This is a genomic window from Isoptericola sp. NPDC056618 (assembly GCF_042792715.1).
GTDB classification, from domain to species: Bacteria; Actinomycetota; Actinomycetes; order Actinomycetales; family Cellulomonadaceae; genus Isoptericola; species Isoptericola nanjingensis.
The window spans coordinates 1-54804 of record NZ_JBHTVZ010000023.1; the positions used below are offsets into that span (position 1 = coordinate 1).

At 74.6% G+C, this 54804-nt stretch carries 55 protein-coding genes (1 of these 55 only partly in view); 25 read left to right on the forward strand and 30 right to left on the reverse strand.

Annotation, left to right across the window (positions count from 1 at the left end):
- Positions 1–43 precede the first annotated feature (43 nt).
- The 5 genes from ACFQ8T_RS19610 to ACFQ8T_RS19630 all read right to left on the reverse strand — a co-directional run bounded on the left by ACFQ8T_RS19610 (position 44) and on the right by ACFQ8T_RS19630 (position 4613).
- Entirely contained in the window at positions 44–931 is an 888-nt protein-coding gene (locus ACFQ8T_RS19610; RefSeq protein WP_430548151.1) for a CHAD domain-containing protein, read from the reverse strand.
- A gap of 38 nt (positions 932–969) precedes the next feature.
- Positions 970–1794: a class I SAM-dependent methyltransferase gene (locus ACFQ8T_RS19615; protein ID WP_430548152.1), complete on the reverse strand. Its 825-nt coding sequence runs from the start codon at positions 1792–1794 to the stop codon at positions 970–972.
- Between the two features lie 129 nt (positions 1795–1923).
- A complete protein-coding gene (locus tag ACFQ8T_RS19620; RefSeq protein ID WP_430548153.1) occupies positions 1924–3192 on the reverse strand; it encodes a glycoside hydrolase family 3 N-terminal domain-containing protein in 1269 nt (422 codons plus the stop codon).
- Positions 3189–3662: an SRPBCC family protein gene (locus ACFQ8T_RS19625; RefSeq protein ID WP_430548154.1), complete on the reverse strand. Its 474-nt coding sequence runs from the start codon at positions 3660–3662 to the stop codon at positions 3189–3191. Before ACFQ8T_RS19625 ends, ACFQ8T_RS19620 begins: the two co-directional genes overlap by 4 nt.
- A gap of 39 nt (positions 3663–3701) precedes the next feature.
- On the reverse strand, positions 3702–4613 hold the full coding sequence (locus ACFQ8T_RS19630) for a winged helix-turn-helix transcriptional regulator (protein ID WP_430548155.1): 912 nt from the start codon (positions 4611–4613) through the stop codon (positions 3702–3704).
- 142 nt (positions 4614–4755) lie between these two features.
- Here ACFQ8T_RS19630 and ACFQ8T_RS19635 point away from each other — a divergent pair, with 142 nt between their 5' ends.
- Positions 4756–6021: an MFS transporter gene (locus ACFQ8T_RS19635; RefSeq protein ID WP_430548156.1), complete on the forward strand. Its 1266-nt coding sequence runs from the start codon at positions 4756–4758 to the stop codon at positions 6019–6021.
- Here ACFQ8T_RS19635 and ACFQ8T_RS19640 read toward each other — a convergent pair whose 3' ends face one another.
- Entirely contained in the window at positions 6022–7155 is a 1134-nt protein-coding gene (locus ACFQ8T_RS19640; RefSeq protein ID WP_430548157.1) for a threonine aldolase family protein, read from the reverse strand.
- Between the two features lie 75 nt (positions 7156–7230).
- A complete protein-coding gene (locus ACFQ8T_RS19645; RefSeq protein WP_430548158.1) occupies positions 7231–8277 on the reverse strand; it encodes a LacI family DNA-binding transcriptional regulator in 1047 nt (348 codons plus the stop codon).
- 124 nt (positions 8278–8401) lie between these two features.
- Here ACFQ8T_RS19645 and ACFQ8T_RS19650 point away from each other — a divergent pair, with 124 nt between their 5' ends.
- Positions 8402–9559, forward strand: a complete 1158-nt coding sequence (locus ACFQ8T_RS19650; protein ID WP_430548159.1) for a Gfo/Idh/MocA family protein — start codon at positions 8402–8404, stop codon at positions 9557–9559.
- Positions 9556–10668: a Gfo/Idh/MocA family protein gene (locus ACFQ8T_RS19655; RefSeq protein ID WP_430548160.1), complete on the forward strand. Its 1113-nt coding sequence runs from the start codon at positions 9556–9558 to the stop codon at positions 10666–10668. The genes ACFQ8T_RS19650 and ACFQ8T_RS19655 overlap by 4 nt, the downstream gene beginning before the upstream one ends.
- A gap of 78 nt (positions 10669–10746) precedes the next feature.
- On the opposite strand, the gene ACFQ8T_RS19660 is transcribed toward ACFQ8T_RS19655, so the two are convergent.
- Positions 10747–11901, reverse strand: a complete 1155-nt coding sequence (locus ACFQ8T_RS19660) for a ScyD/ScyE family protein (RefSeq protein WP_430548161.1) — start codon at positions 11899–11901, stop codon at positions 10747–10749.
- A gap of 166 nt (positions 11902–12067) precedes the next feature.
- Entirely contained in the window at positions 12068–13312 is a 1245-nt protein-coding gene (locus tag ACFQ8T_RS19665; protein WP_430548218.1) for an endonuclease/exonuclease/phosphatase family protein, read from the reverse strand.
- Between the two features lie 159 nt (positions 13313–13471).
- Here ACFQ8T_RS19665 and ACFQ8T_RS19670 point away from each other — a divergent pair, with 159 nt between their 5' ends.
- The gene (locus ACFQ8T_RS19670; RefSeq protein WP_430548162.1) at positions 13472–14395 is read left to right on the forward strand and encodes a ribokinase; all 924 of its coding nucleotides are present in this window, start codon (positions 13472–13474) and stop codon (positions 14393–14395) included.
- A 58-nt stretch (positions 14396–14453) separates the two neighbouring features.
- Positions 14454–15332, forward strand: a complete 879-nt coding sequence (locus tag ACFQ8T_RS19675) for a VOC family protein (RefSeq protein WP_430548163.1) — start codon at positions 14454–14456, stop codon at positions 15330–15332.
- A 19-nt stretch (positions 15333–15351) separates the two neighbouring features.
- On the opposite strand, the gene ACFQ8T_RS19680 is transcribed toward ACFQ8T_RS19675, so the two are convergent.
- Positions 15352–16113: a class I SAM-dependent methyltransferase gene (locus ACFQ8T_RS19680; protein WP_430548164.1), complete on the reverse strand. Its 762-nt coding sequence runs from the start codon at positions 16111–16113 to the stop codon at positions 15352–15354.
- A gap of 218 nt (positions 16114–16331) precedes the next feature.
- Between ACFQ8T_RS19680 and ACFQ8T_RS19685 the strand changes: the two genes are divergently transcribed.
- The 4 genes from ACFQ8T_RS19685 (at position 16332) to ACFQ8T_RS19700 (ending at position 19374) form a co-directional block, all read left to right on the forward strand.
- Positions 16332–16868, forward strand: coding sequence for a histidine kinase (locus ACFQ8T_RS19685; RefSeq protein ID WP_430548165.1), 537 nt, complete (start codon positions 16332–16334; stop codon positions 16866–16868).
- 78 nt (positions 16869–16946) lie between these two features.
- On the forward strand, positions 16947–17786 hold the full coding sequence (locus tag ACFQ8T_RS19690) for a DUF4097 domain-containing protein (protein WP_430548166.1): 840 nt from the start codon (positions 16947–16949) through the stop codon (positions 17784–17786).
- 26 nt (positions 17787–17812) lie between these two features.
- Positions 17813–18613 carry an ABC transporter ATP-binding protein gene (locus tag ACFQ8T_RS19695; RefSeq protein WP_430548167.1) on the forward strand — a complete coding sequence of 267 codons (801 nt, stop codon included), beginning with the start codon at positions 17813–17815 and terminating at the stop codon, positions 18611–18613.
- On the forward strand, positions 18610–19374 hold the full coding sequence (locus tag ACFQ8T_RS19700) for an ABC transporter permease (RefSeq protein WP_430548168.1): 765 nt from the start codon (positions 18610–18612) through the stop codon (positions 19372–19374). Before ACFQ8T_RS19695 ends, ACFQ8T_RS19700 begins: the two co-directional genes overlap by 4 nt.
- Positions 19375–19457: 83 nt before the next feature.
- On the opposite strand, the gene ACFQ8T_RS19705 is transcribed toward ACFQ8T_RS19700, so the two are convergent.
- The 4 genes from ACFQ8T_RS19705 to ACFQ8T_RS19720 all read right to left on the reverse strand — a co-directional run bounded on the left by ACFQ8T_RS19705 (position 19458) and on the right by ACFQ8T_RS19720 (position 24142).
- Positions 19458–20684: an NAD(P)/FAD-dependent oxidoreductase gene (locus ACFQ8T_RS19705; RefSeq protein WP_430548169.1), complete on the reverse strand. Its 1227-nt coding sequence runs from the start codon at positions 20682–20684 to the stop codon at positions 19458–19460.
- 141 nt (positions 20685–20825) lie between these two features.
- A complete protein-coding gene (locus ACFQ8T_RS19710) occupies positions 20826–21251 on the reverse strand; it encodes an Hsp20/alpha crystallin family protein (RefSeq protein ID WP_430548170.1) in 426 nt (141 codons plus the stop codon).
- 54 nt (positions 21252–21305) lie between these two features.
- Positions 21306–22718, reverse strand: coding sequence for an APC family permease (locus tag ACFQ8T_RS19715; protein WP_430548219.1), 1413 nt, complete (start codon positions 22716–22718; stop codon positions 21306–21308).
- Between the two features lie 56 nt (positions 22719–22774).
- A complete protein-coding gene (locus tag ACFQ8T_RS19720) occupies positions 22775–24142 on the reverse strand; it encodes an MFS transporter (protein WP_430548171.1) in 1368 nt (455 codons plus the stop codon).
- Between the two features lie 88 nt (positions 24143–24230).
- On the opposite strand from ACFQ8T_RS19720, the gene ACFQ8T_RS19725 reads away from it, so the two are divergent.
- Entirely contained in the window at positions 24231–24929 is a 699-nt protein-coding gene (locus ACFQ8T_RS19725; protein WP_430548172.1) for a GntR family transcriptional regulator, read from the forward strand.
- Positions 24930–24946: 17 nt separating this feature from the next.
- Here ACFQ8T_RS19725 and ACFQ8T_RS19730 read toward each other — a convergent pair whose 3' ends face one another.
- Positions 24947–26137: an FAD-dependent oxidoreductase gene (locus ACFQ8T_RS19730; protein WP_430548173.1), complete on the reverse strand. Its 1191-nt coding sequence runs from the start codon at positions 26135–26137 to the stop codon at positions 24947–24949.
- A gap of 4 nt (positions 26138–26141) precedes the next feature.
- A complete protein-coding gene (locus ACFQ8T_RS19735; RefSeq protein ID WP_430548174.1) occupies positions 26142–26444 on the reverse strand; it encodes a putative quinol monooxygenase in 303 nt (100 codons plus the stop codon).
- Positions 26445–26545: 101 nt separating this feature from the next.
- Here ACFQ8T_RS19735 and ACFQ8T_RS19740 point away from each other — a divergent pair, with 101 nt between their 5' ends.
- Complete coding sequence (locus ACFQ8T_RS19740) at positions 26546–27682, forward strand: FAD-dependent oxidoreductase (RefSeq protein WP_430548175.1); 1137 nt, start codon at positions 26546–26548, stop codon at positions 27680–27682.
- Here the strand turns inward: ACFQ8T_RS19740 and ACFQ8T_RS19745 are convergent.
- The 3 genes from ACFQ8T_RS19745 to ACFQ8T_RS19755 form a co-directional block, all read right to left on the reverse strand.
- Positions 27679–28515, reverse strand: a complete 837-nt coding sequence (locus ACFQ8T_RS19745) for an MBL fold metallo-hydrolase (RefSeq protein WP_430548176.1) — start codon at positions 28513–28515, stop codon at positions 27679–27681. The two genes, ACFQ8T_RS19740 and ACFQ8T_RS19745, sit on opposite strands and share 4 nt — an antisense overlap.
- A gap of 176 nt (positions 28516–28691) precedes the next feature.
- Positions 28692–29330: a response regulator gene (locus ACFQ8T_RS19750; protein ID WP_430548177.1), complete on the reverse strand. Its 639-nt coding sequence runs from the start codon at positions 29328–29330 to the stop codon at positions 28692–28694.
- Between the two features lie 53 nt (positions 29331–29383).
- Positions 29384–30913: a histidine kinase gene (locus ACFQ8T_RS19755; RefSeq protein WP_430548178.1), complete on the reverse strand. Its 1530-nt coding sequence runs from the start codon at positions 30911–30913 to the stop codon at positions 29384–29386.
- A 192-nt stretch (positions 30914–31105) separates the two neighbouring features.
- Here ACFQ8T_RS19755 and ACFQ8T_RS19760 point away from each other — a divergent pair, with 192 nt between their 5' ends.
- The 9 genes from ACFQ8T_RS19760 to ACFQ8T_RS19800 all read left to right on the forward strand — a co-directional run bounded on the left by ACFQ8T_RS19760 (position 31106) and on the right by ACFQ8T_RS19800 (position 41217).
- Complete coding sequence (locus ACFQ8T_RS19760) at positions 31106–31930, forward strand: DUF4352 domain-containing protein (RefSeq protein ID WP_430548179.1); 825 nt, start codon at positions 31106–31108, stop codon at positions 31928–31930.
- 130 nt (positions 31931–32060) lie between these two features.
- Positions 32061–32444 carry a nuclear transport factor 2 family protein gene (locus ACFQ8T_RS19765; RefSeq protein WP_430548180.1) on the forward strand — a complete coding sequence of 128 codons (384 nt, stop codon included), beginning with the start codon at positions 32061–32063 and terminating at the stop codon, positions 32442–32444.
- 15 nt (positions 32445–32459) lie between these two features.
- On the forward strand, positions 32460–33365 hold the full coding sequence (locus ACFQ8T_RS19770; RefSeq protein WP_430548181.1) for an oxygenase MpaB family protein: 906 nt from the start codon (positions 32460–32462) through the stop codon (positions 33363–33365).
- Between the two features lie 161 nt (positions 33366–33526).
- The gene (locus ACFQ8T_RS19775) at positions 33527–34519 is read left to right on the forward strand and encodes a carbohydrate ABC transporter permease (protein ID WP_430548182.1); all 993 of its coding nucleotides are present in this window, start codon (positions 33527–33529) and stop codon (positions 34517–34519) included.
- On the forward strand, positions 34516–35382 hold the full coding sequence (locus ACFQ8T_RS19780) for a carbohydrate ABC transporter permease (RefSeq protein ID WP_430548183.1): 867 nt from the start codon (positions 34516–34518) through the stop codon (positions 35380–35382). Before ACFQ8T_RS19775 ends, ACFQ8T_RS19780 begins: the two co-directional genes overlap by 4 nt.
- Before the next feature lie 53 nt (positions 35383–35435).
- Positions 35436–36788 (forward strand): ABC transporter substrate-binding protein, encoded by a 1353-nt coding sequence (locus ACFQ8T_RS19785; protein ID WP_430548184.1) that lies wholly within the window; start codon positions 35436–35438, stop codon positions 36786–36788.
- On the forward strand, positions 36785–37561 hold the full coding sequence (locus tag ACFQ8T_RS19790; protein ID WP_430548185.1) for a glycerophosphodiester phosphodiesterase: 777 nt from the start codon (positions 36785–36787) through the stop codon (positions 37559–37561). Before ACFQ8T_RS19785 ends, ACFQ8T_RS19790 begins: the two co-directional genes overlap by 4 nt.
- 114 nt (positions 37562–37675) lie before the next feature.
- The gene (locus ACFQ8T_RS19795; RefSeq protein ID WP_430548186.1) at positions 37676–39727 is read left to right on the forward strand and encodes a beta-galactosidase; all 2052 of its coding nucleotides are present in this window, start codon (positions 37676–37678) and stop codon (positions 39725–39727) included.
- A gap of 152 nt (positions 39728–39879) precedes the next feature.
- Complete coding sequence (locus ACFQ8T_RS19800; protein ID WP_430548187.1) at positions 39880–41217, forward strand: nucleobase:cation symporter-2 family protein; 1338 nt, start codon at positions 39880–39882, stop codon at positions 41215–41217.
- Between the two features lie 74 nt (positions 41218–41291).
- Here the strand turns inward: ACFQ8T_RS19800 and ACFQ8T_RS19805 are convergent, their stop codons facing one another.
- From ACFQ8T_RS19805 to ACFQ8T_RS19835, 7 genes are all read right to left on the reverse strand, one after another.
- Positions 41292–41465, reverse strand: coding sequence for a CsbD family protein (locus ACFQ8T_RS19805; protein WP_430548188.1), 174 nt, complete (start codon positions 41463–41465; stop codon positions 41292–41294).
- Positions 41466–41580: 115 nt separating this feature from the next.
- Positions 41581–42171 carry a hypothetical protein gene (locus ACFQ8T_RS19810; RefSeq protein ID WP_430548189.1) on the reverse strand — a complete coding sequence of 197 codons (591 nt, stop codon included), beginning with the start codon at positions 42169–42171 and terminating at the stop codon, positions 41581–41583.
- Entirely contained in the window at positions 42168–42761 is a 594-nt protein-coding gene (locus tag ACFQ8T_RS19815; protein WP_430548190.1) for a hypothetical protein, read from the reverse strand. Before ACFQ8T_RS19815 ends, ACFQ8T_RS19810 begins: the two co-directional genes overlap by 4 nt.
- Entirely contained in the window at positions 42758–43117 is a 360-nt protein-coding gene (locus ACFQ8T_RS19820) for a hypothetical protein (RefSeq protein ID WP_430548191.1), read from the reverse strand. Before ACFQ8T_RS19820 ends, ACFQ8T_RS19815 begins: the two co-directional genes overlap by 4 nt.
- Positions 43110–43292, reverse strand: coding sequence for a DUF2273 domain-containing protein (locus ACFQ8T_RS19825; protein ID WP_430548192.1), 183 nt, complete (start codon positions 43290–43292; stop codon positions 43110–43112). Before ACFQ8T_RS19825 ends, ACFQ8T_RS19820 begins: the two co-directional genes overlap by 8 nt.
- A complete protein-coding gene (locus ACFQ8T_RS19830) occupies positions 43289–43696 on the reverse strand; it encodes a hypothetical protein (protein WP_430548193.1) in 408 nt (135 codons plus the stop codon). The genes ACFQ8T_RS19825 and ACFQ8T_RS19830 overlap by 4 nt, the downstream gene beginning before the upstream one ends.
- The gene (locus ACFQ8T_RS19835; protein ID WP_430548194.1) at positions 43693–44208 is read right to left on the reverse strand and encodes an Asp23/Gls24 family envelope stress response protein; all 516 of its coding nucleotides are present in this window, start codon (positions 44206–44208) and stop codon (positions 43693–43695) included. The genes ACFQ8T_RS19830 and ACFQ8T_RS19835 overlap by 4 nt, the downstream gene beginning before the upstream one ends.
- 165 nt (positions 44209–44373) lie before the next feature.
- Here ACFQ8T_RS19835 and ACFQ8T_RS19840 point away from each other — a divergent pair, with 165 nt between their 5' ends.
- A complete protein-coding gene (locus ACFQ8T_RS19840) occupies positions 44374–44919 on the forward strand; it encodes an RNA polymerase sigma factor (protein ID WP_430548195.1) in 546 nt (181 codons plus the stop codon).
- Positions 44910–45437, forward strand: coding sequence for a hypothetical protein (locus tag ACFQ8T_RS19845; RefSeq protein ID WP_430548196.1), 528 nt, complete (start codon positions 44910–44912; stop codon positions 45435–45437). Before ACFQ8T_RS19840 ends, ACFQ8T_RS19845 begins: the two co-directional genes overlap by 10 nt.
- On the opposite strand, the gene ACFQ8T_RS19850 is transcribed toward ACFQ8T_RS19845, so the two are convergent.
- Positions 45410–45823: a YchJ family protein gene (locus tag ACFQ8T_RS19850; protein ID WP_430548197.1), complete on the reverse strand. Its 414-nt coding sequence runs from the start codon at positions 45821–45823 to the stop codon at positions 45410–45412. The genes ACFQ8T_RS19845 and ACFQ8T_RS19850 overlap by 28 nt on opposite strands.
- 4 nt (positions 45824–45827) lie before the next feature.
- Positions 45828–47039, reverse strand: a complete 1212-nt coding sequence (locus ACFQ8T_RS19855; protein WP_430548198.1) for an MFS transporter — start codon at positions 47037–47039, stop codon at positions 45828–45830.
- A 122-nt stretch (positions 47040–47161) separates the two neighbouring features.
- Between ACFQ8T_RS19855 and ACFQ8T_RS19860 the strand changes: the two genes are divergently transcribed.
- The gene (locus tag ACFQ8T_RS19860; protein WP_430548199.1) at positions 47162–48127 is read left to right on the forward strand and encodes a hypothetical protein; all 966 of its coding nucleotides are present in this window, start codon (positions 47162–47164) and stop codon (positions 48125–48127) included.
- 183 nt (positions 48128–48310) lie between these two features.
- Positions 48311–49624, forward strand: coding sequence for a serine hydrolase domain-containing protein (locus ACFQ8T_RS19865; RefSeq protein ID WP_430548200.1), 1314 nt, complete (start codon positions 48311–48313; stop codon positions 49622–49624).
- Positions 49625–49643: 19 nt separating this feature from the next.
- On the opposite strand, the gene ACFQ8T_RS19870 is transcribed toward ACFQ8T_RS19865, so the two are convergent.
- Entirely contained in the window at positions 49644–51233 is a 1590-nt protein-coding gene (locus tag ACFQ8T_RS19870; RefSeq protein ID WP_430548201.1) for an arabinogalactan endo-beta-1,4-galactanase, read from the reverse strand.
- A gap of 96 nt (positions 51234–51329) precedes the next feature.
- Positions 51330–53420, reverse strand: coding sequence for a beta-galactosidase (locus ACFQ8T_RS19875; RefSeq protein WP_430548202.1), 2091 nt, complete (start codon positions 53418–53420; stop codon positions 51330–51332).
- 212 nt (positions 53421–53632) lie between these two features.
- On the opposite strand from ACFQ8T_RS19875, the gene ACFQ8T_RS19880 reads away from it, so the two are divergent.
- Positions 53633–54804, forward strand: partial view of an ABC transporter substrate-binding protein gene (locus ACFQ8T_RS19880; RefSeq protein ID WP_430548203.1) — the 5' portion only. It continues 151 nt past the right edge of the window; 1172 of the gene's 1323 nt are visible here — the first part of the coding sequence; its start codon is at positions 53633–53635; the stop codon falls past the right edge of the window.

Genomic DNA, 54804 nt, shown 5'->3' on the forward strand with positions numbered 1-54804 from the left:
ACCTGATGGCGCGACGGATCGCGTGCTCGAAGGCGTTTCCGGCTCAGCGGAGAGCGGCGGCCGCGGCGGCGAGGGCCCGCGCCGCGCGCTCGTCGCCGAGCCGCGCGCACGCGTCGACCGCCGCGGCGGTGCGCGGCTCTCGCAGCGCCGCCAGGGTCGCGCGCAGCACGTCGGCGTCGTGCACGGTGCCCAGCAGGTCCTGCAGCTCGCGGTGGCGTGCGACCACGTCGTCGGCCCAGCGGTCGGTGGCGCGGTCGCCGGACGTCGCGAGCACCTCGGCGGCGTAGCGCGCCCTGCGGGCGGCCTTCCGCAGGCGGTGCACGACGTCGGGCGGCGGCCGGTCGCCCGTCCCCGGACCCCGCCAGGCGGCGACCGGCCCGCCGCGCCGCCGCACCCGCTCCAGCTCGCGCACGACGGCGGGACGCAGGGTGGTCGCCGCGACCTCCCCGGCCCGGTCGGTCAGCGGTGGCGCCGTGGCGAGCGCGCCGAGCCCCGCGATGAGGTCCCGGCAGCGGGCCGACGCCAGCGCCGTCGCCACCTCCGCCCGGGCGACGGCGTCGGACGCGGCCAGCGCGCCGTCGAGCGTCGCCAGGCCCGCGTGCACCTCGGGCGAGGGTCGCTCGAGGCCGGCGGCGAGCTCCGCCAGGCCGGCCCGCCGCACCTCCGCGTCGCGCGCCGCGCCGAGGGTGCGCACCCACCAGGTGAGGGCCTCGACCGTGCCCGGCTCAGGGGCCGTGCCGTCCCGGAAGACTCGGAGCGTGGCGCGCAGCCGCCGGACCGCCACGCGGGCGTCGTGCACCGCGACGGGCGCGTCGTCCGGCGCGCCCGGTGCCCGGGCCGCGGCCGTCCGCACGTCGTCGTGCCCGCGCAGGATCGTCTCCGCGTGGGCGCGGATCGCGGCGTCGAGGACGTCGCCGGCGGTGCGGGCCATGCTCGATCCTCGCCCGGCGCGGCTCCCGCCGCGCGAGGTCAGGCGCGCACGGCGCCGACCGCGAGCGTGAACCCCTGCTGCACGAAGCTGCCGCCGGCGGCGTCGATCGCGGCGCCGAGCCCCGCGAGCAGGGCGTCGAGCCGGGCGGCCGGCAGCCGCGTGGCGACGCCTGTGGTGGGCACCAGGGCGAGCCACTCGTCGCGGGTGTACGTGCGCTCCCAGGTGTCGCGGCGCTCGTGCGGCTCCGCGAACCGGCCCGTCCGCCGCATGCCGTCGGCCGCGGTGTCCATCATCTGCCGGTAGGCGGTCTCCGCCGACGCGGTGCTCGTGGCGGCGAGCGGCGAGCCGGGGAGCACGTCGCGGTAGACCTCGGCGAACGCGGCGGCCAGGTCGGGCGGCGGGTCGCCCGCGTTCCAGAACACCGTGAGCGCGCCGCCCGGGCGCAGGACGTCGGCGGCCCGGGTCGCGCCGGCGTCCGGGTCCACCCAGTGCCACGTCTGCCCGGCGGTCACGGCGTCGAACGTCCGGCCTGCCGGGTCCCACTCCTCGAACCGTGCGACCTCGACGTCGATGCCGTCGGTGCCGTCGCCCCGCGCGACCTCCGCCATGCGCTCGTCGACGTCCACCCCGAGCACGGCGCAGCCGGCCGCGCGCAGCTGGCGCGCCACGATCCCCGTGCCCACGCCGACGTCGAGCACCCGCGGCGTCGGGCCCGCGGCGCCGTCGCGCGCGGCGTCCGCGACCGCCGCGATCAGCGCGTCGGGGTAGCGCGGGCGCGCGCGGTCGTAGGCGGCGGCGTCGACGCCGAACGACGACGCGACCTGGTGGAGCTCTTCCGGGTCCAGCGAGGGCGAGGTGCTCATGCCGTCAGCCAAGACCCGTGCGGCTGCCCCGGTCAACGAGGTTCGCCGTCGGCGCAGCCCACCGAGGTAGAACCTGATCCGGCGAGGTAGTACCTCGCCGGATGGCCTACTACCTCGCGGGATCCGGTACTACCTCGGCGGGAGGGTGGCGGCCTTGGCGGCCAGCACCCGGCGGGCGGAGGCGTCGACCTTCTCCGCGAAGTCCGGGTCCTTGCGGGCCTTCGCGACCAGGGCGTCCGCCATCGCGGGCGCGACGGACGGGTCCGCGGACGCGAGCACCAGGTCCACGCCGGCGTCGACGGCGTCCACCGCCCGCTCGCCGGGCGAGCGGTCCTGCACCTGGGCGGCGGCCGACACGTCGTCGGTCATCACGACGCCGTCGAACCCCAGGTCGCCGCGCAGGACGTCCTCCACGACGACGGGGGAGAACACGGCGGGCTCGTCCGGGTCGATGCGGTCGTAGACGGCGCTCGACATCATCACGTAGCGCGCGCCCGCCTCGATCCCCCGGGCGAAGACGCGCACGGACGCGTCGTCGCGGGTGGTGACGTCGTCCGTCACCCGCGAGTCGGTGTCGGTGTTCTGCGTGACGCGGCCGAGGCCCGGGAAGTGCTTGATCACGGGCTCGACGCCGGCGGCCCGCTGGCCCGCGCCGAACGCGTTCGCGGAGCGCACCACGGACCTCGGCGTGTCGCCGTAGTTCCGGCCGAAGTAGCCGATGGGCGGGTTGTCCGCGGCGTCGTCCTCGTCGACCAGGTCCATCACGGGCGCCAGGTTGAGGTTGACGCCCGCGGCGGCGAGCTCGTCGCCCCAGCCCTCGGCGCGGTCCTGCAACGTGGCGGGCTTCCACGTGGCCTGCTCGGTGGCCTTCGGGATCTCGGAGAAGCCTGGGCCCTGCAGCACCTGGACGAGGCCGCCCTCCTGGTCGGTGGCCACCAGCAGCGGCGTGCCATGCGTCGAGCGGCGGGACACGAGGCCGGTGTACTCGTCGACCAGCTCGCGGGTCGCCTCCACACCGGCCTTGCTGCGGCCGTGCAGGAACACGTTGCCCACGTGCTTGTCGCGGACCGACTCGGCGCTCACGGCGGCCGGGTCGCTCACCGACACCCCGACCATGAGCAGCTGGCCCACCTTCTGCTCGAGGGTCCAGCCCGCGAGCACGTCGTCGGGCGTCGGGGTGCCGGTGGGCCCGGGGGTGGGGGACGCCGCCGGGCTCGGGGACGCGGTCGTCGGGCTCGGGGACGGGCGGGGTGAGCTCGACCCCGAGCCCTCCGCAGCGGAGGATGCCGGGCCGGGCGACGGTTCGCTGTCCGCGCCGGAGCACGCGGCGAGCAGGACGACGGCGAGCGTCGTGGCGAGCGAGGCGGCGGCGGCCCGTGCGGGCCGACCGCGGGTCACGCGCGTCGGGCAGGTGCACCGTCGCGGTGGGCGAGGGTCGCGAGCGCGTCCTGCCAGTGCGCCTGCGAGTTCGTCGCGTGCTGGGCCGTGTCGATGTTCTCCTGCCTCACGGACACGACCGTACCCGTCTCGTCCGGTTCGAGCGCAATGCGAATCTCGTGGTAGTTGTCCTCGACGTCCGCGAGCTCGGCCAGGGGCGAGAAATGGGTGAAGTGCAGCAGGCGCGGACGCTCGACGGCGATCACCACGCCCTTGTCGGCGAACTGGCGGCCGAAGAAGTGGCCCTCGAACGTGATGGGGCTGCCCGGCCGGAAGTCCGTCTCGATGTTCGCGCCGAGCATCCAGCGCGCGCCCGGGTGCATGAGCTCGGCCCACACCCGCTCGGGCGGCTGGGTCACGTGGATCGACGCCTCGGCCACGTGCGGGTAGCGGTGCTCCGGCGTGCTGGTGGGGCTGGTGGGGGTGGTCATGGTGGGGGTTCCTTCCGCCGGCTCCGGTTGGTTCCGACCCTAACGCCGGGCCCTCGCCGCCGCCGTCCCCGACGGCGTCGTGGCCGCGAGCTCGCGCACGAGGGCGAGCACGTCGTCGACCGACTGGGCGGGGTCGGTCACCGGCGCCTGCACGTGCCGGACGACGCCGGACGGGTCCACCAGGAGCGTGACGCGCTTGAGCCGGTCGGAGCCGCCGGCGCGGAACACGGGCAGCCGCAGGGCGGACGCGGCCAGCCCGTCCTGGTCCGACGCGAGCAGGTAGGGCAGCTCGGCGTGGGCGGCGAACGCGGCCTGCTGCTCGGGGTGCTGCGTGCTCACACCGAGCACCCGCGCGCCGGCGGCCTCGAGGTCGGCGTGCAGGCGGCCGTAGGTGACGCACTCGAGCGTGCAGCCGGCGGTGCCGGGCACCTCGCCCCAGCGCGGCGGGTAGCCGTGGGTGCCGGGGGCGTACGCGCCGGGGAAGAAGAACAGCGCGGTCCACCGGTCAGGGTCCACGAGCCGCACGGTGGAGCCGTCGTGCGCCGCGAGCGCGACGTCGGGCACGTGCGTGCCCTCGAGCGCGCGCGCCCGCGCGAGGTCGCCGTCGCCCAGCGCGCCGCTGACCTCGCCGTCGCCCAGGACGAACCGCGTGCCCCACTCCTGCAGCGCGAGCAGCACGGGCAGCAGGCCCTCGCCCCGGGCGGTGAGCCGGTAGTCGTGGCGTGGCGGGCGCTCGGAGTACGGCACCTTCTCCAGCACGCCGTGCTCGACGAGCCCGCCGAGCCGCTCGGTGAGCGCGCGGCGGGACAGCCCGAGCTCGCGGTCGAAGCCCTCGAACCGGGTGACGCCGGCGGCCGCCTCGCGCACGATCAGCAGGCTCTGCCAGTCGCCGACGACGCCGAGGGACTGCGCGATGCCGCACGAGCTGTCGGCAAGGTCCTCGCGGCGCATGGGGCACATCCTCTCGCCGGGCCGGGGTGTGCGTCCATCCCGCGCCATGGGGTAAGTTCCAATTTGGAACTTACCAACGACGACGCGACCCTGCCTGTTCCCGGCGGGCACCGCGGAGTCTCGTCGACGAGGAGGTGGCCCGGTGGCCACGAGTGCACGGCCGTTCTGGACCTACTGGGCCGCGAGCACCACCAGCGGCGTCGGCACCGCCGTCACGACCGTCGCGCTGCCGCTCGCTGCGGTGACCGTGCTCGACGCCGGTCCCGTCGAGACGGGCCTGCTGGCCGCGTCGTCGTACCTCGCCTGGGTGGTGCTCGGCCTGCCCGCCGGCGCGATCGTGCACCGGCTGCCGCTGCGCGCCACGCAGGTGGCGGCCGACCTGGCGCGCGCCGCCGCGATCCTCGCCGTCCCGCTGGTCTGGTGGCTCGGGGAGCTCTCGCTGGTCCACCTGGTGCTGGCGGCGCTCGCGGTGAACGTCGCCGAGGTGTTCTTCTTCACCGCCAACACGACCTTCCTGCCGACCGTGGTGCCGAAGCACGAGCTGACCAGCCGCAACAGCCTCGTCTCGGGCACGCAGGCCGCCACACAGCTCGGCGGGCCGTCGGTGGCGGGCCTCCTGGTGCAGGCCGTCGGCGCCGTGCCCGCGCTGCTGGTCGACGCCGCGTCGTACGTCGTGTCGGCCCTGCTGCTGCGGCGGCTGCCCGAGCGTCGCGAGCCCGCCCTCGGGGACGGGGAGGCGCGGCCCGGGATGGGGCAGATGATCGCGGAGGGCTGGCGGTTCGTGGTGCGGCACCCGGTGATCGCGCCCGCCACCTGGTGGGCCTGCGTCGTCAACCTCGTGTGCGGCGTGCAGGCCGGGCTGTTCGCGCTCTACCTGGTGCGCGACCTCGACGCCCCGCCCGCGATGGTGGGCGTGCTGCTCGCCGCCGACGGCGTGGGGTCGCTGCTCGCGGCGGCCGCCACGCCGTGGCTCGTGCGGCGCTTCGGGTCCGCGCGGGTGCTGCTCCTCGACGGGCTGTTCGGGTTCGCCGGCGCGCTGCTGGTCCCGCTGGGCGCCGGCGCCGCCGGGTGGCTCTGCTTCGCCGTCGGCACGATGGTGTTCGGGGCCTCCGTGGTGCCGGGGAGCGTCGTGACGCGCACCTACCGGCAGGTGGCCAGCCCGCCCGAGCTGCTCTCGCGGGTGATGGCGACCGTGCGGTTCGTCTCCTGGAGCATGATCCCGCTCGGGTCGCTCGCGGCCGGCGTGCTCGCCGCGCACGTGGGCAGCCGGGCCGTGCTGCTCGGCTCCGCGTTCGTGCTGCTGCTCGGGCCCGTCATCGTGGGCCTCAGCCCCGTGCGGAGGCTGCGGAACCTCGAGGACTACGACGCCACGGCCCCCGACCTGACCGCTGCCGCGGCGTCGCGCTGATCAGGCGAGGGCGTCGGCGGCCGCCGCGACGAACGCGTCGACCGTCCCCGGCGCGGTGTCCCAGGCGCACATGAGCCGCACCTCGACGCGGTCGGGAGTCTCGCCGTCGGCCCAGTCGTAGAAGCGGGCGACGGCGCGCAGCCGGTCGGCGGCGGGGCGGGGGAGCGTGGCGAAGACGGCGTTCGCCTCGGTGGGGCGGGTGACGCGCACGCCCTCGTCGTCGGATCCGGCCAGCGCCTCGAGCCCCGCGCGCAGCCGCGCGGCCATCGCGTTCGCGTGCGCGGCGTTGCGGTGCCACAGCGGCTCCTCGTCCCCCGCCGCGTCGTCCGGGTCCCCGAGCAGCGCGAGGAGCTGCGCGGAGACGAACCGCGTCTTGGACGCGAGCTGCATCGTCGCCTTGCGCAGGAACGGCACGGCCGCCGCGGCCGCCTCCCGGGCGCGGGCGGACGCGGCGTCCGGGGCGTCGTCGGGCCCGAGCACGAGCACGGCCTCGCCGAGCATGCCGCCGTTCTTCGCGGCGCCGAGGGAGACGACGTCGATTCCGGCGTCGGTGGTGAGCGCCCGCAGCGAGCAGCCCAGGCTCGCCGCCGCGTTGGCCAGCCGCGACCCGTCCACGTGCACCGCCATGCCCAGGTCGTGCGCGACGTGGGTCAGCGCCCGCAGGTCGTCGAGCGGGTAGACCGTGCCGAGCTCGGTGGACTGCGTGAGGGACAGCACGGCGGGGTGGGCGCGGTGCACGTCGTCGCGCTGCCCGGCCCAGCGCGCGACGTCGTCGGGCGTGATCCGCCCGTCCACGGACGGGCAGGCGAGCAGCTTGAGGCCGCCGACCCGCTCGGGCGCGCCGTTCTCGTCGGTGTTCACGTGCGCGACGTCGGACACCACGACGCCGCCCCAGCGCGGCGACAGCGCGGTGAGCGACACGACGTTCGCGCCCGTGCCGTTCAGCACCGGGAACGCGAGAGCCCCGGCGCCGAACACCTCGCGCACGCGGGCGTCGAGGCGCGCCGTCCACGAGTCGTCCCCGTACGCGACGGCGTACCCGTCATTCGCCGCGGCGACGGCGGCGAGGACGTCCGGGTGCACGGGCGCGTAGTTGTCGGAGGCGAACGGCGGGAGGGTGCGGGGGTGGGTCACGCGCCCAGGGTAGGCGGGCGGCGGCTGCCGACGTCGCGGTTGGTCCTCGTCCCGTCGGGCGACGGCGAGGAATCGCTACGTCGAGGCCGGGCTGGTCGGGTCGCCGCCGGTGGACTCGCGCCACACGATGCGGTGGATCGGCGCGCCGGGCGCCGGACGGGGCTCGCCCCGGACGGTCGCGACCAGCCGGCGCATCGCGGTGCGGCCGGCCTCGGGGAAGTCGACGTCGACGGTGGTGAGCGACGGCATCATCAGCGCCCCCATCGCGAAGTTGTCCCAGCCGGTGACGACGAGGTCCTCGGGCACCGACCAACCGCGCTCGGCGGCGCCGCGCACCACGCCCGCGGCCAGGTAGTCGTTCCCGGCGATGACGGCGACGGGCGGCGCGTCCGCGGGGATCTCGGCGACGGCGCGACGCGCGTCGTCGCCCGACCAGGAGCCGCCGATGACGCCGAGGGACACCACGTCGGCCGTGGCCGGGTCCGCGGCGGCCCGGGCGACGGACGCCAGGTACACGTCGCGGCGGGCGCGGGCCGAGGCGTAGTGGTCGGGGCCCGCGACGTGCACGAACCGGCGGTACCCGGCGGCCACGAGCGCCCCGACCAGCACCTCGACGGTGCTCGCGTCGGCGAGATTGCCGAGGCTGCGCATCTGCTCGTCGAAGGTGGCCTCGGCGACGACGGGCGCGCCCCCTCCCGGGCTCGCGGAGCCGGACGGGTCCGCGAGCGCCTCGGGCAGCACGGGGACGAGGGTGAGGACGCCCTCGTACTGGCCGCCCTCGGCGAGGTCCCGGACGCGACCGGTGCGTTCCTCGAGGGTGCCGTCGACGGTGTGGGTCTCCATCACGTACCCCGCCGCCTCGGCCACCTCCCCGGCGCCGGTGAGCAGCCTGACCTGGTGGTCCAGGCTCGCGCCGGTCACCACGGCGAGCCGGCCGGACCGCCGGGTGCGCATGGACCGCGCGGCGAGGTTGGGCCGGTAGCCGACCGACTCGGCCACCTGGAGCACCCGTGCGCGGGTGGCCGCCGAGATGGTGCCGCGCCCGGTGAGCGCGTAGGACACCGTCGCCTGGGACACCCCGGCGAGGCGCGCGACGTCGCGGCTGGTCGGTGGGTTCGGCACCGCCACAGTATGACCTCCCTCACCTCTCGCCTTGACAGGGCCGCAGCGCGGCGGCCACTCTGATCACCGTCGCATGATACGTATCATGCCGGACCGTCAGCCAGCTCGTTCCATCGGAGGAACCATGCTCACCATCGGGATCGTCGGCACGGGCGGCATCGCCCGGGCGCACATCGACGGCTACCAACGCTTCGCGGAGGAGTGCGCGATCGTCGCGCTGTGCGACCCCGCCCCCGGCCGCGCCGAGGCCCTGCGCGCGGAGCTCGGGCTCGACGGCGCCCGCGTCTACACCGACGCCGCCGAGATGCTCGCCGCCGAGCAGAGCCTCGACCTCGTCAGCGTCGCGACGCCGCCGTCCACCCACGCCGCCCTGACGATCCAGGCCCTGGAGGCCGGCGTCGACGTGCTCGTCGAGAAGCCGATGGCGCCGTCGCTCGAGGAGTGCGACGCGATGATCGCCGCCGCGCAGGACAACGGGCGCCTGCTGTCCGTCGTCGCGCAGAACCGGTTCCGCGACGACATCGCGACCCTCAAGGAGGTGCTCGACTCCGGCCTCGCGGGCCCGGTCACGCACGCCCAGGTCAGCTCCGCCTGGTGGCGCGGCACCGAGTACTACGACCTGTGGTGGCGCGGCACCTGGGAGCGCGAGGGCGGCGGCTGCACGCTCAACCACGCCATCCACCACCTCGACATGACCCTGTGGATGCTCGGCTCGCCGAAGGCCGTCACGTCGGTGCTCACCAACGCCGCGCACGAGAACGCCGAGGTCGAGGACCTGTCGGTGAGCGTGCTGCAGTACGACCGCGCGCTCGCCGAGGTCACCGCCTCCGTGGTGAGCCACGGCGAGGAGCAGGCGATCGTCGTGCAGGGCCGGAACGCGCGCGTCTCGCAGCCGTGGAAGGTCGAGGCGAACCTGGCCAACCCGAATGGCTTCCCCGCCGACGAGGACGACACGGAGCGGGTCGCGCAGATCGAGGCCGTCGCGGCGGCGCACCGGCCGCTGGAGCACACCGGCCACGCCGGGCAGATCGCCGACATGCTCGGCGCCGTGCGCGAGCGCCGTCGTCCGGCCGTCGACGGCGAGGCCGGCCGTCGCGCCATCGAGCTGGTCACGGCCATCTACGAGGCGGGCATCGAGCGCCGCACCGTGGACCTGCCGCTGTCGCCCGACGACCCCTACTACCGCACCGGCACCCTCCTGGAGAGGGCGCCGCGGTTCTTCGAGAAGACGGCGTCGGTGGGCGAGCTGCCGGGCGCGATCACGGTGGGGGCGAAGGCATGAGCGCGGGCACTCCGATCAGCACTCCGATCAGCGCGGCGAGCACCGCGAGCGGCGCCGCCTACGCGCCGGAGCCCGTGCCCGCGCCCGTCGTCGAGCCGGGGGAGTTCGTCTTCGCGGCGACCAGCCTCGACCACGGCCACGTGTTCGGCATGTGCGAGGGCCTCGCGGGCGCCGGCGGCACCCTGAAGTGGGTGTACGACCCCGACCCGGCCAAGGTCGAGGTGATGCGCAGCAAGTTCCCCGACGTGCGGGTGGCGCGCAGCGAGGCCGAGATCCTCGACGACGCCGAGGTGCGCCTCGTGGCGGGCGCCGCGGTGACGTCCGAGCGGGCGCCGCTCGGCCTGCGGGTCATCGAGGCGGGCAAGGACTACTTCACCGACAAGGCGCCCCTGACGACGCTCGACCAGCTCGCCGCCGCGCGCGAGGCCACGGCCCGCACCGGCCAGAAGTACGCCGTCTACTACTCCGAGCGGATCCACGTCGAGGCCGCCGTGCTGGCCGAGCAGCTGATCGACCGCGGGGCGATCGGCCGCGTGCTCCAGGTGATGGGCCTCGGCCCGCACCGTCTCGGCACCGGACGCCCGGACTGGTTCTTCGAGAAGGAGAAGTACGGCGGCATCCTGTGCGACATCGGGAGCCACAACTTCGACCAGATGCTGCACTACGCGGGCGCGAAGGACGCGGAGATCAGCCACGCCGCCGTCGCGAACTACCACCACCCGGACCACCCCGAGCTGGACGACTTCGGCGAGGCCGGCATCGTCATGGACAACGGGGCCACCGGGTACGTGCGCGTCGACTGGTTCACGCCGGACGGCCTGAGCACGTGGGGCGACGGCCGCACGATCATCCTCGGCACCGAGGGGTACATCGAGCTGCGCAAGTACGTCAACGTCGGCACCGGCGAGGGCGGCGGCCACGTGTTCCTCGTCGACGGCGAGGGCGAGCACCACCTGGTCGCGAACGGTCAGGTCGGGTTCCCCTACTTCGGGCAGCTCATCCTCGACTGCCTGGAGCGCACCGAGAACGCGATGACGCAGGAGCACGCCTTCAAGGCCGCCGAGCTGAGCGTCCTCGCCCAGCAGCAGGCCCGGGTGCTGACGCCCTGACCCTCGATGGTTGTGGGCGCTCGTCCGGCGCTGTTCGCGAGGCGAACCGCGCCGGACGAGCGCCCGACGAGGGAACGGTCAGCGGCCGTGGTGGCCGTGCCCGTGCCCGTGCGACCGGGAGAGGTCGACGCGCACGAGGTGGCCGTCGGGCGGGGCGTCCTCGCCGGGCAGCGCGTTCGTGGTGGCCAGGAGGTCACCGTGGTCCCACTCGAGGCCGGCAGGCAGCGCGGTCTCGACGACGGTCCTGTGCCCGCCGCGGGTCACCTGCGTGATCTTCCCGCCGAACAGCTCCGCGACGTAGACGTCCCCGGACGGCGAGACGGCGAGGTTCGTGGCGCTGAGGAGGTCGCCCGCGACCTTCCGCACGGAACCCGACCAGGGGTTCACGCGGTAGACCGCCGCGCGCGCGCCGAGGCTGTCGTCCTCCGGTCCGCCGGGCAGCGTGGTGACGTAGAGCTGGCCCCAGGGGCCGACCTCGACGTCCGTGGGGACGGGCTCGAACCAGTACGTCTCGCCGACGACGCAGTCCGGCAGGCCGAACATCGCCGCGGCGTCCGCCGTGACGACGGCCGGCTGCGCGGGCAGCACCGCGACGGTGCGCACGCGGCCGCGATCGCTCACGGAGAGGATCGCGTTCATGCCCGCGTCGGCGACGAAGGTCGTGCCCCGGCCGCGGGTGGTCGCGTAGGGGTGCGAGTCCTGGATCCCCTCGTACCGGACCGGGATGCCGTCCGGCGGTGCCTGGTCCAGGCAGGCCTGGTCGACGTCGCGGAACCCGTAGGTGACGTCGCCGTCCGGGTTGTTCGCGTCCTCGTACGCGCGGACGTCCGCGAGCGTGCGCGCCGGGCCGGTCGGGTTGCCCTTCTTGTCGAGGCGCAGCGTCCTGATGCTCGACGCGACGGGACCCGTCTCGTCGTCGATGAGGGTCTCGGTGAACGTGAGGAGGCGGTCGCGGTAGGAGACGCCGCCCACCTCCTCGCCGTTCGCGGACGCGTAGAGGACCGTGGCGTCGCCGCGCTTGTCCACCTCGGTGAGCAGGCCGGCGAAGTTCTGGGTGACGTACGAGGTGCCCTTGGCGCCGACCGCGGCGCTGAGCGGGGTGACCAGGCCGGAGGCGATCTCGGTGACCTTCGGGGGCTTCGGTGCGGGCTTGCCGCCGTGGGCGGCGGCGGGGCTCGCGGCGAGCAGCAGCGCCGTCGCTGCTGCGGCGGCCGCGGTGAGGGCGCGTCTCATGGGATCTCCAGGGCTCGACGGTGAGATGGCACAGCACTGTCGAGCCTGCGACCGCCCGGGGGCGCTCGCACCGGCGGGGTGCCGGCGGCGGGGGTGAAGCGCGGGTGATTCGAGATGCCCTCGGCACCGGTCCCGTGGCGCGCTCTCCGCGGTGCCGTGCCCGCGGTCAGCCGACCCGCAGGTCCACCCACACCAGGCGGTGGTCGCTGGACGGGAACGGGTAGGTGCCGGTGAGCCGGGACAGCGGGTCGGCCTGCGTCGGCCAGAACACGCCCGCGTCGCGCACGGGCAGGCCCCTCGACGGCAGCACGTAGTCGGCCCGCAGGTTGCCCGGCGCGGTGTCGGCGAAGTCGGCCGTGTCGAGGGCGGGGTCGCCCCGGTGCGTCGCGTTGGCGCCGCCCTGCAGGGCCGACGCCTCGACCGCGCCGTCCGACGTCGGGCGCGGGTCCGTGACCCGCGGGTGGTCCAGGAGCTGGTCGATCGCCGCGTCCACCGAGTCGCCGTCGAGCGGGTCGGCGTTCTGGTCGCCGAGGATCACGAACCGCTCGCCGGGCTTCAGCCCGCCGCGCCCGCCCTCGTCGTCGTAGACGTAGCGCGAAGCCTTCCCGGGCGTCACGTAGTCGGCCCAGAACCGGATCTCGTCGTGGTTGCGGCGGCCGTTGCGGTCCTCCGGCCCGTCGAACGTCGGCGGGGTGGGGTGCGCGGCGAGCACGTGCACCGTCTCGCGGCCCACGCGGACGGGCACGTCCCAGTGCGACTTGCTGGACAGCCGCACGACGTCGAGCTCCGCGGGGGAGTACCAGTCCCCGGGCTCGGGCGTGGCGGGGTCGTCGGGCAGCAGCGCACCCGGCATGTCCTTCCACAGGAAGTGCTGGAAGGTGCGCACGTGCCGGGTGTCGATCGGGTGCTTCGACAGCACGACCATGCCGTACTGGCCCGGGAACTCGCCGAAACCGAAGGCGTCGTTGCCGCCGCCCACCGTGCCACTGTTGTCGAGGTCGACGCCGCTGGGGATCCCCGTGTTCGACGGCGCGGTGTACGCGTAGCGGTAGCGCACCGGGTCGGCGCCGCCCTGCGGCACCTCGAGGTAGTTCTCGCGGAACAGGTCCACGCTCGCGTGGGCGGCGTCGTAGTCGAACTCGTTGAGCAGCACGACGTCCGGGTCCGCCCGCTGGATGACCTCTGCGACCGTGCGGGCCTGCGGGTCGTCACCGGTGGACAGGTCGGCCTGCAGCTCGCCCTCCGCCGCGCGGTTCAGCGACAGGTTGTACGTCGCCACGCGCAACGACCGGTCGGGACCGTGCCCGCCGTGGTGCCCGCCGTCGTGCCCGTGGGCGCTCGCGGCGAGGGGGAGGAGGGTGGGGAGGGCCACGGCGAGCGCCGTGGCGGCCGTGAGGGTGCGTCGTCGCATCGTGGGCGTGGTCACCCGGCCGACGCTAGCGCCGGCCGGTGACGCCCGCCTCAACGGCGCGTGAACGTCGGCCGCGGGGTGAGGGCGGACGCGGCGTGTGTCATCGTTTCCCGGACGTACGGGACATGACGGCGCACGACGGCGCAGGAGGTGACGGGAATGGGTGCGGTGACGTCCTCGACCGGCCGGGTGGTGGTCGTCGGGTCCACCAACGCGGACCTGCTCGTCGGTGTGGCGGCGCACCCGGCGCCCGGCGAGACGGTCCTCGGGCACGGCATGCGCGTCATGTCCGGCGGCAAGGGGGCCAACCAGGCCGTCGCGGCCGCCCGGCTGGGCGCGGACGTCGCGTTCGTCGGCGCGGTGGGCGACGACGAGTTCGCCGACGCCGCGCTCGCGGGGCTCCGGTCCGCCGGGGTCGACCTCACCGCCCTGGTGGTCGTCCCCGGGCGCCGCACCGGCATCGCGATCGTCACCGTGAGCGACGACGGCGAGAACTCCATCGTCGTCGTCCCGGGCGCCAACGCGGCCGTCGACGAGGCCGTGGTGGGCGCGCACGTCGATCTCGTCGGGGGTGCCGCGACCGTCGTGCTGCAGGGCGAGATCCCCCGGGCGGCCATCGAGGCCGCCGCACGGTCCGCGCGCGGCCGGCTCGTCGTCAACCTCGCGCCGGTGCTCGACGTCGACGAGGACGTGCTGCTGCGCGCCGACCCGCTGGTGCTCAACGAGCACGAGGCGCGGCTCGTGGCCGGGGCGCTGGATGTCCCCGCCGAGGAGAGCGAGGAGGTGCTGGTGCGGGGCCTGCTCGCGCGCGGGGTGCGGTCGGTCGTGCTGACCCTCGGGCCTCGCGGGGCGCTGGTGGGGCTGGACGACGACGTGACGGAGGTGTCGGCGCCGCGGGTGCGCGCCGTCGACACCACGGGAGCCGGCGACGCGTTCGTCGGGGCGCTCGCCCACGGGCTGGCGCGGGGAGACGGCCTCGTCGACGCCGCGCGGACGGCGGCCCGGGTCGGCGCGTACGCCGTGCGGTCTCCCGGCGCGCAGGCCTCCTACCCGTCGGCGGGCGACGAGCTGCCCGCGGTGTGACGAGCGTGGCGGCCGCGTCGTCGGGCGAGGTGTCGGTGGGCCGGTGCAGCCTGGGGAGATGAGTCAGCACACGTACCCGCACGGGGTCCCGAGCTGGATCGACCTGGAGGTCGCCGACGTCGACGCGGCGCTCGCGTTCTACGGCGCGCTGTTCGGATGGCGGTTCACCGAGAAGCTGCCGCCGGGTGCGCCCGGGCGCTACGCCGTGGCGTCGTGGGACGGCACCGACGCGACGGCGATCGCCGCGGTCGCCACGCCCGACCCGGGGTACGACGGCGAGCCGGCGTGGCACACGTACCTCGCCGTGGACGACCTCGAGGCCGCCGCGGTCCGCGTCGCCGAGCTGGGCGGCGTGGTGAGCTCGCCCCCGCAGCAGGTCGGCCCGCCCGGGCAGCCCGCGGGGTGGATGGCGCGCATCGTCGACCCGGAGGGCGCGCCCAGCCGGCTCTGGCGGGCCGGCACCCGCGCCGGGGCGCAGCGCGTCAACGAGCCCGGCACCTGGAACTTCAGCAACCTGCTCACCCCCGACGTCGATGCCGCGCTGCGGTTCTACGGGCCGCTGCTCGGCTGGGAGCGCAGCGACGACCTCGGTGCCGGCATGGCGCGGTTGCCCGGGTACGGCGACCACCTGGCCCGCACCGTGGACCCCGGCATCCACGAGCGGCAGGAGTTCGTCCCGCCGGGGTTCTCGGACGTCGTCGCAGGGGTGCTGCCCGCCGACGGGCCGGCGCGGTGGTCGGTCGTGTTCGCGGTGGCCGACCGGGACGCCGCCGCCGAGGCCGCCGAGCGGGGCGGCGCCGTCGTGCACGCGACCGAGGACACCGAGTGGACCCGGGAGGCGACGATCCGCGACCCGTTCGGCGCCGCACTCGTGCTCTCCCAGTTCGCCCCGCCGCCCGAGTTCGTCGCCGCCGAGGCCGAGGCCGGGAAGTCCTGACGCCCGCGGGCGCCGCGTGTCAGGGGCGCCGCGCCTGCACCCACATCACGGGGGTGTCCATGAACGTCGCACGCGCGACCTCCCGTGCGTCCACGAGCCCCGCGTCCGTGAGCAGGCGCTGGATCCCGCCGTCGGCGTTGTCGTCGCGGTGCTGGTTCGCCCCGATCTCCCGGTGGTGCCGGTGCCCGCCGTGCCCGTGGTCATGCCCGCTGTCGTGACCGTGACCGCCGCCGTGCCCGGGCGCGTCGAGGTCCGCGATCGTGACCGTGCCGCCGGGGCGCAGGACGCGGGCGAGCTCGGCGGCGAACCGGCGCTTCTCGTCCAGGGGCACGTGGTGCAGGGCGAGGGAGGACAGGACGTGGTCGACGCCCGCGTCGGCGGCCGGCAGCCGGTCGGCGAAGCCGCGCACCAGCGTGAGCGAGCCGCGCCGCCCGACCCGCCGCCGGCGGGCCTTCCGGGCCGCGCGACGCAGGGCGGCGCCGTCCGGGTCGAGGCCGGTGACGTCGGCGTCCGGTACGGCTCGCAGCACGGTGAGGGCGAGGTTGCCGGTGCCGCAGCCGACGTCGAGCACGCGCTGGCCCGGCAGGATGCCGGCCACCTCGACGGTGCGGCGGTGCAGCCGTCCGGCGCGCCGCCACCAGCTCTGCACGTCGTACCAGGGCATCTTCCACGCGCTGCTCATGCCGGGCAGGTAGGCGCGGTCCGTCTCCTCCGGGCGGACGTCGTCGAACAGGCGCACGCCGCGCGCGGCGTCGTCGGGGCCCTGCGGGGGTCTGCTCACGACGCCACGCTAGCCGTCGTGGCCGGGTGACGGACGACGACGGTCGCCCAGCTGCGCCCGGTCGCCCTCGCCCTGCCGGAGGCGGCCCAGGGGCGCAGCACGTCTGACCTGCGGCGACACGGACCGCGTCATGGCGCGACACCATCTGGCGCCAGATTGACGCCATAAGTGACGTCAAAGGTCTTGTGGTGACACCATCATGGTGTCATAGTGGAGCCATGGACCTCACGAGATACGTCGACGAGCTGCAGCAGCAGCTCGGCACCGCAGCCGCCGCCGGCGGGGACGAGGCGCGGGAGCTGGCCTCCCGCCTGACCGCCCCGCTCGACGCCGCCGCCCGGCTGGTGCTGCTCGAGGCGCTGTCCGACGCGGCGGGAGAGATCTCCGCCGAGCTGGCCCCCGGCTCGGTCGACATCCGGCTCCGCGGCGGTGCCCCCGAGTTCGTCGTCACCGCACCGACCGGGCCGACCGAGCCGGCGCATGCCCCGCCGTCCACCCCGACCCTGGAGGCGACCGGCCCGGGCTTCTCGGTGAGCGTCGACCTCGAGGGCGGCGCCACCACCCGCACCACCCTGCGCCTGCCCGACCACCTCAAGACGCAGGCCGAGACCGCCGCCGCCCGCGACGGCGTCTCCGTGAACACGTGGCTCGTCCGCGCGGTCGCCGCCGCGCTCGAGCAGTCCACCGGGCGCCCGGCCGCGCAGGCCCGTCCGCAGCAGCGCGGCGCCGGCCGCGTCACCGGCTGGGTGCGCTGATTCCTTCGCACGTCCGCGCACCGCACCGCCCCCGTCCTCCCCCTGACACCACACCGACACCACTGTTGGAGCTCCGTCATGCCCACTTTCCCCGCCCCCCAGCCCGTCCCCGTCCTGGTCGACGTGCCGTTCGCCAACGTGCACGTGGTCGCCGGGGAGCGTGACGACGTCGTCGTCACCGTCCTTCCGACCAACGCCAAGTCCGGCAGCGCCCGCGCCGCGGAGTCGGTGCGCGTCGACCGCGACGGCGACGCCGTCTCGATCACGTACCCCGGCTCGTGGAAGCAGTACGTGCTCCCGTTCGCGTCCGGCACCGCCGACATCACGGTCGAGCTCCCCGAGGGCTCGTCGCTGAGCGGCAAGGTCGGCTCGCTCTACGCCGAGGGCGCGCTCGCCGCCGTCGACATGACGCTGTCGGCCGGGAACGCCCGCGTCGACGACGTCGAGCGGCTCGACCTCAAGGTCTCCGCCGGCTCCGCGACCGCGGGCCGCGTCACCGGCTCCCTCGACGTCAAGGTCAGCGCGGGGTCCGTCTTCGTCGACGAGGTCCTCGGCGACGGCACGATCCGTGCGACGAACGGCACCACGACCGTCGGCTCCGTGACCGGGACCCTCGAGGTGCACGGGGCGCACGGCGACATCGCCGTGAGCCGCGTGCGCGGCACCCTCACGGCCAAGTCGGCGCACGCCGGCATCCGGGTCAACAACCTCGAGTCCGGCGCCGTCACCCTCACGACCTCCTTCGGATCCATCGAGGTCGGGGTGCCCGAGGGCACCGCCGCCTACCTCGACGTCTCGTCCGAGAACGGCTCCGTCCGCAACCAGCTGACCCCCACCGAGGGGCCGGTCGAGGACGAGGCCACCGCGGAGATCCACGCCAGCACCGGCTTCGGCGACGTCGTCGTCCGCCGGCCGTGAACCGACCGAAGAACGGAGCAACGGACATGACCACGCCTCAGACCACCGAGCCCGCGATCCGGGTGCAGGGCGTCGAGAAGTCGTTCGGCGAGCTGCACGTGCTGCGCGGCGTCGACCTCGACGTCGCGCCGGGGAGCATCTTCGCCCTGCTCGGCTCGAACGGCGCCGGCAAGACCACGCTCGTGCGCATCCTGTCGACGCTGCTCAAGGCCGACGCGGGCACCGCCACCGTGCACGGGTACGACGTCGCGGCCAAGCCCGGCGACGTGCGCCGGTCCATCAGCCTCACCGGCCAGTTCGCGGCCGTCGACGAGGTCCTCACGGGCCGCGAGAACCTCGTGCTCGTCGCCCGGCTGCGGCACCTGCCGGACGCCGGCACGATCGCCGACGACCTGCTCGCCCGGTTCTCGCTCACCGACGCCGGCGACCGCCGCGCGGGGACGTACTCCGGCGGAATGCGGCGTCGGCTCGACATCGCGATGAGCCTCATCGGCGACCCGCCGATCGTCTTCCTCGACGAGCCCACCACCGGCCTCGACCCGCAGGCGCGGATCGACGTGTGGAAGACGGTCAAGTCGCTCGCCGACCACGGCACCACGGTGCTGCTCACCACGCAGTACCTCGACGAGGCGGAGCAGCTCGCGGACCGCATCGCGATCCTGCACCGCGGCACCATCATCCAGAACGGCACGCTCGACGAGCTCAAGCGGCTCCTGCCGCCGGCCGAGGTCGAGTACGTCGAGAAGCAGCCGTCCCTCGAGGACGTCTTCCTCGCCCTCGTGGGCACCTCCGCGACCGAGGACACCACCGGAAAGGAATCGCGATGACCACCCACGCCCTCAGCGACACCGGTGTCCTCACCGGCCGCTCCCTGCGCCACATCCTGCGCAGCCCCGACACCATCATCACGACGGCGGTCACGCCGATCGCCATCATGCTGCTGTTCGTCTACGTCTTCGGCGGGGCCATCGACCTCGGCACGGACGAGTCGTACATCAACTACATGCTGCCCGGCATCCTGCTCATCACGATCGCGTCGGGCGTCGCGTACACCTCGTACCGGCTGTTCCTCGACCTGCAGGGCGGGATCGTCGACCGGTTCCAGTCCATGCCGATCGCCCGCTCGAGCGTCCTGTGGGCGCACGTCCTGACGTCGGTCGTGGCGAACCTCGTCTCGGTCGCGATCGTCGTCGGCGTCGCGTTCCTCATGGGCTTCCGCACGGGGGCCTCGTTCGGGGCGTGGCTGGCCGTCGCCGGGATCCTGGCGATGTTCACGCTCGCCCTGACCTGGCTCGCCGTGCTCGCCGGGCTCTCCGCGAAGACCGTCGACGGCGCCAGCGCCTTCAGCTACCCGCTGATCTTCCTGCCGTTCATCAGCTCGGCGTTCGTGCCCACGGACACGATGCCCGGCCCGGTCGCCTGGTTCGCGGAGAACCAGCCGGTGACCTCCGTCGTCGACACGATCCGCGCCCTGTTCGCGGAGCAGCCCGTCGGCAGCGACATCTGGGTCGCCCTCGCCTGGCTCGTCGGCATCCTGGTGGTCGGCTACGGCCTCGCCGTCGCCGCGTACCGGCGGCGTGTCGGCTGACGACGCCGCGCGACCGCGCCACGCACGGCCGAGCCCCGGTGGTCCTCCACCGGGGCTCGGCCGTCGTCGTGCTCGGGACGGGGCTACACCGAGGCCGTCGGCACGACGTCGGGCGCCACCGTCTCCTGCCGCCGGTCTCGCAGCGCCGCGGCGCGGCGCGGGTCGCCGACGAACGAGGGGTATCGGAGGACGCCGGGCCGCCGCGCCTCCCACGTCAGCTGGAGCACGGTGCTGCGGCACACGAGCTCCTTGAGCCAGGCCCCGGCGCGCGCGCCCACCCGCCCGCCGAGGAACGCCCGCACCGGGACGTCGCCGCGGTTCGCGAACTGGAACAGGCCCACCCCGCGGCCGAGGCTGAGGCACTGGCCCAGGAAGGCGACAGCGGCCGGCGCGGGTTCCGTCCCCGCGAGCCGGGCGAGCACGGTGTCCGCGGCGGCACCGCCGAGCTGACCGGCCGCCTGGCAGCTCATCCGGTACGGCAGGCCGGACGGCGTGCCCGCGTCGCCCGCGGCGACGATGCGGTCGTCGTCCAGGCTGGTGAGCGTCTCGTCGGTGCGCAGGCGCCCCTCCGCGTCGGTGGTCAGGCCGCTGCGGGCGGCCAGGTCCGGGACGGCGAAGCCCACGGCCCAGATGGTGACGTCGCTCGGCAGGTCCCGGCCGTCGGCGAGCTGCACCGCGTCCGCCGTCACCGCCGTCACGGTGGCGCCGGGTCCGGCGACCACCTCCACACCGAGCCGCGCGAGCGCGGCGGCGACGGCCCGCCGGCCGTTCGGGTGCAGGTACGGCCCGAGCAGGTCGCCGCAGACCAGCGTCACCGCCCGGCCCTGCTCGGCCAGCTCGGACGCCACCTCGATGCCCGACGGGCCCGCGCCCACCACCGTCACCCGCGCGCCGGGCCCGGCCGCGGCCAGTGCCGGGGCCAGCCTGTCCGCCTCCTCCAGGCTCGCCAGCGGGTACGCGTGCTCCGCCGCCCCCGGCACCTGGGGAGCGGCGCTCGTGCTGCCCACCGCGTACACCAGGTAGTCGTAGGCGAGGGTGTCGCCGTCGGCGAGCACGAGCCGCCGCCCGTCGGCGTCGATCCGCTCCGCGGTCGCGACCCGGAGCCGCACGGCGTCGGCCAGCAGCTCCCCGTAGTCCGCGACCGCGTCGTGCGACCCGGCGGTCCGCTGGTGCAGCCGGATCCGCTCCACGAACACGGGGCGGGCGTTCACCAGCGTCACGGCCACGTCGTCCCGCGCCGTCAGCCGGTTCGCCGCCATCACCCCGGCGTACCCGCCGCCCACCACCACGACCTGCGTTGCGTCGGACATCTCGTCTCCTCGGTCCGTCTCGTCATCGGTTGCTCACGGTGACGACGAGACGCCGCGGCGAGGTGTGACGGCGGCCCGGCCGGACATGACGACGGCGCCCGGTCGCGGGTGCGACCGGGCGCCGTCGTGGCGTGCCTGGGATCAGGCGCTGGTGACCTCGATGCGCTGCGGCGTCGTGCCGGCGAAGACTCCGGCGACGGTGACCGTCAGGACGCCCGCGTCGTAGGACGCGGTCACGGCGTCGCCGTCCACGGCCTTCGGCAGGGTGACGACGCGGCGGAAGGCGCCGAAGCGGACCTCCGAGATGCGACGGCCCTCGGACTCCTCCGGGCGCTGGTCCTTGCGCTCGCCGCGCACGACGAGCTTGCGGCCCTCGACCTCGACGGTGACGTCCTCGGCCGGGTTCACGCCCGGCAGGTCGAGGCGGGCGACGAGGTCCTCGCCGTCGCGGTACACGTCGGCGGCGGGCACGGGGCCTTCGTTGCGGGCCGGGTCGGCGAGGCGCGGCGTCCACAGGTCGCGGAGCCAGGCGTCGGCGAACGGGGTGCGGGTCAGGGTGGTGGTCATGCTGTCCTCCTCGGGTGAGTGGCTGCTGACCGGTTCAACTTGAGCCACCCCGACTCAATTTCCGGGTTCGCCGACGGCGGACGCGTCACGCCGCCGGCCCCGGACGAGCATGATGACCAGGCCCAGGACGAGCCACCCGGCCGCGACCTCCAGGGCGAGATGGCTGGCCAGGGCGAGCACGGTGACGACGATCGCCAGGCCGACGACGGGGACGACCGTGTGCAGGACGCGACGGTCGGTGCGCCCGCCGACCACGTAGTAGCCGACCACGGCGACGTGCAGGAAGACGAACGCGGTCAGGGCGCCGACCGTGACCATCGACGACAGCAGGTCGAGGCCGTCGGGCCGGACCGCCGCCGCCACGGCGATGAGGAGCGTCGCGACCGCCGAGACGAGGGTCGCCACGCGGGGCACGCCGGTCCGACGGCTCACGGACCCGAGCCGTGCCGGCAGCTGTCCGTCGCGCGCCATCCCGTACATGAGGCGGCTCACCGCGGCCTGCGCGACGAGCGCGGAGAGCACGGGACCGATGGCACGCGCCGTCGTGACGGTCGTGCCGAGCCACGCCCCCATCTCCTCGCTGATCGTCGTGTAGAAGATCGTGCCCTGCTGCTCGGGGTCCGCGGCCAGCTCCTGGGGCGTCGCCGTCGTCAGGAGCGCGCCCAGGTAGGTCTGGACCACGAAGAGGGCCCCGGCGAGGACGAGGCAGAAGATCAGGGCCCGGCCGATCTGCCGCGGGGAGCCGGTGCTCTCCTCGGCGAACGTGGCGATCGCGTCGAACCCCAGGAAGGCGAGCGCCGCCACCGACACCGCGCCCAGCGTCCCGGCGAGCGTGAACCCGTCGAGCCCGGTCAGCGGGGACAACCACGGCCTGGCCGGCCCCTCCTGCACCAGGACGACGACGGCGCCGACGCAGAAGGCGGCGAGCACCACGATCTCCACGACCAGGGCGACGAACCCCACCGTGGCCGCGAGCCGGACCCCGCCGAGGTTCAGGCCCGTGATGAGCAGCACGGCAGCGCCGGTGAACGCCCAGACCGGCACCGCGGGGAAGAGGGCGTGGCTGGCGATCCCGCAGAACAGCGCGGCCAGGCTCGGGATGAACAGGTAGTCCAGGCCGATCATCCACCCGGCCATGAAGCCCGGCCGCCGCCCCAGCCCCGCCGTCGCGTAGGCGGAGACCGACCCCGCCTTCGGGACGGCGACGGACATGCGGGCGTACGACCACGCGGTGAACGCCATCGCCACGGTCGCGACGACGAACACGAGGGCGACCGCGCCGTTGCTGCGCGCGTCCAGCACGCCGAAGGTGCCCATGGGCGCCGTCGGGCCGATGAACAGCAGGCCGTAGACGACGAGGTGCCGCAGGGAGAGGCTCCGGTGGAGCTGTCCCTCGGGCGCAGCAGCGCTGGGAACGTCCTTCGTGGGGCGGGGGTCGGAAGACGCGGGACTCAGCTCCTCGGTCAGCTGGCGTGGGGACTGTGCCAGCGTAGGACGACAGCGACCGGGGAACCCTGCGCGGACTACTGCTGCTGGCTGGCCACGGGCTCCGCGAGGGACTCGTCGAAGAGCGGCCAGTCGGCGTACTCCTGGCCCCCGCGGCGGGCGGGCGCCGTCTCGGGGAGGAGCAGCAGCGCGACGATCGAGCAGACGACCAGCACCGCCGTGTAGACCGCCACGAGCCAGAACCCGCCGTCGGCGGCGACGAGGAGCGCCGTCGCGACCACCGTGAACGGCCCGGAGGCGACCATGGAGCCGAACTGCCACACCACCGAGACGCCCGAGTAGCGGACCGACGAGTCGAACAGCTCGGGGAAGAACGACGCCTGCGGGGCGTACGTCCCGGAGTGCCCGAGGCCCAGGCCGGCGACCAGCAGCGCGACGATGAAGGCCAGGTTCTCCGACTGCACGGCGAGGAACGCCGGGACGACGAGGACCAGGTTCAGCACCGCGAACCCGAGGAAGAGGGGGCGACGCCCGATCCGGTCGGTCAGGCGGCCCCACACCGGGATCATGACGATCTCCACGAGGATCGCGATGATGACCGCCTCGAGCACGAGGCCCGAGTCGTAGCCGTTGTTGTCCGCGTACGCGACCAGGAAGATCGTGTAGAAGGGGAACATCGCGGCCTCGACGAACTTGGCGAAGAAGCCGCCGAGCACTTCGCGGCGACGGTGCGCGAAGAGCTGGCGCAGCGGGGCGTGGGACGCGGCCTTGCGTTCCCGGGCGGCCTTGAACGTCTCGGACTCGTCGACCCGGGAGCGGATGAACAGGCCGACGGCGACGACGACGATCGACAGGAGGAAGGGCACGCGCCAGCCCCAGGCGAGGAAGGCGTCCGGGTCCATCCACTGCTGCAGGCTCGCGAAGAGCGCCGTCGGGATGAGATACGCGACCGGCGAGCCGAGCTGGACGAAGCTCGCGTAGAAGCCGCGGCGGTCCCGCGGCGAGGCCTCCGCCGTGAGCAGGACGGCGCCGCCCTGCTCGCCGCCGACGCCGAAGCCCTGGATGAGCCGGACGACCACGAGGATGGCGGCCGCCCAGAGGCCGATCTGCTCGTACGTCGGCATGAGGCCGACGGCGAACGTGCCGAGTCCTGTGAGCAGCAGGGTGAAGACCAGTGCCTTCTTCCGGCCGAGGCGGTCGCCGATGTGCCCCCACACCAGGCCGCCCAGGGGCCGGGCGAAGAACCCGACCGCATACGTCGAGAACGCCGCGAGGGTGCCGACGAGCGGGTCCGTCTCGGGGAAGAAGATCTTGTTGAACACGAGCGCGGAGGCCGTGCCGTAGATGAAGAAGTCGTAGTACTCCGCGATCGTCCCGATCACGGAAGCGCCGACGGTCTTGCGCAGCGTCTTCGGGTCGACGGTGCGGGCCGGGGTGCCGCTCATGCTGCTGCCTCCTCGCAGTGGATCGGCGCGACGCTAGCATACTAGTGCGCTAGAACACGAGATCGCGGTCGTGAGGCAGAATCAGCCCATGTCGTCGCCGTCGCCGCTCCTGACCGCTCGGGTCCGCGGGGAGAACACCCGCAGGCTCGTCCACACCTGGCTCCGCCGGCAGATCATCGCCCTCGAGCTGGCTCCGGGTGCGCCGTTGTCCGAGGCGGAGATCGGCACGCGGCTCGGGGTCAGCCGCACCCCCGTGCGGGAGAGCCTCATCCTGCTCGCGGAGGAGGGGCTCGTGGAGGTGTTCCCGCAGCGCGGCAGCTTCGTCGGCCCCATCCGCTACGAGGACGTCGTCGCCGCCCAGTTCGTGCGCGAGGCCATCGAGTGCTCGTCCCTGGAGCTCGGCGGTGAGAACGTCGGCGCGGGCGACGTGGCGGAGCTGCGGGCGCTGATCGTGCGCCAGCGCGAGGCCGACCACGACGGCGACGCCTCCCGCTTCTTCGACCTTGACGAGGAGTTCCATCAGCTGTTGCTGCGCGCGTGCGGGCACGAGTCCGCCTGGCGCATCGTCGCGTCGGCCAAGGCGCAGATGGATCGCGCGCGGCGCCTCTCCCTGCCCGAGGGGGGCAAGATGGCCGACCTCGTCGCGCAGCACGCCGCGGTCGTCGACGCGCTCGCAGCCGGGGACGTCCCCGCGGCCGTCGCCCAGCTGCGCGAGCACCTGCGCGTCGTGCTGCAGGACATCACCCACATCCAGGACGAGAGGCCTGAGCTCTTCGCCCAGGCGTGACGTCCTGACCTCGACAGTCAGCCCTCGGGCGGCTGCCAGGACATCACGGGCCGCAGGGCGCGTGCGCCCAGCGCCTCCGTCCAGCGGCCGACGGCGCGCATCCCGGCGTCGCGGAGGGCCGTGGCGGCGGGCGACGTCCACAGGGTCGGCCCGGAGATCCGCGCCGACAGCCTCATGACCCGGGCCACGCGCGGCCGCCGCTCGGCGGACCAGCGCAGCAGCGCGGCCGCGACGTCGTCGTCCGGGCGGACCCGCGCGCCGAGCACCACCCCGTCCTCGAGCGCCTGGCACCCGCCCTGCCCGAGGTTCGGCAGCATCGCGTGCGCGGCGTCGCCGACGAGCGCGAGCCGGCCCGCCACGAGCGATGCCGGGGGAGCGGGCAGGTGCCGGAGCTCGTGCCGCAACGCCGTGTCGTCGTCGACGGAGGCGAGCAGCGCGGGGACCGGGTCGTGCCAGTCCGCGAGGCGGGCGCGCAGCTCGTCGAGGCCGCGCGGGACCCCGACGGCGTCGGCCACCGAGACGTACATGTAGACGCGTCCGTCGGCCAGCGGCATGACCCCGGCCACGATCCCGCGGCCCCAGATCTCGGAGCCCACGACGCCGGGGACCCGCGGGGTGACGAACCGCCACGCCGTCGACCCGCCGGACACCGGGGCGGGGGCGCTCGGCCACCAGCGGGTGCGCGTGGGGGAGCCGATGCCGTCTGCCGCGACGACGAGGTCGGCGTCGGTCTCCGTGGTCGTGCCCGCGGCGTCGGTCGTCGTGACGCGTGCGGGGCGCGAGGCCGTGCCCGGGTCCGTGACGGTCGCCGTCGTGCCGAGGCGTAGCGCCCCGGTCGGCAGCGCGTCCACGAGCAGCCCCACCAGCTGCGCGCGGTGCAGCATCAGCGTGCGGTCGCCGAAGACCGACTCGGCGCCCTCCGCGCGACCGCGGACCAGCCACCCCCCGTCCGGGCGGCGCAGGCCGAACTCGCCCTGCAGCGCCGCCAGGTCGCGCGTCGCGTCGCCGACGCCCAGCGCGTCCAACGACCGCACCGCGTTCGGCGCGACGACGATCCCCGCGCCCACCGGGTCCAGCGACGTCGCACGCTCGACGACCGTGACGTCCCAGCCGTGGCGCGCCAGCGCCACGCCCGACGCCAGGCCGCCGATGCCCCCGCCGATCACGACGGCGGCGCGGCGGGCCGGCTTCCCCTCTCCCCGTGTCACCGCGTCAGTCCCGCAACGGAGAGCCGACGACCGTGAAGCGGAAGCCGCCGAACTCGCCCGACAGCAGCGGCCGGGCTGCCGCGATGGAGGCCTGGACGGCGGGGAGCTGGAGCGACGCCTGGTGCGCCTCTGTCGACGTCCACAGCTCGGTGACGAACACCGTGTCCGGCCGGTCGTCGCTGACGCCGACCTCGTAGAGCAGGCAGCCCGCCTCTGCGAGCTCCGGGCTGCGCTGCGTGAGGTGCGCGACCAGCGCGTCGCGCTTCCCGGGGGCGGCACCCAGCGTGCCGACGTTGGCGTAGGTCATGGGTCGCGACGGTAGTCCCCTCCAGGGACACGGGCCCGGCGGGTGCGCGACACCACACGGACGCCCGGAAGCACGCCGTCACGGGCAGTGTTGCCACAGGCATGACGACGACCGAGGCTGTGCCGCAGGCGGCAGACGTCGTCGTGATCGGCGCGGGACAGGCGGGCCTGTCGGCGGCGTACCACCTGCGGCGGCGCGGGTTCGTGCCCGCGGCGGGCGCGTCGTCCGGCGAGCGCACGTACGTGGTGCTGGACGCCGAGGACGGGCCCGGGGGAGCGTGGCGGCACCGCTGGCGCTCGCTGCGGATGAGCACGGTGAACGGCATCCACGACCTGCCCGGCATCGAGCAGCCCGACGTGGAGCCGGAGGCGGCGAGCGTCGACGTGCTGCCCGCGTACTTCGGCGACTACGAGCACGAGCTGGGCCTCGCCGTCGTCCGACCGGTGCGCGTGCGCCGCGTCGAGGAGGCGGACGACGACGGCCTGCTCGTCCGGTGGGAGGGCGGCGGCCGGTCCGGCGTCGTCGTCGCGCGGGCGATCGTCAACGCGACGGGCACGTGGACGAAGCCGTTCTGGCCCGCCTACCCGGGGCAGGAGACCTTCCGCGGCCGCCAGCTGCACACCGCCGACTACGTGCGGGCCGAGGACTTCGCGGGGCAGCGCGTCGCCGTCGTCGGCGGCGGGATCTCCGCGGTGCAGCTGCTGGAGGAGGTCTCGCACGTGGCGCAGACCTTCTGGTTCACGCGACGGGAGCCAGTGTGGCGTGACTCGTTCGAGCCCGAGGACGGGTCGCGCGCCGTGGCGATGGTCGCCGACCGGGTGCGCGAGGGGCTGCCGCCGCTGAGCGTCGTGTCCGTCACCGGCCTCATCAAGACGCCGTCGCTGCTCGCCGCCGAGGCGCGTGGTGTGCTCGAGCGTCGGCCCATGTTCACCCGCATCGAGCCCGACGGCGTCGTCACGCCCGACGGCGCGCTGGTCCCCGTCGACGTCATCTTCTGGAACACCGGCTTCCGCGCCGCCCTCGACCACCTGCGACCCCTGCACCTGCGCACCGCCGGCGGCGGCATCCGCATGGACGGCACGCAGGTGGACGGCGAGCCGCGCGTGCACCTCATCGGCTACGGGCCGTCCGCGTCCACCATCGGCGCCAACCGCGCGGGCCGGGACGCCGTCCACCGGATCGTGCGTCACCTCGACGCCGCGGTGACCGACGCCGGCACCCTCGCCGCGGCGCGCTAGCCGGTCGTCCCGCGCGCCTCGCGCCAGCGGGCGACGCTCTGGGCCTGCCCCTCGTGGATGTCGCCCACCCACTCCCAGCCGGGCTTGGCCCTCGGGCCGATCCGCGGGTCGTCGGGAGCGCTGCCGTCCCGCAGCGCGTGCAGGTACGCGCGGTCCTGCGCGATCCGCGCGCGCAGCTGGTCGGCCCCGCCGACGGTCCCGTGCCCCGGGACCACGGCGTCGACGCCGCCGGCCACCCGTTCCAGGAGCTCCAGCCCGCGGAGGTAGTCGCCGATCGGGTCGTTCGCGTCGTCGAAGACGTCGAGCATCGGGACGAAGACGTCCGAGAGCATGTCGCCGGCCGCGAGAACCCGGTGCTCCTCGACCAGCAGGGCCGCGTGGCCCGGGGAGTGCGCCGGGTGCGCGACGACCCGGACCTCCGGACCGTCCCAAGGGATCCGCGTCGTCCCGTCCGGCAGCCCGGTGACGAGGCCGAACCCGTCGAGCGGCACGTCGCCCGCGATCTCGGGCGGCAGCCCCTCGGCGACGCGCGTCTCCCAGCCCGGGTCCGACAGCACGCGTCGCAGCTCGGCCGCGCAGCGGGCCGTGCCGTAGCGGGGCGCGCCGCCGAGCGCGGGGTGCCAGAGCACGTGGTCCCAGTCGGGATGTGTCGCGAATCCCGCCACCACCGGCAGGCCCAGGTCGCGGAGGTCGTGCGCGAGGCACTCCATCTCGTCGCGTGTCAGCCCGGGGTCGACGAGGAGCACGCCGCTCCGGCCTCGCACGACCACCGCGTTGTTCTGGAGCAGCTCGCTCCGGTGCGCCCACACACCGTCCGCGACCCGCGTCAGCACGGCGTCCGCCCGGCGCCGTCGACCGACGGCACGGTGTCCAGGTTCGTGGTTGCCATGGTCGGTCTCCTGTCCGTCGCCGCGGCGACGGCCCGGCTGGACGTCTCGCGTGTCGGTGGTGACCGGCGGACGGGGCGAAACTCATTGCCGCTCGGTCGTCCTGGGGGTCGGCAGCCGTTTCACCCCGCCCGGTCCACCAGCAGGGCGAGCTGCACGCGGTTCACGCCGAGCCGGGTGGTGGCGCGGGCCAGGTGGGTCTTGACCGTCGCCTCGCCGAGGAACAGCCGCTCCGCGATCTGGGCGTTCGACAGTCCCTCGGCGACGGCGCCCGCGATCTCCAGCTCCCGCTCGGTGAGCTGCGCGAGCAGCTCGCGCGCCTCGCGCCGGCCGCGGGCGGCCGGCCTGGAGCCGACCTGCTCCATGACGACCCGCGCGGCCCGCGGGGACAGCGCGCCCTCGCCCGCGGCGACGGAGCGGACGGCGGCGACGAGCTCGTCCGGGCCGGAGTCCTTCGCGAGGAAGCCGGCGGCGCCGGCGTGGACGGCGTCGAGGATGGCCGACTCGGTGTCGAACGACGTCATGGCGATGACGCCGGGCGCGGAGGGGAGCGCGACGGCGGCGGCGGTGGCGCGGATGCCGTCCACGCGCTCCATCCGGAGGTCCATGAGGACGACGTCCGGGTGGTGGGCCTGCACGGCGGAGACCACCTCGTCGCCGTCGGCGGCCTCCGCGACGACGTCGAGACCGCTCTTCGTGAGGATCGTCCGCAGGAACCCGCGCACCATCGCATCGTCGTCGACGATCATCACCCTGACCACACGCCGACCTTAGTCATGGGGGCACCGCCGGGGCGCCGGGGGAGTCGGCGACCTCAGTCCTCTACGGCGACCACCCACGGCAGGTGCGCCCGCACGCGGAATCCACCGTCCTCGGTCGGAGCGGCGTCGAACGAGCCCCCGAGGGCCTCGCACCGTTCCCGCATCCCGGGGATGCCGACACCCCCTCCGGGCACGCCGCTGCCCGCGGCACCGGCACCGTTACGCACGACGACGTCCGTCCCGGCGCCGGGGCGGGCGCGCACGCTGACGTCCACGCGCGCTCCGGGCGCGTGCTTCGCGGCGTTCGTCAGCGACTCCTGCACCACCCGGTAGACGGCGCGGGTCAGGGCGGGGGGCGCGGCGTCGGCGTCGCTGACGAACACGGTGGCGGTGACGTCGACGCCGCGCTCCCTGGCGCCGTCCAGCAGCTCGGCCAGATCGCCGAGGGAGGGCGCGGCGCCGGAGTACTCCTCGGCGCCGTCGCGCAGGGACTTGATGAGGGTGCGCATCTCCTCGAGCGCCCGGTGCGCCGACGAGCGCATGGACCGCGCGGCGTCCCCGACCCCTGGGTCGTCGGACGACACCTCGAGCGACGCCGCCTCGAGGGAGACGAGGGAGAGCTGGTGCGCCACGGTGTCGTGCATCTCGCGGGCGATGAGGTCGCGCTCCTCCTGCCGGGTGAGCTCGGTGCGCAACGCCTCGGACTCGGCCCGGAGGTCGTCGGCGCGCCGCGCCTCGGCGGTCGCCTGCTGCAACGCCTCCTGGGCCGCGACGTCGGCGCGCCGGGCCACCTGGCGCGCGGCGTCGGCGTCGGCGTTCGCGGTGACGAGGCGTCGCAGCAGCCCGGCACCGACCGAGACGGCGAGCCCGAGCACGCCCAGCACGATGTACCCCACGGGCGACATGTATGAGGTGGAGCCGTTCTCGAGCGCCACCGAGAAGATCACCTGCGGTGCGGTCGTGGCGTCGCGCCAGAAGGTCACGGCCAGGGCGAGGGCCGTCGCACCGCCGCACAGCAGGCTGCGCCGCAGGTCCGTCCGCGCGATCACCCACGGGAGCGCGACGAGCGGCGCGACGGCGCCGAGCGGGCCGACGACGCCGACCGCCGCGGTCGCGAGGCAGACCAGCACCGGGTGCGACGCCCGCCACCACATCGCGGCCCCGACGCCGACCGCCACGACGAACCACAGCAGCGACAGGGCGACGTCCCCTCCGCCCAGGTCGTCCACCGGGGTCGCGAACGCGATCCCGACGATCGCGCAGGACCACGCCACGACCATCGCGCCGATCGTGCCCGCGACGCTCCAGAACCGTCGGCCGGGCGAGAGGCGCGACGCGGGCCGGGCGTGGACGGGACGGTACGGGGGGTAGGGCTGCAGGACGCCGGGCTGCACGGCCGGGCCGGAGGGCGGCGGCGGTCCGTATGGCGGCGGCGCCCCGTAGGGGGAGGCTCCGTGAGGGGCCTGGGCGTACGGCTGGGCGTACGGCGGCACCGGCGGGGGAGGCGTGCCGGGCCCCTGACCACCGGGCGTGCCCGACGGCGGGCGGCCGTACGGGTCGGCGGGGCTCGGCGGCGGATTCATGCGGGCAGCGTACGGCGGCCGCCGGCCGTCCGCCGTCCCCCGATCGGCTCGACGGCGGGGGAAACCTGTCCCCCTTTCGGCTCGACCGGTCGAGCCACGAAGGGGATCCGCCGGGGTGCCCCCGCGCCGGACGATCGTCCCGTTCCGATCGACGCCCCGGCCCTCGTGGCACCGCACCCCTCAGGAGTCCTCATGTCCACGCCGCACCCCGACCCGTCCCAGCAGCCCGTACCGCAGCAGCCCGGCCAGCAGCCGCAGCAGTACACGCAGCAGCCGTACCCTCAGCAGCCGTACGGGCCGCCGCAGCCCGGCCAGCAGGCGCCCTACGGTGCGCCGCAGGGCTGGTCGCCGCAGCCGCAGATGCCGCCGGCGCCGGAGAAGCGCAAGAACTGGTTCGCCCGTCACAAGGTGCTCACCGGGGTCGGCACGGCCGTGGTCCTCGTCGTCATCATCGCCAGCGCGAGCGGCGGGGGCGGCGACGACGACCCTGCCGTCGCCGATGTCGACACCGCCACGGCGCAGCAGGCGGAGGCGGCGACGGACGAGTCCGAGGACGAGCCGGCCGAGGACGCGCAGACCGAGAAGGACGAAGAGCCCGCCAAGGACGAGAAGGCCGCCACGCTGCCCGCCGTCGGTGACAAGGTCCGCGACGGCAAGTTCGAGTTCACGGTGACGAAGCTCGAGGACGGCGTGCAGGAGGTCGGCGACGAGTTCCTGGGCGAGGAGGCGCAGGGGCAGTTCGTGCTCGTCCACATGACGGTGGCGAACATCGGCGACGAGGCGCAGTACTTCGACGGGAGCAGCCAGAGCCTCGTCGACACGAAGGGCCGCACGCACTCGGCGGACTCGGAGGCGGGCATCTACCTCGGCGAGTCCAACTCGTTCCTCAACGAGATCAACCCTGGGAACAAGGTCGACGGCGTCGTGGTCTTCGACATCCCCCGGAACGCCACCCCGGCGACCCTCGAGCTGCACGACTCGATGTTCTCCGGCGGTGTCGAGGTCGCGGTGAAGTGACGCCCGCGACCTGATGACCGTCTCTGCCCGCCGCCCGTCACTCCCCGACGGTCGGCGGGCAGAGGCTCGTGTCCGGGGTCGCGCGTACGGTCGACCTGTCGACGGAAGCGACCCGCGAGGAGGCGACGCCATGACCACCGACCGCACGGACGCACCGGACGCCGTGGCCGCAGAGTTCTTCGACCGCTACCGGCAGGCGCTGCTGGACCGCGACGAGTCGGCGGTCGCCGACCTGTACGCGGTGCCGGCGCTGATCCTGTTCCCCGGGCAGTCGCTGCCGGTGACGAGCCGCGCGCAGACGGAGCAGTTCTTCGGGTCGTCGTGGAGCCAGTACGAGGGCGTCACGGGCATGACGTCGGAGGTGCGGGTCGTGGCGGCCACGGCCCACAGCGTGTGGGCCGACGTGACCTGGCACCACGACGGGCCCGGCGAGGGCACCGAACGTTTCGTCTACCAGCTCGTGCGCACGGACGACGGGTGGCGCATCGCGGTGCTCACGCCGATGGACGTGTGAGCGGATACTGACGGGATGACGACGGCGACGAACCCCGTGGAGCGGCTGCGGCTGCGGCTGGGTGACGTGCTGTTCGAGAAGGTGTCGGGTCCGGACGGCGTCGCGGTCCGCGACCGGATCCACCTGACGCCCGGCCCGCGCTGGTTCGCGCCGGACAGCCCGGTGGGGCGGGTGCACGCCGACGCGTCGATGTTCGTGGGCGGGCTGCGGGCGCTGCTGCTCCAGTCGCTGCACCCCCTGGCGATGGCGGGCGTGGCGGGGCACTCGGGCTACCGCGGCGACCCGTGGGGCCGGCTGGAGCGCACGGCGACCTTCCTCGCGACGACGACGTTCGCGACCGCCGACGACGCGCAGGCGATGGTCGACCGGGTCCGGGCGGTGCACGACCGGGTGCGCGGCAAGGCGCCGGACGGACGGCCGTACCGTGCGGGCGACCCGCACCTGCTCACCTGGGTGCACGCGGCGGAGGCTGACTCGTTCCTCACCGCGCACCAACGCTTCGGCGAGCGGCCGCTCACCGGCGGCGAGGCCGACGAGTACGTGGCGCAGGTGGCGCGCGTCGCGCGGGCGCTGGGCGCCGTCGTCGTGCCCGAGACCGTGGCCGACCTGCGCGAGACGATCGAGACCTACCGGCCCGAGCTGGAGGCGTCGGAGGCCGCCCTCGACACGGTGCGGTTCCTGCTGCGCGAGCCGCCGCTGCCGCGCGCGGCCCGGCCCCCCTACGCGCTGCTCGCGGCGGGCGCCGTCTCGACCCTCCCCGCCTGGGCGCGGGACGCCCTCGACGTCGACACCTGGTTCCGCCGCACCCTCGGCGGGCCGGCGGGGTCCCTCGCCACCCGCGCCGTGCGGTGGGGGATGGGCACCTCGGAGAAGACCCGGGCCTATCCCCGCGCGGGTGTCCCGGAGACGACGCCCGGCTGACGCCAGCCTGACGCCCGCCTGTCGCCCGGTCGACGTCCGCGTGACCGGCGCGGGGTGCCCGTGACCTGCGGGGACCGCCCCGATGAACGTTGCCCGAACGCTTCGCCGGGCACCCCGCCCACCCGGACATATCGGGCGGTGCGGTTCCTAGAGTCGCGGCTGTGACCACCGTCGTGACCCCACGGCCGTCCGGTCTCCCGGACGCCCCGTCGGCCCGGGCGGGCACCCCGCCCGCGGGCCCGCCACCCGCCACCCGCACGCGCAGCCGCCTCGGCGCCCGCCGACGCCGGAACGCCCTGCTGTGGGCGTTGCTGCTCGCGGGGCCGAACGTGCTGCTCATCGTCGTCTTCGTCTACCGGCCGCTGCTGCAGAGCCTGTACCTGTCGACGCTGCAGTGGAACCTCGGCTCCCCGTCGGCCCGCTTCGTCGGGCTCGGCAACTACGTCGAGTGGTTCTCCGCGCCGACGACGGGCCGCGTCGTGACGACGACGCTCGTCTTCACCGCAGCGACCGTCGGCGGCGCGATGGTGCTCGGCCTGGGCCTCGCGCTGCTGCTGAACCGGCGGCTGCGGGGCCGCGGCATCGCCCGCACGGTCGCGTTCGCGCCCTACGTGCTGAGCGGCTTCGCCGTCGGCATCCTCTGGCTGTTCATGTTCGACCCGCGCTACGGCCTGGTGCAGGAGCTGCTCGGCTGGGTCGGCCTCGAGTCGCCAGCCTGGTACACCGCGCGCCCGTGGCCGCTGGTCATGGTGATCGTCGTCTACCTGTGGAAGAACCTCGGGTACGTCGCCCTCATCTACCTGGCCGGGCTGCAGGCCGTGCCGCAGGACCTGCGCGACGCCGCCGCGCTCGACGGCGCGTCGTCGGCCCGCACGCTGCGCTCGATCGTGCTGCCGCTGCTCACCCCGACCACGTTCTTCCTGCTGGTCACGATGATGCTCGCCTCGCTGCAGTCCTTCGACATCATCAAGGCGATGACCCAGGGCGGGCCCCTGGGATCCACGACGACGCTCATGTACTCGATCTACGAGGAGAGCTTCGTGGGCGGCCGCGCGGGGTACGCGTCCGCCGTCGCCACCGTCCTGTTCCTCGTGCTCCTCGCCGTCACCGCGGTGCAGATGCGGTACGTCCAGCGGAAGGTGCACTACGCATGAGCGCGGTCACGATCGACCGACGGATCCCCGGGCGCCCGGCCCGACGACGGCCGCCGCAGGTCGGCGGCTACCTCACGATGGTCTTCGCGACGGTCGTGCTCGGCCTGCCGCTGGTGTGGCTGCTCCTCGCCAGCCTCAAGACGCCCGAGGAGCTGTACCAGGTGCCGCTGCAGTGGCTGCCCGGCTCGCCGAGCCTCGACAACTACGCGCAGGCCGCAGGCGCGATCCCGCTCGGGCGGCTGCTGGCCAACAGCGTCGGCCTGACCGTCGTCGGCGCCGGCCTCAAGGTCGCGCTCGGGCTGGCCTGCGCGTACGCGCTGGTCTTCCTCGACTTCCCGTTCAAGAAGCTCGTGTTCGGGCTCGTCATCGCGACCCTGATGATCCCGCCGCAGATCACGATCATCCCCAACTACACGCTGGTCGCGAGCCTCGGCTGGCTCAACACCTATCAGGGGATCCTCGTGCCGGGCCTGGCCAGCGCGTTCGGCACCTTCCTGTTCCGGCAGCACTTCCTCACGCTGCCCGCGTCCGTCCTCGAGGCGGCCGAGCTGGACGGCGCCGGGCACTGGCGCAAGCTGTGGAAGTTCGTCGTGCCGATGAGCACGCCGACGCTCGCCGCCGTCGCGCTGGTGTCCGTCGTGACCGAGTGGAACGACTACCTGTGGCCGTTCCTCGTCGTCGACCACGCCGACAAGATGACCCTCCCCGTCGGCCTCACGCTGCTGCAGAACACCGACGGCATGTCGAACTGGGGCGTGCTGCTGGCCGCGACCGTCGTCGTGACGCTGCCCATCCTGCTCGTCTTCCTGATCCTCCAGCGACGCCTCGTCGCCGGTCTCACCGCGGGCGCGGTGACGGGGTGACCCCGTCCCGCCCGGCCCGCCTCCCGAACATCACCCCGAACCAAGGAGCACGTGTGTCCCACCGTCCTGCCCGCCGCACCCGCACCGCCGTCGCGGCGCTCGCCGCGGTCTCGGCCCTCACCCTCACCGCCTGCGCCGGCCCGAGCGTCGGGGCCACGGCCTCCGGCGACGCGTCCGCCGAGGCCGTCGACTGGTCGCAGGTCGAGCCGGCCAAGGAGATCACCTGGTGGAGCAACCACCCGGGCCAGTCGCAGGAGCTCGAGCAGCAGCTCATCGACGAGTTCACCGCGGAGTCCGGCATCGAGGTCGACCTCGTCACCGCCGGCGCCGACTACGACGAGGTCGCCCAGCGCTTCCAGGCCGCGTCGCAGACCGACGAGCTGCCCGACCTCGTCATCGCGTCCGACGTGTGGTGGTTCCGGTACCACCTGAACGACCAGATCATGCCCGTGGACGACGTCATGGAGTTCCTCGACGCCGACGCGGACGACTTCCAGCCCGCCCTGTACGCGGACTACGAGTACGACGACCAGCACTGGGCGGTCCCGTACGCCCGCAGCACGCCGCTCTTCTACTACAACAAGGACCTGTGGACGAAGGCCGGCCTGCCCGACCGCGGCCCGGAGACCTGGGACGAGCTGGTCGAGTGGGACGCGACGGTGAAGAAGGAGGTGCCGAAGGACGGCTCGACGTTCGGCCTGTCCACCGGCCCGTCGTGGGGCGCGTGGTGGTTCGAGAACATGATCTGGGGCCAGGACGGCGCGTACTCGGACGGCTTCGACCTCACGCTCGACACCCCGGAGGCGGTGGCCGGCGGCGAGTTCGTGCGCGACCTGTTCCACGGCTCCGGCGTCGCGACGCTCTCTGCCGACGACGCGATGGCGGACTTCTCGTCCGGCCTGATCGCCTCGACGATCGGCTCCACCGGATCGCTCAAGGGCGCGCTCGACGCCGCGTCGTTCGAGGTCGGCACGGCCTACCTGCCCGACGGCCCGAAGGGCGGCGGCACGCCGACCGGCGGCACCGGACTCGCCATCCCCTCGTCGAAGACGCCGGAGCAGCAGCTCGCGGCCGCGATGTTCCTCGAGTTCCTCACGAACACGGAGAACACGGCCACGTTCTCGCAGGCCACGGGTTACATGCCGGTGCGCACGTCCGCCGTCGAGAGCGACGCGATGAAGAAGACCTACGAGCAGACGCCGCAGTTCCGCACGGCCGTCGACCAGCTCGCCGACAAGGCCCGCGTGCAGGACGACGTGCGCGTCTTCGTCCCGGGCGCCGACGCGCTGCTCAACGAGGCGCTGGAGCAGATCGTCATCGAGGACGCCGACCCCGAGGCGGCGTTCGAGGCCATCACGCCGCGCATCGAGACGGCGTACACCGAGAACGTGGAGCCGTACCTGTGACGGGCGCGGCAGGGCTGAGCGGGGCCGACGGGTCGCTCCGGCCGCGCGTCGTCGCCCATCGCGGCAACAGCGCGGTCGCGCCGCAGAACACGCGCGCCGCGTTCGAGAGCGCGGCGCGAGCGGGGGCGGACTCGCTCGAGATCGACGTCCGGCTCACCGTCGACGGCGAGGTCGTCGTCATCCACGACGACACCGTCGACGCGACGACCAACGGCAGCGGCAAGCTGGCGGACCTCGAGCTGCGGGAGGTCCGGCTGCTCGACGCCGGGTCGTGGTTCTCGCCCGCGTACGCGGGGCAGCGGGTGCCGACGTTCGGTGAGGTGACCGACCTGCTGCGCGCCCGCCCTGGCCTGGACCTGCTGCTGGAGGTCAAGGGCGCGTGGTCCGCGCGGGAGGTGCGGCGGGTGACGGAGCCGCTGCGCGCGGCGGGCCTCGCCGACCGCACGGTGGCGCAGAGCTTCTGGCCCGAGACCGTGGCCGCGCTGCGCGACGCCGACCCGGGGCTGCGCCGCGGCCTGCTCGTCACCACCGCCCGAGACGACCTCGTCGAGCGGTGCCGCGACCTCGACGTCGTCATGTGCAACCCGCAGGGCACCGTGCTGCGCGACGACCCCGACGTCGTCGCCCGGCTGCACGAGGCCGGACTCTCCACCGCCGTCTGGACGCTGAACGAGCCCGCGCACTGGGCCGCCGCCGTCGCGCTCGGCGTGGACGCGATCATCACCGACCGCCCCGACCACCTGGCGGGCTGGCTGGCGGGCCGCGTCGGCTGATCACGAGCGGTCAGGGCCAGGGCCGGGTGGACGTGGCTCTGGTCCTGACAACTCGGGGTGGGTAGGCTGGCGCGCGCATCGAAGCGCTTCGACGGTCCACGGGGGTATCGCGGCATGGCGGCTGGACTCGCACGGCTCACGGACGAGCTGGGAATCCTGTACGGCGGGGACTACAACCCCGAGCAGTGGGAGCCCGCCGTCTGGCGGGAGGACGTCGCGCTCATGCGGGAGGCGGGGATCAACCTCGTCACGGTCGGCGTCTTCAGCTGGTCGCACCTCGAGCCGCGGCCGGGCGAGTACCGGTTCGCCTGGTTGGACGACGTGCTCGACCTGCTGCACGACGCAGGCATCGCCGTCGACCTCGCCACCCCGGTCGCCTCGCCGCCGCCGTGGCTGGGCCACCGGCACCCGGAGTCGCTGCCCGCGACGGCGGACGGCACGGTGCTGAGCTACGGCTCGCGCAACCAGTTCTGCCCGTCCTCGTCGGCGTACCGGGAGGCGGCCGGGGCGATCGCCGAGCAGGTGGCCGCCCGCTACGCCGGCCACCCCGCCGTCCGGATGTGGCACGCGGGCAACGAGTACGGGCAGTTCTGCTGGTGCGACCGCTGCGCGGAGCGCTTCCGCGACTGGCTGCGCTCGCGGTACGGCACCCTCGACGCGCTCAACGCCGCGTGGGCCACGACCGTCTGGTCGCAGGAGTACGGCGACTGGGCCGAGATCCTGCCGCCGCGCGTCGCGCCCTACCACCGCAACCCGTCGCAGGAGCTCGACTTCCGGCGCTTCGGCTCCGACCTGCTGCTCGACCTCTACCGCGAGCAGAAGGCCGTGATCCGGCGGCACGACGCCGACCGCCCCGTGACGACCAACCTCATGGGGTTCTTCGGCGGCATCGACCCGCACGGCTGGCGCGCGGACCTCGACGTGATCGCCGACGACGCCTACCCCGACCCGGCGTCCCCCGACGCGCCCGCCGACGCGGCCCTCGTCAACCACCTCGCCCGCGGGCTCGCGGGCGGCGGGCCGTGGCTGCGCATGGAGCAGGCGGCGAGCGCCGTGAGCTGGCGGGAGCACAACCTCACGAAGTCGCCCGCGCGGCTGCGCACCGAGGTGCTCCAGGCGCTCGCGCACGGCGGCGACGGCGCGCTGTTCTTCCAGTGGCGCCAGGCACGCTCCGGCCCCGAGCGCTTCCACTCCGCGATGCTGCCCGTCGCGGGCGCGGACACGGCCGTGCACGCGGGTGTCCGCGCCCTGGGTGCCGAGCTGCGTGCGCTGCGCGGCCTCGTCGGCGAGCCCGTCCACCGGCGCGTCGCGCTGCTGTGGGACTGGCCGTCGTGGTGGGCCGCCACCCAGGTCGCGCTCCCGACGGCGCGGCTCGACCCGCTCGCCACGCTGCAGGCCTGGCACCGGGAGCTGTGGCGGCTCGGCGTCGTCGCCGACGTCGTCGCGCCCGGCGACCCGCTGCAGTCCTACGACCTCGTGCTCGCCCCGGCGCTGGCCGTGCTGGAGCAGCCCGCCGCCGACCGGCTCGACGCCTACGTGGCTGGCGGCGGGCACCTGGTGTGGGGGCCGTTCGGCGGCGTCGCGGACGGGCTCGCCCACCTGCACGCGGGCCGCTCGCCCGCGCTCCTGCGGCACGTGCTCGGGGTCTCCGCGGAGGAGTGGGTGCCGCTGCCCGACGGCGGCAGCGCGGTCTCCTGGGCCGGTCCGCAGACCGGGCACCACGGCACCGCGACGACCCTGGGAGAACGAGCCCGCTCCGACGGCGCCGAGGTGCTCGCCACCTACGACGACGGGCCGCTGGCCGGCAGCGTCGCCGTCGCGCGCCACGCGCACGGCGCGGGCCGCGCCTGGTACGTCGGCGCCGACCTCAGCGGGCCGGGCGGCGGCCTCGAGGCCGTGCTCCGCGCCGCGCTCGACGACGCGGGCGTGGCTCTCGGCGGCCAGGTCCCGGGCGTCGAGACCGTGTGGCGGGGCGGCACCCTGGTGGCTCTCAACCACACGGACCGCCCTGCGACGCTCGTCCTCGCCGCGGCGCTCGCGGCCGGGCCCGACGGCGTCCGGGCCGCTGCTCTCACCGACGCGCTCACCGGCGCGCGCCACGCCGCCGCCGCGACCCTCCCGCTCGCCCCGCACGACGTCGTCGTCCTCACGACCCGGGTGACGTGAAAGGTTCATCCGAGAAGATGTCACCTCCCGGAAACGCTGTTTGATCCCACGGAAACCGTCGCTCCCTACGGTCGTCCCGACGCGCCGCCCAGGCGCCCGGTGACGGAAGGGGACGACCGATGTCCGAAGCTTCACGCAGCACAGCACCACCCGTGACCGCGCACCCGGTGGACCAGGTGCCGCGGCTGGCGCGGCTCTTCCCGCTCGGGCTGCAGCACGTGCTCGCGATGTACGCCGGGGCGGTGGCGGTGCCGCTCATCGTGGGCGGCGCCCTCGGCTACTCCGCGCAGGACCTGGCGTTCCTCATCAGCGCCGACCTGTTCGTCGCGGGGATCGCGTCGATCATCCAGTCCCTCGGGTTCTGGCGGTTCGGCGTGCGGCTCCCGCTCATGCAGGGCGTGACGTTCGCCGCCGTCGGCCCGATGATCACCATCGGCACGACGTACGACATCACCGCCGTCTTCGGCGCCACCATCGCCTGCGGCCTCTTCATGATCCTCGTCGCGCCGTTCTTCTCGGCGCTGCTGCGGTTCTTCCCGCCCCTCGTCACCGGCACGGTCATCCTGATCATCGGCGTCTCGCTCATGGACGTCGCCGCGGGGTGGATCACGAACAACGGGGCGACGGCCGCGCCGTCCGACCTGGCGCTCGCGGCGGGCACGCTGCTGTTCATCGTGCTCGTCGAACGCTTCGCCCCGCCCGCCCTCGCGCGTCTCTCCGTGCTGCTCGGGCTCGCGCTGGGCACGCTCGCCGCGCTGCCGATGGGCAAGGTCGACTGGTCGGGCGTCGGGGAGGCGGGCTGGTTCGCCGTCGTGACCCCGTTCCACTTCGGCCTGCCGACGTTCCCGCTCGCCGCCGTGGTGTCGATGCTGGTCGTGGGGCTCGTGATCATGACCGAGACGACCGGCGACATGATCGCCGTCGGCGAGATCACCGGCCGGCCGGTGACGAAGCGGCGGCTCGGCGACGGACTGCGCGCGGACGGGCTCTCGACCGTCCTCGGCGGGATGTTCAACACGTTCCCGTACACCGCGTTCGCGCAGAACGTGGGCCTCGTCAGCCTGACGGGGGTCGCGTCGCGCTACGTCGCGACGATGGCCGGCGGCATCCTCGTGGTGCTGGGCCTGGTACCCAAGGTCGGTGCGGTGGTGGAGGGCGTGCCCAGCGCCGTGCTCGGCGGCGCAGGGATCGCGCTGTTCGGCATGGTCGCGGCGTCCGGCGTCCGCTCGCTCACCAAGGTGACGTTCACCAGCAAGAACATCCTCGTGGTCGCCGTGTCCCTCGGCGTCGCGATGCTCCCGACCGTGCGCCCGGAGATCTATGCCGAGTTCCCGACGTGGTTCCAGCTGATCTTCGACTCCGGCATCAGCGCCGGTGCGATCAGCGCCATCCTGCTCAACCTGCTGCTCAACGGCGACCAGCTGCGCGCAGCGTCCGCGCCGGTCCGCCCCGAGCCGGACCGCCCCGAGCCGGCACGTCAGGAGGCGTGACCACGGAGCCTTCCGGACGACGACGGCCGGTACCCGGCTTCCGGGGTACCGGCCGCCGTCACCGTCGGCGGGCGTCAGTCCTTGAGAGCGTCCTTGACGTTCTCCCCGGCCTTCTTGAGCGAGGCCTTCTTCTGGTCGGCCTGCCCCTCCGCCTCGAGCTTCTCGTTGTCCGTGGCGCGACCGGCGGCCTCCTTGGCCTTGCCGGCGGCGTCCTCGGCAGCGTGCCTGGCCTTGTCTCCGGTACCCATGTTTCTCTCCTCCCGACCGATGTGGTGGTGACCCGAGGAACTTCCCCGGGAGTCGGCCTGCTCGCAAGTGGTCCCGCCGCGCGCCCGCGTCGACGCACTGCCGCGCCGGTCCGCATCACTCCACGTGCCGCTCCGCGCTGCCCCGCCGGGCGACGGCGAGGTGCACCCGTCCGGACAGGTCGCGGCCCAGCACCTGGGCGGTGCGGTGGGCCACGCCGTCCACGAGCGTTCCCACGGCCGTGACGTCGGTGCGCGGGGCGACGCGCACCCGGCCCACGAGCACGAGGCGCCCGTGCTCCTCCGCGAGCCCGAGCGCCGCGGAACGTACCCGCGGGTCGTCGTCGAGCTCCGCCGTCGCGGCGCGCGTCACCGCGTCCGGCACCACGCGCAGCCGGTCCCGCGTGCGCGATCCCGGCAGGGGCATCGACGTGGTGCGCGGCCCGGGTCGGTGCGCGAGGAGCCACCACAGGCCCACCACCACCATCACCACGGCCGCCACCGCGCACGCAGCCGGCCACCAGGGTGCGTCGGGGGCGGCTGCCATGGCCGGCACGGCGACCTCCTCACCCGGACCGGGCATCCCCGCGCCGGCCGGCACCCAGCCGGACGCGAGCGCCACCAGGCCCACGCCGGCGACCAGGAGCACCAGCCCGAGCAGCGTCAGCAGCGCTCGGTCCGCGCCCACCACGTGCCGTCGCCCTCTCATGCCGCACCTCCCGTGCTCGTGGCCCGCACCCGGACCTGCGGGGTGGGTTCCACCGCCGCGAGGCGCGCTTTCACGGCTTCCGTCACCTCGCCGGGCACGTTCGGGTCGCCGGTGGCGGTGACCCGGACCACCACCGCGCGCCGCGACGCCGTCGACGCGGCGGCGAGCACGCCGTCCACGTCCTGCGCCGCGGCCGACGACAACCGCGCCACGTCCTGCGCGTGGAGCTCGACGGCGGGGGCGTCGCGGAGCCGTGCGGGCCGGGGGCTGTCACGCCAGGCCGCGACGAGCACCATGATCCCGACCACGGCAGCGACGGCCCCGGCGACGATCGCCGCCGCGCCGAGCGTCGACCCCTCGATCGCGCCGACGACCTGGCGCACCCACCCGTCCGCGGGGGTGAGCCCTACGAGCGACTGCGCGGCGAGCGCCTCCTGCGCTGCCACCACACCGCAGGCGATCAGCAAGACCGCCGCCACGACGCCCGCGGCGCGCGCCGACGTCCCCGAGCGGTGTCCCGGCGCGGCGGGCACCGGCGCACCCGTGCCGCGTGCCCCGCCCGTCCCGGTCGTCCCGGTCGTCGTCGTCATCGCACCCTCCTGCCCTCGTCAGCGGGCGGTCGGACGTCGGCGACCGTCACCACGAGGTCGTCCACGTGCACGCCCACCAGCCGCTCCAGCTCGTCCCGCAGCGCGTCGCGCACCCGGGCCGCGACGTCCCCGGCCGGCTCCGGCCAGGTGGACGCGACGCGGGCGCGGACCCGGGCGCGCGTGCCCGCGAGCTCGACGTCCACGTGGGGCAGGTCCGTGCCCGCCAGGCCTCCGCGGACCGGCGTGGAGGCGCCCGCCGCGGCCTGCTGGGCCACCTTGACCACGACGCGGTCGGCGACCGTGACCCGGCCGGCGACCTCGGTCCGGGTGCCGGCGGCGGTGTCGGGATCAGCCACGGCGGCGACCCCCCAGCAGCGCGCCGAGGTCCACCCGCCCGTCGAGGTGGGCGCCGACCGTCAGTCCGACGACGCCGAGCACGATCGCGAGCAGAAAGCCCAGGAACCCGCCGGTGGTCACGGCGACGGCGAGCAGGAGGCCCGCCAGCAGGCCGACCGCGGTGAGGTTGTTCATGACTCGTCCTTCCTCGTCCCGTCCTCCGGGACCTCCGCGCCACCGGGCTGCCCGGTGGCCTCGACGTCGTCCACGTGCACGACCACGGGTGTCGTGGGTCCCGAGGCCGGCGCGTCGAACCGGGCCTCGTCCGGGACGACGAGCAGGACGGACCGGACGGCCTCGTGCACCGCCCCTGCCACGCCGGGCAGGTCCTGCACGCCGGCCGCGGTGACGACGATGTGCACGTGCACGCCGTCGTCGCTGAACCGCACCCCGGGAACCCGGCCGCCCGGCAGGTAGGTGGCGATCTCACCGAACAAGCCGCTGCTGAGCGTGGCCACGCCCGGGACCGCCAGAGCTGCGTCGCGGACCAGCCCTGCGGCCGACCCGGACGTCGCGTCGTCCGACGCCTGCAGGTTCATTGCACCCGGGACGGCTGAGCGTCCGACGCGTCGTCGTCGTCCCCGGGCAGCCACACGTCGTTGACCCCGACGTTGACCTCGATGACCCTCAGTGCCGTCATCCGTTCGATCGAGGAGATGACGTTGCGGCGGACGGCCTCGGCGACGTCCGCGATCGCGACGCCGTACTCGGCCACGATCTCGACGTCGACGGCGGCCTCCGACGCGCCGACCTCCACGTTCACGCCCTGCGCGTAGTTGGTGGAGCCGCCGGGGATCCGCTCCCGGATGGCACCGAACGCGCGGGCCGCCCCGCCGCCCACATCGTGCACGCCGGTGACGTCGCGGGCGGCGATGCCGGCGATCTTGCTGACGACGCTGTCGGCGATGGTCGTGGTGCCGTGCTCCGTGCTCAGCGGGCTCCGCCCGCCCCTGTCGGAGGCGCGCGGGCGCGGGTTCGCGTCGTCGACACCGCCCGTGCGGGGCTGCGACGGGCTCGGCTGCTGGCTGGTCTGTGACGTGCTCTCGGCCATTTCTGCCTCCGTGCTAGGTGCCGGTGCGTTCGTCGCGCACCCTCGACAGTTTCTTCCGACACTGGATGAGTGCCCGCTGCCCACCGTTCGTCACGCCTCGAGGAGTGTGATGTACATCACACTCGGGCGGAGGTCGCGCCCTCACCGGCGGACGACGCGCGGGCCGTGGACGACTCCGAGCTCGTCCGCCGGGCACGGCTCGGGGACAAGGAGGCGTTCGGCGAGCTCGCCGCACGTCACGGCACCGCGATGTACCGGTACGCCCGGCGGATGCTGCGCGACGACGGCATGGCGGAGGACTGCATGCAGGACGCCCTGGCGAGCGCTCTGACGTCGATGGGGAGGTTTCGCGGTGAGTCGACCGTGCGCACCTGGCTCTTCGGCATCCTCACGCACACCGTGCGCCGGCGGATGCGGGACATGACGCGGCACCCGGAGCTGGAGCTGCCCCGGGAGGTGGCCGTCGGCGGGGCGGCCGACGGTGCGAACGACCCCGCCGCCGCCGCGCAGGCGCACGACCTGCTGGAGGCGCTGGAGATCGCGCTGGCCGACCTGCCGGACCTGCAGCGGGCCTGCTGGATCCTGGCGGAGGTGGAGAGAATGCCCTACGCGGACGTCGCGCGCGTCCAGGCCACCACGGTCGGGGCCGTGCGGGGGGCCGTGCACCGCGCACGCATGAACCTCGGGAGGAGGCTGGAGCCATGGCGGTGACCCCGGACGGGGACCAGGATCACGTGCTCGCCCGCGCCGCCGCGGGCCTGCGCGAGCTGACCGACGAGGGGTGGGTGCGGGCCCGCGAGTCGGTGCTGGCTCGCGTGCTGCGCGTGGTGCGACCGTCCGCCCATGTGGCCGGCCGGCACGCCGGTGGACGGTTCGCCCTCGCGACGCCGCTGCTGGTGGCCCGGGTGCGGGCTGCGCTCGACGACCCCGAGGGCGAGATCCGCGTCGTCGACGTCCGGTGCGTCGTGGGCCCTCCGGCGCAGGACGCCGTCGCCGGCGAGCTGGAGGCCGTCATGGTCGTGCTGAGCGTGCGGTTCGGCGGCCGCATCGCCGACATCGCGGAGCTGGCGCGAGGCGTGGTCGCGGACGCCGTGTCCTCCGCGCTCGGTGCCGACTTCGACGCCCGCCTCGTCACCGTGGACCTGCACGTCGCCGACGTGCACCCCGAGGCGACCGACGGTCTGCCCGAGACGGGGTCGCGTCAGGCCGACAGGTCGCCGTCCACGTAGAACCAGCGCCCGTCCTCACGGACGAACCGGCTCACCTCGTGCAGTCGGCCACGGTCACCCGAGGCCGCCTGCACGTACTGCGCGACGAACTCCACCTCGCCGCCGTCGTCGAACGGGCCGCCCGCGTGGGTGGCGAGCACGACGAGGCGCCGCCACCGCTGGTCGTCGTCGAGCTCCAGCGACCGCGGCCGCGTGCGCGGGTGCCATGTGGCGCGCAGGTAGGCGGGGTCGCCGACGGCGAACGCGGTGTAGCGCGAGCGCATCAGCGCCTCCGCGGTGGGGGCGAGCCGGTCGCCGGCCAGCAGCGGGCCGCAGCACGCGCCGTAGGTGTCGCCGGAGCCGCAGGGGCAGCGGTCGTCGTCGGACGGGAGGGTCACGCACGCCATCCTGTCAGCGCGCGCCCGGCAGGGCCGGGCTGAAGCGCTCCTCGGCGAGGGCGACGAGCAGCGCCAGGAGCACGACGACGGCGCTCGCGAGCGGCACGACGTGCACGCCGACGGCGGCGACGAGGGCCGCGCCCAGGCCCGATCCGGCCGCGATGCCCACGTTGAACATGGACGACGAGATCGCCACCCCCATGTTGGTCGACCCGGGCGCCACGAGCATCACGCGGTGGGACAGTGCGGGCGGCACGCACGAGAACGAGAACCCGAACAGCGCCAGCGACGCCACCGCCGCGACGGGGTGCGCGCCGAACGCCCACAGGCTCACGAGTGCGACGGTGAGCACGGCGAGCGCGACGAGCAGCACCGCCACCGGGCGGGCGTCGATGAACCGGCCCACCACGATCGTGCCCACCACCCCGGCCGCGCCCTGCAGCAGCAGCAGCCTGGCCATGTCCGACTGCTCGAACCCGGTGACCTCGATGAAGTACTGCGTGACGAACGTGATGACGCCGAAGGCGCCCGTCAGCACGAGGCCGGTCGTGACCATCTGGAAGAGGAAACGGCGTCGGCTCGGGTGCGGCGCGCGGCTGGCGCCGCCCTCGGACGGCGCCATCGTCGGGAAGAGCGCCAGGACCACGAACGTCACCACGAGCGAGAGCACCGCGACGGCCGCGAACGTCCACCGCCACGACGTGTGCTCGCCGAGCCACGTGCCCGCCGGCACGCCGAGCACCGGGGCGAGCGAGTTCCCGAGCGCGAGGCGCGTCATCACCCTGCCGCGGACCACGGGACGGAACAGCCCGGTCGTCGCGGGCACCACGGCGGCCCAGAACAGCGCCTGCGCCGTCGCCGTCACCAGGCGGGCGGCCAGCAGCTGCTCGTAGCTCGGCGCGAGCGCGGCCCACAGCGTCGCGACGGCGGCCACGCCCGCGCACGCGGACAGCACCCACCGGCGCGGCACGCGTCGCGCCCAGTGCGCCAGCGGCACCGTGGTGATCAGCACCACCAACGCGTACCCGGTGACGAGCAGGCCGATCTCGGACGTGGACCGACCCAGGTCGGGCGCCATGAGGGTGAGCAGGCCGGACGGCAGCGACTCGACGGTGACGAACAGGAACGTCGACAGCGCCATCGCGACCAGGATGATCGTGGCGCGACGCTCGTCGACGGGTGGCGTGATGGCGGACGCCGGCGCGGGAGGAAGGTTCTCGGTCATGGGGGATCGAAACGATCCTAGGACGAGTTGTCAGAGGCCAGGCCGTGCTCCAGCCCCGCCTCTCTCTGACAGCTCCCGTCGGTGGGGTTGCGGTGGCGTGCGGCGTTCCGGATTCTCGGAGGGTGCCCACGCTGGCGGAGCTGCTGACCGACGTCGCCGGGGAGCTCTACGCCCTCGAGCCGGCGGAGTTCGTCCCCGCGCGCGACGCCCGCGCCGCCGCCCTGCGCGACGACGGCGAGGACGAGGCGGCCGACCGGGTGAAGCGGTTGCGCAAGCCGTCGACGGCGGCCTGGGTGGTCAACCTCCTCGCGCGCGCCGAGGCCGACCAGGTGGAGCAGGTGGTCGAGCTCGGCGCCGCGTTCCGCGAGGCGCAGGACGACCTCGACGGCAAGCGCCTGCGCGAGCTCACGCGGCAGCGGCGGCAGCTCGTCGCCGCGGTCGCGGCGCGGGCACGCTCCCTCGCCGTCGAGGCCGGCACGACCGTGTCCGGCGCCGTCCTGGCACAGGTGGAGGCCACGCTCACCGCCGCGATGATCGACGCCGACGCCGGCCGCGCCGTCCGCAGCGGGCTGCTGGTCGGGCCGCTGCAGGCCACCGGCATCGGGCGGGCCGACGTCGCGTCCGCCGTCGCCGTCCCCGACGCGCTCGGCATCGCGCCCGTCGACGACGACGGCGCGCCGTCGCGGCACCTGCACGCCGTGCCCGACCTGCCGCGCGCGGCGCGCGGCGGCCGCGGTCGGGCCGCCTCGCGGAAGGACGACCACGCGGCGGCCGAGAAGGAGGCCGCGCGGGTGGCGGCCCGGCAAGAGGCGGAGCAGGCGCTCGCCGACGCGGAGGACGACGTCGCCGCCGCGCGCGACGCCGGCAGCACCGCCGCCGCGGAGGTCGGCCGCATCGAGGGGATCGCGCGCCGCACCGACGCCGAGCGCGACGCCGTCCGCCGCCGCCTCGACGAGCTGGAGGAGGAGGCCGCGACCGTCGACGCCGAGCTGCGCGGCGCCGTCGTCGCCCGACAGCGCGCCGAGCGCACCCTCACGGACGCCACCCGTCGTCGCGACGAGGCCGCCGCCCGCCTCCGCGAGCTCTGACCGCCACGGACCTGTCAGGGCCACGCTCAGGTTCTGGTGCACCTGGTCCTGACAACTCTCGTGACCGCCGGGTCCGGCGGACGGTGGAGGTCGACGACGGCGGATCTCCGTCGCCCGACGGATCCGCCCGGACGGTCGCCCTGCGAGGGTGGGGGCACCGACACCCAGGACGAAGGAGACCCCATGCGTCGTCGCATGCGCACGCCCCTGACCGTCACGACCGCCGCCGCGCTCGCGCTGGGCCTCGGCGCGCTGCCCGCCGGCGCGGACGAGCGGCCGCAGCCTTCCGCACCGCCGTCGGCCGCGCTCGACGAGGACCGGTCGTCCGTCGCGCAGGCGGTGGCCGACGCCGTCGCGGAGGCGGAGCGGCGGGCGAGCGCCCGCACGTTCAGCGCGCCGAGCGAGACGTCGGGCGGGGACGACGCCGTGACGGACGCGCTCGACCAGGCGCTCGCGGACACGGCGGCGGGCGTCCCGATCGGGGTGGTCGGGCGCGTCGACGCCCCGGGCCTGCACTGGAGCGGCGCCGACGGCGCGCGTCGGCTGGACGGGCACGGCCCGGCGCGGTCGCAGGACCGGTTCCGCGTCGCGAGCAACACCAAGATGATGGTCTCGACGCTCGTGCTGCAGGAGGTCGAGAAGGGCACGTGGACGCTCGACACCCCGGTGGTCGACGTCGTGCCCGAGGCGGCCGCCGTCGTCCCCGACGCCTACGAGGACGACGTCACGCTCGAGCTGCTGCTCACGCACCGCGCGGGCCTGCCCGACCACCTGTCGGCGCTCGCCGCGAGCCGGATGACCGACCCGGAGGACTACGACGAGTTCTTCGACGTCCTCGGCGAGGAGTACACGGCGGCGGACCACCTCGCCGCGATGGACGACCAGCCGTGGCTGTTCGAGCCCGGCACCGACGCCTCGTACTCCAACGCCGGCTACGTGCTGCTGGGCCTCGCGCTGGAGCACGCCACCGGGCAGAGCGTCGAGCGGCTGCTGGAGAAGCGCGTGTTCAAGCCTGCCGGGATGCGGCACTCCGCGTACCCCGACGACCCGGGCTACCGCGGCCCGTTCCTCCGTGAGGCCGCATACACCGGCGACCTCGGTGCCGGGTGGTACGGGCTCGACGGCTTCGACCCCAGCCTCTTCGGCTCGGCGGGCGCCGTCACCAGCACCACGGAGGACCTGCAGCGGTTCACCGAGGCGCTGGTGACGGGCGACCTGCTCGAGCCGGAGACCGTGACGGACGTCCTCACGCCACGCACCGTCGGCAGCCAGACGCTGCCCGACTACGGCCTCGGCGTGTACCGCCTGCCCGACCCGTGCGAGGAGGGCGCGTGGCTGTACGGGCACGACGGCGCGTCGTTCGGCACGCTCAGCATCACGCTGACGTCTCCGGACGCCGAGAGGCAGGTGACCGTGGCCCTCACCGGCCGCGACCTGACGTCGCTGGAGTCGGACCTCAACACTGCCCTGGTGCCCGCGCTGCTCGCCACCTGCTGACCCGGCCGTCCCCCGTCGGTCAGTCGGCGGCGAGCTCGGCCGCGACGGGCGCGAGCAGGCGCCCGTCGTGGTCGAACATCGCCTGGTTCTCCCACGCGTTGCCGGAGGCCGGGTCCTCCGGGTCCCAGCCGTTGCCGTCGACGGACGTCCAGGCCGGCTCCCAGTAGACGGCGCCGAGCCCACGACCGCCGGGGGCGGCGGCGACCGTGTCCTGCACGGCGCGGAACGCCGCCGCCTGGCCCTCCGGCGTGGCGGGGTAGCCGTCGACGAGCTGGCTCTCGGACGCGATGACGTTCTCCCAGGCCGGGTCGTCGTCCTCGAGCGTGAACGGGTACGCCGTCTCGACCACCATGACGTCGCGGTCGTAGCGGGCGGACAGGGTGCTGACGGCCCCCTGCAGGTCGGCGAGCGACCCGTGCCAGTAGCCGTAGTAGCTCAGCCCGACGACGTCGAACGGCACGTCGCGCGCGGTGACCTCGTCGAACCACCAGGTGAGCGAGTCGATGCCGTTGTTGATGTTCGTCAGGTGCAGGATCGTCCGCGTCGACGGCGAGACGGCCTTCACCGCGTCGTGCCCGGCGGTGAGGAACCCGGCGAGGGCGTCCCACTGCGCGTCGGCGACGCCGTCGTCGGGGTCGACGTCCCACGTCTGCCCGTACGGCCACAGCATGCCGGGGTTGATCTCGTTGCCCACCTGCGCGTACGCGACGTCGACGCCCGCGTCGACGAGGGCGGTCATCACCTCGCGGGTGTGCGCGGCGAGCCGGTCGGTCATCGTGGTGACGCTCGACCCCGCCCACGCGGCCGGCACGCCCTGCGCCCCCGGGTCGGTCCACCGGTCGGAGTAGTGGAAGTCGACCATGACGTCCATGCCGGCGGCCTGGATCCGTCGCGCCGTCTCGACCACGTGCGTCACCTCGTTGTAGCCGTCGGCCGGGTCGACCCACACCTTGAGGCGGCCGAGGTTCATGCCGTGGTCGGCGAGGATCTCCACCGCGTCGCCGGGCGTGCCGTCGACGTCGGCGTACGTGGCGCCGTGGTCCTCGTTCTTCGCCAGGCCGGAGAGGTCGCCGCCGCGCACCTCGCGCGTCACCCGGCCGCGCTCGACGGCGACGTCGTCGACGCTCGCCCACGCCCCGCCCGCGTCGTCCGACGTCGTGACCGCGAGCGTGCAGTCGCCGCCGCGGCTCTTCGCGGAGACGGCGACGCGCACCCACGCGTCGTCCTGCAGCGTCTGCGGCAGCGTGGCGGTACCCGACGTGCCGTCCGTGCAGGTCAGGGACAACGTCGAGGTGCCCAGCCCGCCGGACTTCACCCACGCGCTCCCCGTCCACCAGCCCGTGCCGAGGCGGCCGAGGCGCTGGGACGTCGTGACCTCGTACGGGGTGTCCGACCAGTGCGTCAGCCGGTCGCCGGTGCGGCCCCCGGCCTCCGCCGCCGCGGCGGAGGTGTCGCCGGCGACGGTCCACCCGTCCAGGCCGGAGAAGCCGGCGTTCGCGGGCTCGACGGCGGACCGGCCGCCGGGCGCGGCCACCGCGGGCGAGGCGAGGGCGGCCGCCAGGGCGGCGGCGAGCAGGCTCGTGGTGATCGTGCGGGTGCGGTGCGACATCATCGTCCTTCCGATCGGTGAGCAAGAAACCGCCTTCGAACAAGCGATCCCTCGCGGCAACCGGATGGATGGCGCGACGGATCGCTTGTTGGAAGGTCAGCGGGGGTGGGCGGTGCGCAGCACGCGCGCCCCGCCGGCGGGGACGACGACGAAGCCTGCGACGTCCTCCCCGGTGAGCAGGTCGGTGGAGCCCGGCGCGACGTCGGGCAGCTTGGCGTCGGCGTCGGCGTGGTTGAGCGCGACGGTGAACACGGCGTCCTCCCCGTGCCTGCGCACGACCTCGAGCTCCGCGGGCAGACCCGCGGGCGCGAGGCCGGCGTCGTCGTACACCCGGGCCATGAGGGGTGCCAGCGCGTCGACGTCGAGCCGGGTGGAGACGTACCAGCCGGTGCCCGCGCCGAGGGCGTTCCGGGTGACCGCCGCGGCGCCGGGCCGCGGGCCGCCGTCGTACGTGGCGACGACCTGCGCCCCGTCGAGCGCCAGGTCGTCGGCCCACACGTCGCCGGTCAGCGCGCCGTCCGCCAGGCCGGCGACGCCGAGCGTCTCGCCCTCCCGCAGCGGCAGGAACTCCTCGACCGTGAGGCCGAGCGCCCGCCGCAGCGGCGCGCCGTAGCCGCCCTCGTGCACGCGGTCGTGCTCGTCCACGACGGCGCTGAAGTAGCTGACGAGCAGCGTGCCGCCGCCCTCGACGTACCGCGTGAGGTTGTCGGCCGCGGCCGCCGTGAGCAGGTACGACGCCGGCGCGACGACGAGGCGGTAGCCGGACAGGCCCTGCTCGGGGTGGGCCATGTCGACGGTGAGCCCGTCGCGCCACAGCCGGTCGTAGAAGGCCTCGGTGCGCTCGCGGTGCGACGCGTCGACGCTCGGCCGCCACTCGAGGTCCTGCGCCCAGTGCGACTCGTAGTCCCACAGCAGCGCGACGTCGGCGCGCACGCGAGACCCGCGCACCTCGGCGAGGCCGCCGAGCTCGGCGCCGAGGGCGCACACCTCGCGGAAGACCCGGCTGCCCGTCCCGGCGTGGGGGAGCATCGCCGAGTGGAACTTCTCGGCTCCGCTGCGCGAGGCCCGCCACTGGAAGAACAGGATCCCGTCGGCGCCGCGGCCGAGGTGCGACAGGGCGTTGCGGCGCTCCTCGCCCGGACGCTTGGCCACGTTGCGCGGCTGCCAGTTCACGGCCGAGCTGGAGTGCTCCAGCAGGAGCCACGGCTTGCCGCCCGCGACGGAGCGCGTGAGGTCGGCGGCCATCGCCAGGCCGACGTGGCCGCGCGGGTCGGCCGCGGTGAGGTAGTGGTCGTCGGAGACGACGTCGACCTCGCGGCCCCACGCCCACAGGTCGGTGGACGGGCACGCCGTCGCCATGAAGTTCGTGGTGATCGGGACGTCGGAGTGCGCGCGGATCGCGTCGCGCTCGGCCACGAAGCACTCGCGCAGCATCGCGTCGGTGAACCGCGCGTAGTCGAGGCGCATGGCCGGGTTGGCCACGGTCGGGGTGGCCGACGGCGCGACGACGTGCTCCCACTTGCCGTACACCTGGCCCCAGAAGCGAGTGCCCCACGCCGCGTTGAGAGCCTCGAGCGTGCCGTACCGGGCGCGCAGCCACAGGCGCCAGGCGCGCTGCGCGTGGTCGGAGTAGTCGTCGGAGACGGGGGCCCCGTACTCGTTGTGCACGTGCCACAGCACGACCGCGGGGTGGGAGCCGTAGCGCTCCGCCAGCGCGCCGGCGATCCGCGTGGCGGCGCGGCGGTAGGCGGGGGACGACGGCGCGGCGGCGCCCCGGGAGCCGAACTCCAGCACGGTGCCCTCGCGTGTCACGACCCGTGAGTCCGGGTAGGTGCGGAAGAACCACGCCGGCGGTGACGCGGTGGGCGTGCCGAGGTCGACGCGGATGCCGCCGGAGTGCAGCAGGTCGAGCAGGCGGTCGAGCCAGCCGAAGTCGTACTCGCCCTCGCGCGGCTCGAGCAGCGCCCAGCTCCAGATCCCGACGCTCACGAGGTTGACGCCGGCCTCCTGCATGAGCGCGACGTCCTGCGCCCACACCTCCTCCGGCCACTGCTCGGGGTTGTAGTCGCCGCCGTAGGAGATCTCGCCGATGCCGGGCAGCCAGCCGTCGAAGTCCAGGCCGGGGCGGAAGGGCGTGGTCCGGGCGGGGGTGCCACCAGGCGGGTCGAGGGGCGTGGCGTCGGGCATGGAAGAGGCTCCTCGCGTCGGTGCTGTGCTCGGCGTGCTGTGCTCGGTCACAGTCATTGTGACCGGCGACGACTAGATAACACCACGAAACCTGAAGTTGACAATCCCAGGAGGCGTGTCGCTACTGTGACCGTGCACAGCCACACTGTCGTGAGTCGCCCGGCGCTCCCAGCCTGACGCGGCGGTGCGATGGTCCTTGACGAGGAGGAGTCATGCGCCTGACCACAGGCACCCGGATCGCGGCCCTCGCCGCCGCCACCGCGCTGCTCGCGTCCGCCTGCTCCGGCGGCGACGACGCCGGCTCGGACGACGGCGGGTCGGCCGCGGGCCCCGTCGAGCTCACCTTCTGGACGTGGACGCCCCACATGGAGAAGGTCGTCGACCTCTGGAACTCCGAGCACCCCGACATCACGGTCACGGTGAACAAGCAGGACGGCGGCGACCCTGCGGTCACCAAGCTGCTCACCGCGATCAAGGCGGGCTCGGGCGCGCCGGACATCATGCAGGCCGAGTACCAGAAGATCCCGCAGCTGGTGTCCTCGGACGCGCTCGCGGACCTCTCGGGCTCGCTGGGCGACGACGTCGCCGGGCACTTCGCCGACGGCGTGTGGGACGCCGTCACCCTCGGGTCGGACGCCGTCTACGCGGTGCCGCAGGACTCCGGGCCGATGCAGTTCTACTACCGGGCCGACATCTTCGAGAAGCTCGGCATCGACGTGCCCACCACGTGGGACGAGTACGCGGACGCGGCGCGGAAGGTGCACGAGGCCGACCCGAAGTCCTACCTCGGCACGTTCTCCGCCAACGACGCGGGCTGGTTCGCCGGCATCACGCAGCAGGCCGGGGCGTCCTGGTACGGGATCGACGGCGACGCCTGGTCGGTGGACATCGACTCCGACGCCACGACGAAGGTCGCCGAGTACTGGGGCGGGCTCGTGGAGGAGGGCGTCATCGACAACAGGCCGATGTACACGCCCGAGTGGAACGCCGGCCTCAACGACGGCACCCAGGTGGGCTGGTTGTCGGCGATCTGGGCGCCCGGCGTCCTGTCGGGCAACGCCGCCGACACCGCCGGGAAGTGGGAGATGGCGCCGATGCCGCAGTGGGACGCCGACGCGCCCGCCACCGGCGCGTGGGGCGGCTCGGCCACCGCGGTGACCTCGCAGTCGGAGCACCCGGAGCAGGCCGCGGAGTTCGTCACGTGGCTCAACACCGCCCCGGAGGCCGTGCAGGCGCTCGTGGACGAGACCGGCATCTACCCGGCCGACGTCCCCGCGAGCACGGAGGCGCTGAGCGACCCGCCGGAGTTCTTCTCCAACCAGCCCGACTTCTACGAGGTCGCGGCGCAGACGGCGCAGACCGTGCAGCCCTTCACCTACGGCCC

Excerpts from the sequence above, each read along its gene's own strand:
- ACFQ8T_RS19610 (WP_430548151.1), bottom strand. The coding sequence starts at position 931 with ATGGCCCGCACCGCCGGCGACGTCCTCGACGCCGCGATCCGCGCCCAC.
- ACFQ8T_RS19615 (WP_430548152.1), bottom strand. The coding sequence starts at position 1,794 with ATGAGCACCTCGCCCTCGCTGGACCCGGAAGAGCTCCACCAGGTCGCG.
- ACFQ8T_RS19625 (WP_430548154.1), bottom strand. The coding sequence starts at position 3,662 with ATGACCACCCCCACCAGCCCCACCAGCACGCCGGAGCACCGCTACCCG.
- ACFQ8T_RS19630 (WP_430548155.1), bottom strand. The coding sequence starts at position 4,613 with ATGCGCCGCGAGGACCTTGCCGACAGCTCGTGCGGCATCGCGCAGTCC.
- ACFQ8T_RS19650 (WP_430548159.1), top strand. The coding sequence starts at position 8,402 with ATGCTCACCATCGGGATCGTCGGCACGGGCGGCATCGCCCGGGCGCAC.
- ACFQ8T_RS19655 (WP_430548160.1), top strand. The coding sequence starts at position 9,556 with ATGAGCGCGGGCACTCCGATCAGCACTCCGATCAGCGCGGCGAGCACC.
- ACFQ8T_RS19660 (WP_430548161.1), bottom strand. The coding sequence starts at position 11,901 with ATGAGACGCGCCCTCACCGCGGCCGCCGCAGCAGCGACGGCGCTGCTG.
- ACFQ8T_RS19665 (WP_430548218.1), bottom strand. The coding sequence starts at position 13,312 with ATGCGACGACGCACCCTCACGGCCGCCACGGCGCTCGCCGTGGCCCTC.
- ACFQ8T_RS19670 (WP_430548162.1), top strand. The coding sequence starts at position 13,472 with ATGGGTGCGGTGACGTCCTCGACCGGCCGGGTGGTGGTCGTCGGGTCC.
- ACFQ8T_RS19675 (WP_430548163.1), top strand. The coding sequence starts at position 14,454 with ATGAGTCAGCACACGTACCCGCACGGGGTCCCGAGCTGGATCGACCTG.
- ACFQ8T_RS19685 (WP_430548165.1), top strand. The coding sequence starts at position 16,332 with ATGGACCTCACGAGATACGTCGACGAGCTGCAGCAGCAGCTCGGCACC.
- ACFQ8T_RS19690 (WP_430548166.1), top strand. The coding sequence starts at position 16,947 with ATGCCCACTTTCCCCGCCCCCCAGCCCGTCCCCGTCCTGGTCGACGTG.
- ACFQ8T_RS19695 (WP_430548167.1), top strand. The coding sequence starts at position 17,813 with ATGACCACGCCTCAGACCACCGAGCCCGCGATCCGGGTGCAGGGCGTC.
- ACFQ8T_RS19700 (WP_430548168.1), top strand. The coding sequence starts at position 18,610 with ATGACCACCCACGCCCTCAGCGACACCGGTGTCCTCACCGGCCGCTCC.
- ACFQ8T_RS19705 (WP_430548169.1), bottom strand. The coding sequence starts at position 20,684 with ATGTCCGACGCAACGCAGGTCGTGGTGGTGGGCGGCGGGTACGCCGGG.
- ACFQ8T_RS19710 (WP_430548170.1), bottom strand. The coding sequence starts at position 21,251 with ATGACCACCACCCTGACCCGCACCCCGTTCGCCGACGCCTGGCTCCGC.
- ACFQ8T_RS19720 (WP_430548171.1), bottom strand. The coding sequence starts at position 24,142 with ATGAGCGGCACCCCGGCCCGCACCGTCGACCCGAAGACGCTGCGCAAG.
- ACFQ8T_RS19725 (WP_430548172.1), top strand. The coding sequence starts at position 24,231 with ATGTCGTCGCCGTCGCCGCTCCTGACCGCTCGGGTCCGCGGGGAGAAC.
- ACFQ8T_RS19735 (WP_430548174.1), bottom strand. The coding sequence starts at position 26,444 with ATGACCTACGCCAACGTCGGCACGCTGGGTGCCGCCCCCGGGAAGCGC.
- ACFQ8T_RS19740 (WP_430548175.1), top strand. The coding sequence starts at position 26,546 with ATGACGACGACCGAGGCTGTGCCGCAGGCGGCAGACGTCGTCGTGATC.
- ACFQ8T_RS19755 (WP_430548178.1), bottom strand. The coding sequence starts at position 30,913 with ATGAATCCGCCGCCGAGCCCCGCCGACCCGTACGGCCGCCCGCCGTCG.
- ACFQ8T_RS19760 (WP_430548179.1), top strand. The coding sequence starts at position 31,106 with ATGTCCACGCCGCACCCCGACCCGTCCCAGCAGCCCGTACCGCAGCAG.
- ACFQ8T_RS19765 (WP_430548180.1), top strand. The coding sequence starts at position 32,061 with ATGACCACCGACCGCACGGACGCACCGGACGCCGTGGCCGCAGAGTTC.
- ACFQ8T_RS19770 (WP_430548181.1), top strand. The coding sequence starts at position 32,460 with ATGACGACGGCGACGAACCCCGTGGAGCGGCTGCGGCTGCGGCTGGGT.
- ACFQ8T_RS19780 (WP_430548183.1), top strand. The coding sequence starts at position 34,516 with ATGAGCGCGGTCACGATCGACCGACGGATCCCCGGGCGCCCGGCCCGA.
- ACFQ8T_RS19795 (WP_430548186.1), top strand. The coding sequence starts at position 37,676 with ATGGCGGCTGGACTCGCACGGCTCACGGACGAGCTGGGAATCCTGTAC.
- ACFQ8T_RS19805 (WP_430548188.1), bottom strand. The coding sequence starts at position 41,465 with ATGGGTACCGGAGACAAGGCCAGGCACGCTGCCGAGGACGCCGCCGGC.
- ACFQ8T_RS19810 (WP_430548189.1), bottom strand. The coding sequence starts at position 42,171 with ATGAGAGGGCGACGGCACGTGGTGGGCGCGGACCGAGCGCTGCTGACG.
- ACFQ8T_RS19815 (WP_430548190.1), bottom strand. The coding sequence starts at position 42,761 with ATGACGACGACGACCGGGACGACCGGGACGGGCGGGGCACGCGGCACG.
- ACFQ8T_RS19825 (WP_430548192.1), bottom strand. The coding sequence starts at position 43,292 with ATGAACAACCTCACCGCGGTCGGCCTGCTGGCGGGCCTCCTGCTCGCC.
- ACFQ8T_RS19830 (WP_430548193.1), bottom strand. The coding sequence starts at position 43,696 with ATGAACCTGCAGGCGTCGGACGACGCGACGTCCGGGTCGGCCGCAGGG.
- ACFQ8T_RS19835 (WP_430548194.1), bottom strand. The coding sequence starts at position 44,208 with ATGGCCGAGAGCACGTCACAGACCAGCCAGCAGCCGAGCCCGTCGCAG.
- ACFQ8T_RS19845 (WP_430548196.1), top strand. The coding sequence starts at position 44,910 with ATGGCGGTGACCCCGGACGGGGACCAGGATCACGTGCTCGCCCGCGCC.
- ACFQ8T_RS19850 (WP_430548197.1), bottom strand. The coding sequence starts at position 45,823 with ATGGCGTGCGTGACCCTCCCGTCCGACGACGACCGCTGCCCCTGCGGC.
- ACFQ8T_RS19855 (WP_430548198.1), bottom strand. The coding sequence starts at position 47,039 with ATGACCGAGAACCTTCCTCCCGCGCCGGCGTCCGCCATCACGCCACCC.
- ACFQ8T_RS19865 (WP_430548200.1), top strand. The coding sequence starts at position 48,311 with ATGCGTCGTCGCATGCGCACGCCCCTGACCGTCACGACCGCCGCCGCG.
- ACFQ8T_RS19870 (WP_430548201.1), bottom strand. The coding sequence starts at position 51,233 with ATGTCGCACCGCACCCGCACGATCACCACGAGCCTGCTCGCCGCCGCC.
- ACFQ8T_RS19875 (WP_430548202.1), bottom strand. The coding sequence starts at position 53,420 with ATGCCCGACGCCACGCCCCTCGACCCGCCTGGTGGCACCCCCGCCCGG.